Below are 44,085 nucleotides of genomic sequence, written 5' to 3' on the forward strand. Positions count from 1 at the left end.
GGCACATCCTTCCGGTCCTCCACATCCCGCATCACGAGAAAACCCGCGCTCGCTCCGGGAAATGTCTTTTTCCAACTCGCATCGACATCGAACATATCCGTCCCTCCTGTTCTCGTTCCGAAAACACTGTGATCCAGCATAGACAAGGGAGCACGGAAAAGCTTGTACAATATTGCTCATTCCGGTCCCGAAACAATGACCTCACGGTTGTGCCCGTCACATTGCGCGAGCAGTCGCCGCGATTCCTGACGGTAGAGTACTCAACGACCTTCCAGAGTCGTGTGCGTTACGTTGTGCAAAAAATCGTGTCATGCGCTTCGGCGATGCCGTGGTGGCGACGGCCATCCTCGATCGTCTTCTCCACCACGGTACGATGTTGACCATCCGGGGAGAAAGCTTTCGGTTGGGGGAAAAACACCGAATGGAGTAGCCACGAAGATGTAACGCACAAGAGGACAAGCTGGTTTGACGAAGAATGTTGGAGGTGCACCCGGTTCATATTCATTTGCGGCCGGGGGCATTGCTTCATGTCGCCTAGAGGGTGCGGGCGAAATCTTGGACTCGAAATGAGACCGGAGGATGTCCATGTACTCGCGAGAAGAACGAATGCGAGCGGTGGAGCTGTATATCAATATATCAAGCAGGAAAAAGGAGACGTGAGAGATGTTTCGGGAAGAGGCGACGTTCTGGACCTCCGAAGAGCTGCCCGGCGTGGAACTTCTGCGCGCCGTCTATCTCGACCAGTCCTTTCCTCCCCACGCGCACGACACCTTCGCCCTCGGCGTCATTGAAGAAGGCTCCCTCGCCATGCGCTACAGAAAAAGCCACTTCGTGGCCCCCCGGGGAAGCATCGGCTTCGCTCTCCCCGGGGAAACCCATACAGGCTATGCCGGAGACCGCACGGGCTGGCGTTACCGCATGCTCTACGTCGATCCTTCCCTGCTCTGCCGTGTCACGGAGGAACTCGGACGGAGAAAGGCCTTTCCTTTCATCCCGGAATGCGTGCTCTTCGACGATGAACTTGCCCTCGAACTTCTCCGTCTTCATCGGCTCCTGGAAGATTCTTCCTCTTCGCCTCTGGAACTCCAGACTCTTCTGACCTGGAGCCTGACAAGGCTTGTCCTCCGTCATGCGTCGGACCGGCCGTCACCTCGGCGCACCAGGGACGGAACGACCCTGGCTCAAAAAGTACGGCAAATTCTGGAAAACCGTCATGCCGAACGCATCTCTCTGGAGGAGCTTGCGGAAGAATCCCACACCAGCCGGTGGTACCTGTTGCGCACATTCCGGGAGACCTTCGGGATGCCACCCCACACCTTTCTCGTGCAGTTTCGCGTCCGACGGGCTCGGGAACTGCTCCGCTCGGGAAAGGAGATCGCCGAAACCGCAACGGCCGTAGGCTTCTGCGATCAGAGCCACCTCACCAGGGCCTTCCATCGCATCGTGGGGATCTCTCCCGGACGCTACGTGGAGGGACTCCGCCCACACCGGAAAGCGTAAAAAGACCGGCCCCCCATCGTTTCGGGAACACTGCGGAAAAAGCGGAGCCAAAGCCGGTGAAACGAAGAAGGACGCCGGCCCTGGATGGGCGGCGTCCCTCGGAAGAACATTTCTGTCAGCATGGCAACCGCATTTCGTCACCGTGCCGCCGATGCGGCAAGGTACCGCTAACGCGGGACGGTTCCGGCGAGCGACAGAGCAGAACGGAACCAGCAGTAGGCCTCCACGGCATCTTTCGCCTCGAAGGTGAGGGTCCGCCCGGACTCGCGGATCGTGCCGGGAATGCCCGCGGCGGCATCCGCCTGGGCGCAGTTGAAGACCGTGAGCGCCACGCGGCCCGGAAAGGCCGGACGATAGGGCACGGCCTTCCGGCCGCGCGCCATCGCTTCTTTCACGGCCTTTTGCAGGAGCGCCGCCGTTTCCTCCGGAGGGAGAAGCACCGCGCTTGTCCTTGCCACGCCCTCCTTGACGACACAGGTGGTGACATCGTCGCCGAATACGCTTTTCGCCTCGCGGCAGACCGCGGCATCCCCCGTGACCAACGCCGGCGGAACGCCGAAATGCCCGGCCACGGCGGCGTTGAAACCGAGTTCTCCCACGGAGACGCCGTTCAACGTCAGATCGAAGGTGTTTCCCGACATGGTGTGGTCGAGAATGGCCCGGAGCGTCCCCGCCTTGGCGTGGTAGCAGACGAAAAACGCCAGATCGGCGCCCTCCACCTGCTCCATCATGCTGAGGTATTTTCCCGAACCGCTCACGAGGCGAAGTCCCTTCGGAATCCGCCGTGCGTCGAGATTGATCATCCGCGAATGGGAATCGTTCACCAGCACCTCGTCGGCACCGCATTCAAGGGCCGCCTCGGCCACGGCGAGGAGATCGTGAAGCTGCATGGCCCTGCCGAACTCGTATTCCGGCTTGTCATGCTCCACTTGTTCCCATCGAACAACTCCCGTCGCACCCTCCATGTCGCAACTGATGTAGACTTTCACGAGTGTCCCTTCTTCCTAGTCCTCCACGTCCATCGGATAGTAGGACATGTCACTCCAGCCGTTCCAAGGAACGACGAAGTTCTTCACCCGGGGCTGCAGCACGTAGAGATGATCCACGGAGAAAAGGGGCAGCCACGCCGCATCGTCGTGGACAATGATCTTCTCCAGTTCGTTGTACTCCTTCATCCGCCGCTCCTGATCTGTCATGAAGCGAAGTTCGATGATCTTGTTCATGACCGCCTCGTTATTGTAGCAGATTGCCCTGCCGAAGGAGCGGTCCTTGTAGAAGAAGTTGTAGATGGTGCCGTCGGGGTCGTTCGTGTCGAGGGACCAGATCTGCGGATAAGCCATGAGTCCGCCTTCCTTGCGCTTTGCGTAGTAGGTGGCGGAATCGACGGCCTCGAGTTTCACGTTGAAACCCGCATCTTTCACCATCTGCTGGAAGAGTTCGTTGATCTGGACCCAACGGTTCGACCACCCCGTCACCTGGGTGAGCGTCACGTCCACGCCGTCGGGATAGCCCGCCTCGGCGAGCAGTTCCTTCGCCTTCGCGGGATTGTACTCGATCTTGGGCAGCGCCTCGGGGTTGTAGCCCACGAGTCCCCTGGGGATGATCCCGTCAATGAGGATACCGTTGCCGAAGTACACCGTGTCGAGGATCTTCTTGCGGTCCACCGCCATCTGGAAGGCCTTGCGGACCCGCACATCGTCGAAGGGCTTCATCTGGTTGTTCATGGTCATGTAGACCAGTCCAACCCGGGGCCCTTTGTGGATCAGGTTCTTCCACTTGGCATCCTCCATGAAGAAGGGAATCTGAGAGAAACCCTGGTCGCAGTCGAAGATGTCGATCTCGCCGGTGAGGAACATGAGGCGAAGCGTCTCGGAATCGGGGACGATGCGCGCCACGAGCTTGTCGATCTTCGCCTTGCCTGCCCAGTAGTCCGGGTTCGCCACGAGAGTGAAGTGGTCGTTCAGGACATATTCCTTGAGGATGAAGGGGCCGGTGCCGCAGGTGCTCTCCGCGGTCTGTCCGAACTTGGCGCCGAACTGCTCGGTGAATTTCCTGTTATAGATATTCGCACCGGGCGTCGCCAGGGATGCCAAAAACGGTGCATAGGGGTCCTTCAGAGTGATCTGGAACGTGTATTTGTCGAGAACCTTGAAGCCCGACACGCTGTCCGCCTTGCCGTCGAGCCGCTCCCGGGCGCCTTCGACGAAGTCGAAGAGGTCCGTCTGGAAGGATTTGGTCGCGGGATTCAGCACGCGGTCGAAGGTGTAGAGCACATCGTCGGCGGTGAGTTCTTCTCCGTTGTGGAACTTGACGCCCTTGCGCAGGAAAAAGGTGAAGATTTTCCCGTCCTTGGAGACGTTCCACTTCTCCGCCAACATGGGAACGATCTTGGGCGGATTGGAGCCGGGCTCCACCTGCACGAGGCGGTCAAACGCGTTGAGCGGTACGAAATATTCCGCCGTGGTCATATGGGCATCCACGGTATCCGTGGAAAAACCCGCGATGGTGAGAACTTTCTCCTTGGCCTGGGCCACCCCCGCGATCAGCCCCACCAGGGCAACCATCACCACCGCCAGAACAAGCATACGCTGCACTGTTCTCTTCACGTTTCGTTCCCTCCTGTCCGTCTCTGTTTCCTCGATCCTTATTCCTCCGGTCTCTCCCCTTCCCGTGGAGAAACATCCCTTTCCCCGCCAACGTGTTTCCTCCCGTGAAACCGCATCCCTCCTTTCCCATTGCAAAACGCCTGCCTCAACCAGCGGCAAGCGGGACACCGCAAGAACATGCCGGCAAAAAGCAACCGCCCCAGAAAGAGGCGGCTACCGCACTCCCGATTCCGTAAGGAAGAATCGCCCCGCGTTTCCGTCGAGAAGCGCCCGCACTCCCAGGGGGAACGTGGCCTTCCGTTTGCCGTGGCCGAAAGGAACGTTCAGGAGCACCGGAACTCCGAGAGGCACCAGAAGATCGGCGAAGATCTCCTCCAGGGGAAGATCCATCTTCGGTTTATCCGCGGTGCAGTCGATGCACTGACCGACGACGACTCCGGCGCACTGCTGCAGTTTTCCCGCGGAACGAAGCTGGCAGAGCCAACGGTCGTATTTGTAGGGCTGTTCTCCCACGTCCTCGATGATGAGGATCTTTCCCCGCGTGTCGATCTCCCAGGGGGTTCCCATGAGGGCGGAGATGAGGGAGAGACATCCTCCAACGAGAGGCGCTTCCACCGTTCCGGGAACAAGTGCCTGGATGGCCGGATCTCCCGGGGGCGGAAGGATTTCCCCCACGGGCTCCGTCTCCGTGACGGCTTTCAGAAAATGCTCTTTCACGTAGCCCTCGAAGGTGTCCTTGAGGAATTCGGTATAGGGCATGGGGCCATGAATCGTGACGAGGTCCGCGCCTCGTCCCAGAAGGAGATGGAAAACCGTGACGTCACTGTACCCCAAAAAGACTTTGGGGTTCTTCCGCACTCCCTCCAGGTCGATCATCTCGGGAAGGCGGTTCGCTCCCTCCCCTCCACGGACACAGAAGATTCCCGCGATGTCCGGATCGGCAAACATGCGGTTCACGTCCCGGGCACGAATCTCGTCGGGGCCTGCCAAGTATCCCCTCCGGTGGAAAAGGCTCTCTCCACAGACCGTGCGGAAGCCCAGAGCCTCCACAGCATCCACGCTGCACTGCCGCTCCTCGTCGGTGACGGGGTTCGACACACTCAACAGACCGATAAGATCCCCCGGGCACAACGCCCGTCCCTTGTTCATGGTCATCCCTTCCTTTTTTCCCCGTCGCGGAAGATGCGGCTCAGACAAGTGGATAATGACAGGAGACGGCCCTTCCTTCAAGTACCGCCGTCTCCGGCTCCTCCAGACGACATCGCTCCTGCGCGTAGGGGCAACGCGTGGAAAAACGGCACCCCGGAGGCAAATTGATCGGGCTCGGAATGTCCCCTTTCAGAAGAAGCCTCTCGCGATCCCGCTGCGTGGGATCCGGAACGGGAGCGGCGGCGATGAGAAACTTCGTGTAGGGGTGGAAAGGCCTGGCGAAGAGATCCTCCGTGTCACCGATCTCCATGGCCTTGCCGAGGAACATGACGCACACCTTGTCAGCAATGTGACGCACCACGGAAAGATTGTGGGTGATGAAAAGATAGGTGAGACGGAACTCTTCCTGCAGATCCGAGAGAAGGTTCAACACCTGGGCCTGAATGGACACGTCCAGGGCGGAAACAGCCTCGTCGCAAACGATGAATTCAGGATGCAGCGCCAGCGCCCGGGCGATGCCGATGCGCTGCCGTTGCCCTCCGCTGAACTGATGGGGATATTTTCGCATGGTATCGCTCCGCATGCCCACCACGGAGAGGAGCGCGGCGATCCGTTCGTCCACGTCCTTCGCGGACATTTTGGGTTCGTGGGTCCGAAAGGGTTCGGCGAGGATCTCCCGGACCCGCATGCGCGGATTGAGCGATGCGTAGGGATCCTGAAAGATGATCTGCATCTTGCGTCGTAGAGAACGCATCGCCTCCGGCGAAAGCGAGGACAGATCCTCGCCGCGGAAGAACACCTGCCCCCCCGTGGTCGGAACCAGGCGGAGAATCGCCCGCCCGAGGGTCGTCTTGCCGCACCCCGACTCGCCCACGAGGGCGTAGGTCTCCCGCTCGGCGATGTCGATGGAGACGTCATCCACCGCCTTCACGACCCGGGCTTTTCCGCCGAACATGCCCGCCTCGGCGGAAAAAGTCACCTTGAGCCCCTTTGTCTGAACGAGGATGTTTTTCATCAGCAGGCCTCCCTCGCGCGATTGCAACGCACGAAGTGCCCCTCACCCACGGGGACCAGTTCGGGCATCTCCTTGAAACAGCTTTCCCGGGCTTGGGTACAGCGCGGAGCGAAGCGACATCCCGGAGGCAGATCCGTCAGAGAGGGAACCATGCCGTCGATGCTGAACAGCCGTTCCTTTCTCCCCGTTCCTCCCGTGTCGGGAATGGAACGAAGCAGCCCCCGCGTGTAGGGATGGGACGGATTTCGGAAAATGTTGAACACATCCCCCTGTTCGACAATGCTCCCCGCGTACATGACATTGACGTCGTCGCAGGTCTCCGCCACCACACCGAGATCGTGGGTGATGAGTATGATGGAGGTCCCAATGCGACGCTGCAGATCCATCATGAGTTTGAGCACCTGGGCCTGGATCGTCACGTCCAGGGCCGTCGTGGGTTCGTCGGCGACGAGCAGCTTGGGATCGCAGATGAGGGCCATGGCGATCATGACCCGCTGGCGCAATCCCCCGGAGAGCTGGTGCGGAAAAGCCCGTACCCGGGATTCCGGCTCGGGAATTCCCACAAGATCGAGCATCTCCACCACCCGGCGCCGCACCTCCGCGTCGGCCACATCCCTCTGGTGAATTCGTAGGGCCTCCCCCACCTGGTACCCCACGGTCTTGACCGGATTCAGGGAGGTCATGGGTTCCTGGAAGATCATGGAGATGTCTTTGCCACGGACCCGGCACATTTCTTTGTAGGAGAGCTTCGACAGGTCACGCCCTTCGAAAAGGATTTCGCCTCCCACGATCTTGCCCGGAGGCTGAGGAATGAGTCCCATAATGGAAAGAGAGGTGACACTCTTGCCGCACCCCGATTCTCCCACAAGTCCCGTCACTTTTCCCTTCCGCACGGAAAAGGAGACGCCGTCCACGGCAGGGACGATGCCTTTCCGGGTCAGGAAGAGCGTCCGCAGATTCTTCACTTCGAGAATGGTGTCCTGCACGCTCATGATCGCCTCCGTCAGTCCTTCATGTAGGGATCGATGGCGTCCCGAAGTCCGTCTCCCATGAAGTTGAAGGCCAGCACGAGGATCAGGATGGCCACTCCGGGAATGATGGCAACCCACGGCGCGGAGAAGATGAATTCCTTTCCCTGGGACACGAGCAACCCCCAGCTCGGGGTCGGCGGCTGCGCCCCCACACCGAGGAAGGAAAGCCCCGCCTCCTGCATGATCGCCGAGGGGATGGACATGGTGAAGACCACCATGATATTGGGAAGACAATTGGGAAGAATGTGCCGGAAGATGATGGTCCGTTTCTTCACCCCAAGAGCTCGGGCGGCCTCCACGAATTCCTTCTCTTTCAGGGCAAGGGTCTGGGAGCGAACGATTCGGGAGGTACTGGCCCATCCGACGATGGAAAGGGCGATGAAAATGTTGAAAAGATTGGCTCCGAGAGTGTACATGATGACCATCGCCAACAGCAGGGAGGGAAAGGCGAGAACCACATCGGCGAGACGCATGATCCAGAAATCCGTCTTTCCTCCGTAGAACCCGCTCACAACGCCCAGGATGGAACCGATGCAGGTGGCGAGAAAAGCCGGAATGAGGCCGATGACCAGCGAGATGCGGGCACCGAAGATCACCCGGGCCATGAGATCCCGACCGTAGGTATCCGTTCCGAACCAATGCGCCTCCGACGGCGGCTGATTTCGGTTGTCCAGATTCATCGTGTAGGGATCGTGAGAAAGCACGTAGGGTGCGGCAATAGCGAGGAGCGTGATGAAGAGGACCACACAGAGTCCGACCAGGGCGGAGCGATTCTTCTGGAACGCCCGAAGGACATCTCCGAAGAGCGTCTCCACGTCGTCCTTCTTCACCTCGATTTTTTCCGGAGCGATTCTCTGACCGTTCTCCTGGGTCTTCATCTTGTCGGGAACACGTTCGTCATCGTGCATGGGTTCCACCTACTCGTACCGGATCCGCGGGTCGAGCCAGCCGTAAAGAACGTCCGCGGCGAGATTCCCCAGAATGACCAACACGGTCGTGAAGAGTACCGCTCCCTGAAGCAGGGGCATGTCCCGGTTCTGGATGGCACCCACGGCGATGCGCCCCACTCCGGGAATGTTGAAGATGCTCTCGGTGATCACCGAGCCGGAGAGCAGGAAGGCGATCTGCAAGGCCATGACGGTCACCACGGGAAGCAGAGCGTTCTTCAGGGCGTGGCGGAGAATGACCGGAACATTCCGAAGTCCCTTCGCCCGGGCCGTCCGAATGTAATCGTGGCGCATCACGTCCAGAAGACTGGATCTGGTGAGGCGGGCGATGAGCCCCGAGGAACTCCAGCCGAGGACCAGGGCGGGCATGATGAGATGTTTCGCGCTGTAGAAGCCGGCGACGGGAAGCCATCCGAGTTTGAGGGCGAAGATGTACTGAAAGAGAAGGGCTGTCCAGAAGACTGGCATGGATACTCCGGTGAGGGCAAGTCCCATGAAGAAGTTGTCCGTGAGGGAGTACTGTTTCACCGCCGAGAGAATTCCCGCCGGAATTCCGATGAGCCAGGCCACGAGAGCCGCCGCCAGAGCCAGCTTGAGCGTCACGGGGAAAGCTCCGACGATGAGATCCGCCACGGGACGCTGCAGTTTGTAGGATTCCCCGAGATCGCCCTGGACCGCTCCCGCGAGAAAGCGCACGTACCGCACCGGCCAGGGATCGTCGAGATGCATCTGGTGCCTCACGCGCTCGATGATCTCGGGACTCATACGCTCTCCCATCATGAGCGCCACAGGGTCTCCCGGAACCACGTTGAGCAGGATGAAAATGACGAAGGTAATGCCGATGAGGACGGGCACGGCGATGAGCAACCGTTTGAGTATGAATCTCTTCACACAAGACCACCTCCCTTGAAAAACACAACGTTTCTTTGGAGCGGGAACAATCCTTGGGGAGAACGCATGGAGAAAGTCCGTTCAATTCGGGCTTCCCACCTCCAGCCCGCGCATTCGCGCATTCCGACCAACGAGCGTTTTTCCGAAAGATCGTTCCACATGTCGTCTTGGGCTGACTCCTTCAGGAAAACACTCATCATTGATGAGTTTGCCATGCCCGCATTGTAGGTCCGCGGAACATTTGTGTCAACCTTTCCACAATTCAAGCTCTTGCAAGTAGTGTTCCAAAGGGGCATTGACAACGTTCCGGGGGATGTTCTATAGTTTCCCCGCTATTGCTCATCAGTGAGCAGTGATGTTGTTTCTTATCCGCAGGTTCCAAACGAGAAAGGCGGCGGAAGACTACTATGGAAAAGATGCGCGTGGCGATCGTTGGATTCGGCAATGTGGCCCGGGAGGCCCTTGCCGCCGTGGAGGCCGCTTCGGACATGGAAGCGGCGGGAATCGTTCTCAGGGACCCCAAGAAAGCGGCCTCTCTTCAGAGCGAAACGAAACTTCCCGTGGTCTGCGATGTGGACGAACTCGGCGAGGTGGACGCGGCAATCCTGGCCATCGCCAGCCGAGCCATCCCCGAGGTGGCGCCCCACTACCTCGCGAAAGGGATCAACACCGTGGACAGTTTCGACATCCACGGCGAGGCCGTCATGGACCTCCGCAGGAAACTCGACGCAGCAGGCAAGGCGGGCGGGTCCGTCGCGGTGATCTGCGCGGGATGGGATCCCGGAACTGACTCCGTGGTCCGGGCCGTTCTCGAGGGAATCACCCCGAAGGGCATCACCTACACGAACTTCGGCCCCGGCATGAGCATGGGGCATACCGTGGCGGTCAAGAACATTCCAGGTGTCCGGGACGCTCTCTCCCTCACCCTCCCCAAGGGAACGGGACTCCACAAACGGCACGTCTACGTGGAACTGGCACCCGGTGCGGACTTCGAAGCCATCCGGAAAGCCATTCTGGAAGACCCCTATTTCGTTCACGACGAGACCCACGTCTATCCCACCGAGGACGTGAAACAACTGATCGATCTCGGACACGGCGTCCTCATGGAGCGCAAGGGTGTCTCGGGAAGATCCCACAACCAGCGCATCAGCTTCTCCATGACGCTCATGCAAGGCCGAGGACCCCTACGGCGACACAACAAAAGCGTCCCATACGCGGACAGGCCCCTTCCCGAAGGGAAAGAGCCTGTCCGCGTATGGAAAACGCTCTCGAGTAGCAGCACCGACGCCTTCCGGAGAGACAAAGCGCCGACGTTCTCTTCGTCAGGGAATACCCAGAATGAGTTTCACCCGGGCAAGAAGATCGTCGGGATCAAAGGGCTTCGTTATGTATTCATTCGCCCCTGCTTCGGCTCCCTTGCGCCTGTCCGAATCCTGACACTTCGCCGTGAGAAGGGCCACATGCACGTCCTCCATCTTCCATACTTTCTTGATGGTGTGGCAGACGTCGAAGCCGTTCTTCCCGAGCATCATCACATCGAGAAAAACCACCCTCGGGTGCTCCTGTTCCACAATGCGCAGCGCCTCGTACCCATCCTCGGCGAAGAGAAGTTCCACGCCATCCTTCCGGAGTGTCTCGAACACTCTGGCAAGAAGGAGCCGAATGACGGGGGCGTCATCCACCACCAGAACCTTTCCCATGCCATGCACCTCTCCCTTTCCGGGAAACGCGAACTTTTCTTCCGAAACATTCCTCACGCTCCGCTTTCTCTCGACAAGCGAACGGGACGTACGGAAACAAGTCTATCATGGAAGGGCGACATCTTATGCACCGGAAGAACGTGAAGGGCGTTTCCCTTTCCCGTCATCTCGCCGTACAGGCCGGAGGCATCCTCGTGGTGGCCCTCCTCCTTCTCCTTGTGGGTGTCCACGTCATCGACCAGTACACCATGCAGGAATTCACCGCCGGCTTCGAGCGGGAGGCCGTGGAAAAGGTGACGCAACTCCTGGAGGAACTCGAAACACAGGCCGCCGATGTGGAACGGAACTATCAGGCTATTCTCTGGAACACCTTCCGTTCCATACAGGACTATCTCTATTCCCAAGGAACATCTCTTCGGGAGCTGCCCTGGGGCATTCTGGAAAACCTCATCGCAGAGGCGGAAATGGCAGTGGAACAGGAAAAACACATCCCCTTCAATGGGCAGATGGAGTTCATCCTTTACGACGAAACCATGAAGGTTCGCCATTCGAATCGCTTCGCCGACGGAAGGCCCGCGGACAGGCGTACTCGTAGAACCGTGCAGCTCATGACCCTGGGTGAAATGCGTCTGGAGCGCCTCGAACTGGGTGACGTCTCGTCCCCGTCACTCATCTGCGGCACCTGGTTCAACCTGGACGAATGGATTCTGGAAATCCGCATCACCCTTCCGGAAGAACTTTTCGATCCATTCTTCCGACGCATCGCCACCATGCAGGGGCTCTCGTTCATCGCCGCGACGGGAATTTACTCCGCAGAAGACGGAATTCCCGCGTGGAAGGGATTTTCTTCCTCCGCTCCAGGATTTTCCGTTTTTGCTGAGGCTTTCCCCCCCAGGGGAAAAGGAGCGCGCGTCTCCTGGGAACGCGACGACACTTCCACCAAATACCGCATTGTGCTTCCCTGGACGGGGACCGAACAACGCTCAACCTATTTCCGCACTCCTCAGATCCTTTTCATCCAACTCGATTTCGATGCCATGAAGAACATCTTCTCCAGACACCGTGCGGCACTCCTCGGCGTGATCATCCTCTTCTCCGCCGCCGTGCTTCTTCTGTTCTGGAACGTGGCCAACGAGACGTCCCGACCTTTTTCACGCATCGCCGAGGAAATGCTCCGTTTTGCCGCCCTCAAGGAACGCTTCTCCAGGAAGAATTCCTCGGGAAACGCCCGCATCACCGAAATCATCGATCTTGAGCAGGCCTTCGATTCCATGTCCGAAGAAGTAACAGCAAGCCTGGAGAAAATGCGCCAGGCGGACAAAATGAAAAATCACTTCCTCTCGGTGGTCTCCCACGAACTGAGAACACCTCTCACGTCAATTCTCGGCTTCTCGAAGCTGCTCCGCCGCCGTCTCGAATCCGTCCTCCTCCCCGCCTTGCCGCCATCCGACGAAGGGGTTCGAGCCGTGAAGGACTCCATCGAAGAACTGGACATCATTTTTTCCGAGGCGGAACGCCTCACGACGCTCATCAACGATCTTCTCGACATGGCAAAGCTCGATGCGGGCAAGATGGAATGGCACATGGAATGGTATCATCTCAGCGAGGTGACGGAACAGGCCCTCGCCGCAACGAGGGTTCTTTTCAATGAAGACCTCGTCTCCGTGCGATCCTCCGTGTCCAGATCGCTGCCGGCTCTATACGGGGATCGCAGGCGCATTCTCCAGGTTCTGCTGAACCTCCTCTCCAACGCGGCAAAATTCACCCTTTCGGGCGAGGTTCTCGTTTCCGCAACACTTCTGGGCGATGAGGTCGAGGTGAGCGTCGCCGACACAGGCATCGGCATTCCACCGGAGAACCTGCTCTCCATTTTCGAAAAGTTTCGCCAGGTCAACGAAGGGCCGGAACAGCATCACCAGGGTACAGGACTAGGGCTTTCCATCTGCCGGGAAATCGTGGAATATCATGGAGGGCGCATCTGGGCGGAAAACGCCCCGAAGAGAGGGAGCGTCTTCCGGTTCACACTTCCCGTGAGGATCGGAGACGATGAAGAAACGTTTTCATCCCCACATTCCGTTCTTTTCCGATAGACATTCCTTCCAGCCCCTCGGAAGGAATGTCAGGCGCTGCAGGAAGGAGCAAGACATCATGGTACCCTTCACGAAAATGCACGGCAACGGAAACGATTTCCTCGTTCTGGAGAACCTTGGAACAGCTCTCGAAGACGACCTTCTCTCCGCTCTCGCAACGGCCCTGTGCGAACGGCGGCATTCCCTCGGAGCCGATGGCATTCTCGTGGTCGAGCCCTTCCGGGACAGGAATCTCCGTATGCGCATCTTCAACGCCGACGGCTCCGAGGGAGAGATGTGCGGCAACGGAGCCAGATGCTTCGCCCGTTACGCGGCAGCCCGGAAACTGGCACCTCCGGAGATGATCTTCGAAACTCTTGCGGGACCCATCACCGCCAACGTGACCGAGTCGTCCGTCATCATCGGCATGGGAAAGGTGTCTCTGAAGGAAGCGCTCTTCAACCACCTCTGGACCGACGGGGAACGCTCTCTCCCGCTCAACGCCCTTACCGTCGGTGTCCCCCACTGCGTCGTCTTTCCCGAGCATCCCGAGGAATGGACACCGGAACAAATCACGCTGCTCGGCAGAGCCCTCGACCGACCTACTCCGCTCTTCCCCTCGGGGACAAATGTGAACGTCGCCACAAGACTCTCTTCCTCCTCACTCCGCGCCACCACCTACGAGCGCGGCGTGAACGCCGTCACCCGCTCGTGCGGTACGGGCTCCATCGCCTCGGCACTCGTGGCAGCCCGCTTGTTCGGCATGGCGTCACCCATCCGGGTGGAAAACCCCGGGGGTGTGAACACCGTCCATTTCGAGGAGAGCGAGGAGGAACTGGTCTTCCGGGTCCGTCTCGAAGGAAGAACGACCTTCGTCGCCGAAGGCATGCTCTCCACCGAAGGGCTTCGGGAACGCCTGTCCCCAGAACATTTCGCACGCCTCGACAAGGCGATTCGCCACGGCTGACCATGTCTCCCCGGAGAGCCATCCCCGCCGGAGGCAAGAAGAAAATTCCTCCGGAAAAACAGGACAGGAACAGGCCGTTCCGGATCGAAAAAAGGCTTTCGGGACGGATGTTCCTCTTCCTGTGCCTTCTCCGGGTAGCCTTCACGACATTTCCCGCCATGGCCGGAGAAACTGCGGAAACGCGTTTCGGGAACGAGAAAGCGATTTTCGTCTTCGCCCGGGGCGGAGATTCCATCGACCTGGACCCTCTCACCATGGAGGACGCGGAGAGCGCCAAGGTGTGTTTCCAGGTCTGCGAACCCCTTGTCAGGATCGTCTTCACCCCGGCCGGACAGGTTCTTCCACAACTGACTCCATGGCTCGCCAGCTCTTGGGATGTGGCTCCCGACGGAAGGACCTGGACCTTCTTTCTTCGGAAAGGGGTGCTCTTCCACGACGCCACCCCCTTCGACGCCGAGGCGGTCCTCTTCAACCTGAGACGAGGCGTCGATTCCGGCCTCTGGCACTATGATTTCGAAAAAATGGAGGCACTGGACACCTGCACAGTGCGGTTGCGCCTCTCCGTCCCCGTCACTCCTTTCGTTTTTCTCTCGAACCTTCCGTTGATGGTTTCCCCGGAAGCCACCCGGAAAAGAGAAGAGGCGTTCCTCCGGGAACACCCCGTGGGAACGGGGCCGTTTCGCTTCAAGGAGTGGCGCAGGCGAGAGTACATCCTCCTCGAACGCTTCAACGACTACTGGGGTGACAAGGCTCGCATGGACGGCGTGCTCTTTCGTCTCATCGAATCCCCCCTGGAACGACTGACAGCATTGCGTTCCGGGGACATCGACGCCTTCGACGGCGTCACGCCGGAGGTGCTTCAGCGAATGACGCCCACGGATCGGGAACACCTCCGGCTCTTCTCCCAACCGGGCATGAATGTGGGGTTTCTCACCATGGACACGCAGCGCAAACCCTTCGATGACCCCAGAGTACGACGCGCCGTGGCCATGGCGATCGACAAGAAGCGACTCGTGGCGGAGGTTTTTCGGGGTCTCGGTATACCCGCGGAGAACATGGTCCCGCCGAACAGTTTCGCCTTCGCTCCGGAACTCCGTGCACTCCCCCATGACCCAACAAGAGCGAGGGCACTCCTCGTTCAGGCCGGACTCGAAAACGGCTTCGACACGGAATTGAACGTCCTCCCCATTCCGCGCCCCTACATGCCCGACGGCGATGGCGCGGCGATTCGCATCCAGGAAGATCTGGGTAGAGTTGGCATTCGGGTAACCCTCGTCCGCAAGAATTGGGAGGACTACCTGGATGATGCCTACAACCACCGATATCCGCTTCTGCTCGACGGATGGATCGGTACGACGGGAGACCCGGACGACTTCCTGTACGCCCTCTTCAGGAGTGACAGCGTAGACAATCTCAGTCGCTACAAGAACGACGACTACGACCGGTTCGTCATCAGCGCCCGCCGTTCCTGGGATCCGGAGGAGCGGTTCATCAGCTATTTCCGGGCGCAGCAGCTCCTTCGTAATGAGGTCCCCGCCGTTCCCCTGGCACACGGGTACAATCTCGCCCTGACAAGGAAAAACGTGGAAGGATTCCGCCTCTATGCCACAGGAGAATATCGTTTCTCGGAAATCTCGCTTACAATTCCATCCAAGGCGAAAGCACATAGAGAGTTTTCCGCACCCCCGGATCTTTCCGGAACAACGGCAACATTGCCGAAGGAGGAGAAAGACGAGTGAACGGACACATTTACGATTTCGACACGATCTACGACCGAGTTCCCACCTACGCGAAAAAGTGGCATCCATCCTCTCTGGAGCCGATCTTCGGCTCCGGCGACGTGCTTCCCCTGTGGATCGCCGACATGGATTTCGCGGCTCCACCTGAAGTGGTGGCGGCACTCCGGGAACGGACGGAGCATCCCGTGTTCGGATACACCATGCGTAGCCCCGCGTTCTTCGAATCCGTGGCGGCATGGACGGAACGACGCTATGGTTGGGAAATCCATCCCGACTGGATCGTGCCCTGCCCCGGCGTGGTTCCCGGCATCGCTCTGACGATCCGGGCCTTTACGCTCCCCGGCGAGGGGGTTGTCATCCAGAGCCCCGTGTATCCCCCGTTCTTCGAAAGCATCAACAAGAACAACCGCGTCACCACCGTCAATCGTCTCGTCGAAAAAAACGGAACCTGGGAAATGGATCTGGACGACCTCGAGAGATGTCTTGGAGAAAACGCCTCTCTGCTCCTCAGCTGCAGCCCCCACAATCCCGTGGGACGGGTCTGGAAACGGGCGGAACTCGAGGCCATGGCGGAGCGTGCGCTCCGCTCGGGAACACTTCTCGTCTCCGACGAGATCCACGCGGACATCGTCTTCAGAGGTCACGCACATCTTCCTCTGGCCTCCCTCGCACCGGAGGTCGCCGCACGAACGGTGACACTCCTCGCCCCGAGCAAGACCTTCAATATCGCGGGACTGCAGACGTTTCTGGCGATCATCCCTGACCCGGATCTGCGCCGTGCCTTCAGAAACGAACTGGAGAGCCTACACCTCGAAGGAGGCAATCTCTTCGGCATGCTCGCCCTCGAAATCGCCTACGGAAAGGGTGAACCCTGGCTGGAGGCACTCCTCGCCTACCTCGAAGACAACCTCGACTTCCTCGGAAATTTCCTGCGGGACCGTCTTCCTTCGGTCGGCTACGTCCGACCCGAGGGCACCTATGTGGCGTGGCTCGATTTCCGCGCACTGGGACTCGCCCCGGAGGAGCTGCAGCGCTTCCTCGTCCATGAGGCGCGCCTGGCCCTCAACGCCGGAACGAGCTTCGGCCCCGGCGGTGAAGGCTTCGCCCGCCTCAATTTCGCCTGCCCGCGGACGCTTTTGTCGGAAGCCTTGACGCGTCTCGCCGATGCCGTGTTCCGCCTGGAGGGAAGGAGGTGCTGCCCGACAGAGGCGTAACGAGCACTTCGTGACGTGCGCTTTGAGATCCCTGCCGGCGAAAACGGCAGGAACGGCGGCCGCATCCGGCGGCAATGCCCGTCGGAGTCCGGCATCACCGAGAAAGGGCAACAATCTCGAGGAGGGATTCGAAAGCCATGAAAAAGTTCGCGATAGTTCTCGCCTGTGCCGTGTTGTGTCTCTTCGTCGGTACCGCCCTTGCGGAGGAAGTCGTCAAGATCGGACACACCGTCTCTCTCACGGGAGGAGCCTCCATGTGGGGGCAGTCCGAGAAGCGGGCACTGGAGATGCTCATCGAAAAACTCAATGCCGAAGGCGGTGTGCTAGGCAAGAAAATCGTCCTCGTCTCCTACGACAACCGGAACGACGCGGTGGAAGCGGTGAACGTGGCACGGCGCCTCGTGGAGGACGGTGTCGTGGCCGTCATCGGCCCCGCCCAGAGCGGCAATGCCATCGCCTCGGCACCGATTTTCGAAAAGGCGCAGATTCCCATGGTGGTCACCACCGCCACGAACCCCTACGTGACGCTGGACAAGAAGACCGGAAAGATCCGTCCCTTCGCCTTCCGCCCCTGCTTCATCGATCCCTTCCAGGGAACCGTGGCGGCTCGTTTCGCCTTCCGCGACCTCAAGGCGAAGACCGCGAGCATCCTGTACGACGTTGGAAGCGATTACGGCCAGTGGCTCGCCAAATATTTCGAGGAGGCCTTCGTCAAGGAAGGCGGCAAGGTCGTCGCCAAGGAGGCCTTCCGCACGGATGAACTCGACTACCGGGCGCAGCTCGGCAAGATGAAGGAACTCAATCCCGACGTGATCTTCATCCCCACCAGCCAGAAGGAAGCGGCCATGGCGGCCAAACAGGCCCGGGATCTCGGTATCAAGGCGGTGCTCCTCGGCACGGACAACTGGGGCAGCCCAGATCTGATCGAACTCGGCGGTAGTGCCATCGACGGCGGCTTCTTCGTGAACCTCACGGACCTCGCGGATCCGGACATTCAGGACTTCGTCGCGGAATATCGCCAGAAGTTCGGCGAGGACCCGGTCCTTCCAAACCCCGTCATGGCCCAGGACGCGCTCCTGCTCATCGTGGACTCCATCAAGCGGGCGAATTCCTTTGAAGGCCCCAAGATCGCCGAGGCCATGGCCAACACGGTTGGACTCAAGGTCACCAGTGGCACGCTCACCATCGACCCCACCACCCATGATCCTCTGGACAAGCCCGCAGTGATCCAGAAGGTGGACGTGACGAACAACTCTTTCCCCTTCCACATGAAGTTCTATCCCCAGGACGTGAAGTAGCGGAGACCCGCCGGGAAACCCGGGAAAAAATCCCCTCTCCGACGCTGCGGGGATCGTTTTTTCGGAAACTCCGGAAAACGATCCCCGCAACGGGAGGAACGAATCAGGGAAAGGAGTCGCTCATGCTCCTGCAGACGCTCATCACGGGACTGTCCATCGGAGGGATCTACGCCCTCATGGCTGTCGGCTATTCTCTCGTCTTCAGCGTGCTCAACTTCAGCAACTTCGCCCACGGCGCAGTGATCATGCTCGGCGCCTACATCGGACTCGGGGTGGTTCGCTTTCTCGCTCCGGCCCTTCTTCCCGCGGTGGCCATCGCCATGATCGGCGCGGGCCTCCTCGCGGTTCTCAACGAGCGTCTCGCCTACTCCCTGCTCCGACGACGCAAGGCTCCCTCCCTCTACCTCATGATCAGCGCCATGGGATGCGCCGTCCTGCTGGAAAATCTCGTGTACGCCACCATCGGATCCCGTTTCTACGCCTACCCGGAGTTCTTCGCCACGTCGGTGGTGACCCTCGCGGGAAGCACCGTGAGCCTCCTGGATCTCTTCGCCTTCATTTTTTCCATCGGCGCCATCGGAGGACTGCATCTCTTCCTTACCCGCACCAAGACAGGAATCGCCATCCGCGCGGGCGTGGCGGACATGACCATGTGCTCCCTCATGGGGGTGAACCTGGACCGCCTCATCGCCGTGGTCTTCTTCCTCGCCGGAGCGTTCGCCGGTGTGGCGGGCATCTTCCTCGGCATCAAGTACCTGGTCTATCCCACCATGGGATGGATCACCAACAAAGCCTACATCGCCGCCGTCATCGGAGGGCTGGGAAGCCTTCCGGGGGCACTCATCGGCGGGCTCATTCTCGGCATCGTGGAAACCCTCGTCTCCACCTATATTTCCAGCGTCTATCGCGATCTCTTCAGCTTCGGCCTGCTCATCGCCCTGTTGCTCTATTTGCCCAACGGTCTCCTGGGACGCGAGACAGGAGAAAAGGTATGACCCAAGGAACGAAGCACATCCGTTCCCACGCCAAGGAGGCGACCCAAGCATGAACTACATTCTCTCCATCGTCACCCTCGCGTGCATCAACATGGTGGCCGTCCTCGGCGTAGCGGTCTTCACGGGATTCACCGGACTCTTCTCCCTGGGACACGCCGCGTTCGTGGGCATCGGCGCCTACACGTCAGCCATCCTCACCTACTACTACGACGCACCTTTCGCTCCGTCCCTCGTGGCGGGCATGATCGTCGCCGCCTGCGTGAGCCTCATCATCGGCATTCCCACCCTCAAGGCGAAACTGCGGAGCGACTATTTCGCCATCGCCATTCTGGGCTTCGGCGAAGGACTCCGGGTCCTGCTCGAAAATCTCGAGATCACCAACGGCGCCAGAGGGCTTCCGGGCATCGAACCCCACACGACACTTCCCGCGGTGCTTCTCGCTCTGGCGCTTTCCATCTGGGGCGTTCGGAACTTTCTCACCTCCCGATGGGGCAGCGCCTGCATCGCCATCCGGGAAGACCCCGTGGCGGCGGAAATGGCGGGGGTCAATCTCTTCCGCACCCGTCTCCTCTCCCTGCTCGTGAGCGCCGCCCTCTGCGGCCTCTCGGGAGGGCTTCTGGCGCATTATCTCTCGTTCATCCAGCCCGTCATGTTCACGCTCGTGCAGTCCACCATGCTTCTCGCCACGGTCATCGCCGGAGGCATGGGGAGCATCTCCGGCCCTCTGCTCGCCTCGTTCATCTTCATCGCCCTCCCCGAGGCACTCCGGGTGGCCCAGATCTGGCGCCTCGTCGCCTACGGACTCGTGCTGGTCACCATCGTGGTCTACCGTCCTCAGGGATTGATGGGTTACACGGAGCTTCCGACGGTTCTGCGAAAATTCTTCGCCCCAGGCAAATCTTCTGCGACGCTTTCCACCATGCCGGCTTCGCCTCGGGAAAAATCCACCGGAGCGGTCCCAAAGACCGAGACAGCGCCTTCCTCCTCCGGCGAGGGGGAGAAACCACCCCTGCTCCGCCTGGAGCACCTCACCAAGAACTTCGGTGGCATCCGTGCCGTGGATACTCTCTCTCTGTCCGTTCCCGAAGGAGCCGTCTACGGCATCATCGGGCCGAACGGAGCGGGAAAGACCACAGTCTTCAACCTCATCACCCGGGTCTACCGCCCCGATGCAGGAGTCATTCTTTTCCGGGAGAGATCGCTCCTCGGTCTCGCTCCGGACGCCATCGTCCACGAGGGCATCGCCCGAACGTTCCAGAACATCCGGCTCTTCAACCGCCAATCCTGCCTGGAGAACGTACTCACCCCCCTTCGGCAGCGCGCTTCCTACGGTGTAGCCTCGGCGATCCTGCACCTGCCCTCGGTGGGACGCGCCGAGAGGGAACTGAAAACCCGGGCCATGGAACTGCTCACCGAGATGGAACTCGCCGCCTACGCGGACGCACCGGCGGCAACCCTGCCCTACGGTCTCCAGCGCAAGCTCGAGATTGCCCGCGCTCTCGCGATGGGTCCCTCCCTCCTCCTCCTGGACGAACCGGCGGCGGGAATGAACCCCGAAGAGACCCGGGCGCTCTCCGCGCACATTCAGGAGATTCACCGGCGCTTCTCCCTGACGATCCTCGTGATCGAACACCACATGGACCTCATCATGCACATCTGCTCACGCATCGCCGTCATCAATTTCGGTGCCCTCCTCGCCGAGGGAACGCCCGAGGAGATCCGCAAGGACGAACGCGTTCTCGAAGCCTATCTTGGAAAGGGGAAGAGCGATCATGCCGCGTGAGTCGGATCACACCGTCCCGAACAGCGCCGCTCCCGAGACGGAGTCCGCCGGAACGGCTCCGGAAAGCGCATCGAAGCCCTTGCTCGTCGTGGAGGCCCTCGACGTGCACTACGGAAAGATCCACGCGGTTCGGGGCGTCTCCTTCGCGGTGGCTTCGGGAGAGATCGTGTCCATCGTCGGCGCGAACGGTGCGGGGAAATCCACCATCATGTGGGCGCTCACGGGAGTCGTCCGTTCATCGGGAGGTCGAGTCCTCTGGGACGGCGAGCCACTGCCGAAATCCCCCCACGAGGTCGTCCGAAAAGGACTGGCCCTCGTTCCGGAGCGGCGTCGCCTTTTCGCCCCCCTTACGGTTCGGGAAAATCTCGTCATGGGCGCCTATCTTCGCAAAGACAAGAATGTGGACAAGGACTACGAGCGGATCTTCACTCTCTTTCCCGTTCTGCGCCAGCGCCTCGGCCAGCTCGCGGGCACCCTTTCAGGTGGGGAGCAGCAGATGCTCGCCATTTCCCGGGCGCTCCTGAGCGCCCCGCGGATGCTCCTCTTCGACGAGCCCTCCCTGGGACTGGCGCCACGCATTGTGGAACAGCTCATGGAGACCATTGTGGAACTCCGCAATTCGGGCATCACCGTGCTCATGGTAGAACAGAACGCCGTGCAGGCCCTGGAGATCAGCGATCGGGCTCATGTCCTTGAAGCCGGAGCGCTCGTGAAGGGAGGAACGGGAAAAGAGCTGCTCGACGACCCGGCGGTGCGCTGCGCCTATCTGGGAGAAATCGCCCAGGATGCAACCGCCTGATATCCAGACCGCCGGAACGGAGCGCGAACCGACCTCGTCCTGGTAAATCTCTTCCGGAGCGGCCAGGAACAGAGCGACGGCCCCGAAAAGCAATGCCCCGGAAAACGCTTCCGCACCCGAAAACAGCTGCCGTTGCACTCCGGACGTGGAAATCCGGAGTGCAACGCTCCGAAAAAACCACACCCCATGCCCACCGGAGTTTTTGCGTCGGAGGATCGGCAGCCTTCTCGGAAACGGACTCGAATGGAACCGGCGTTTTGGTATGGTTTCGACGGTGCACCTTGGAGGAAACCAATACCGCCGATTCGTGTATAATTTCCGCATTATGGCTGCCGAACAGATCTCCCCAACGGGAAAAGCCTCTCCGTCCATGCCGCAGGCGCCCGCATCAGGATCCTTGCTACGGGCGCTCCGCTCCCGGAATTATCGACTCTTCGTCACGGGACAGAGCGTCTCCCTCATCGGGTTCTGGATGCAACGGATCGCCATGAGTTGGCTCGTCTACCGCCTCACCGATTCCCCCGTAGCCTTGGGAATCGTCGATTTTGTGGGACAGGTTCCCATACTTCTTTCCCTTTACACAGGCGTTCTGCTCGAAAAATGGGATCTCCGGAAGACCGTTTTCGTCTGCCAGTTTCTCTCCATGTGCCAAGCTTTCATCCTCGCGGCGCTGACGCTCACGGGGAGGGTCCAGTATTGGCACGTTGTGGTTCTCTCATGCTTCATGGGGTTCATCAATGCCTTCGAACTCCCCGCCCGACAGTCCTTCGTCATCTTTATGGTGGACGACAAACAAGACCTTGGGAATGCCATCGGTCTCAATTCCTCCATCTTCAATCTCGCACGGCTCCTGGGTCCCACCTTGGGAGGCATCACGATCGCCACTGTGGGCGAAGGAATCTGTTTTCTCCTGAACGGCGTTTCTTATCTGGCGACTCTGGTCGCCATCGCCCTTATGCGCCTCACCCGGAAGCCCATCGCAAAACCCGACGAAGAAGACGGCGTCCGACAGAGCAAGATGGCGGACTTCCGCGAGGGATGGCGCTACGTCACCACCTTCGAACCCATCCGGGACATCCTCCTCGCTCTGGCGCTCCTCTCCATCTTCGGCCTTCCCTACCTGATCCTGCTTCCCGTCTTCGCCCGGGAAATCCTTCACGGCGGTCCAAAAACGCTGGGTTTTCTCCTTACCGCATCAGGGGTCGGCGCATTGACGGGTTCGATCATGATCGCGCTCCGAAAGACTCCCGTCGGACTCAGCAGGGTTGTGGCCTATACGCTCACGGGATTCGGATGCGCCACCGGGGCCTTCGCCCTTTCCCGGTGGTTTCCGCTCTCCCTTCCTCTCATGGCGTTTGTGGGCTTTGCCATGGTGGTGACCCTCGTCTCCTGTAATACCCTCGTACAGACTCTCGTGGACGACGACAAACGCAACCGCGTCATGGGAATCTATATCTTCGCCCTCAATGGAATGGGCCCTGCGGGAAGCCTCCTTCTCGGCTGGCTTGCCTCCATCATAGGTGCACCACTCGCCCTTGCGTCGGGTTCCGCAATCTGTATCGTCACGGGCATCGTCTTCTGGCGCAGGCTGCCCCGTCTCTGGACCCAAGCCGTTCCCATCTACCGAGCAAAGGGACTGCTTCCCCAGGAAGACGCCTTCGAAAATGCCCCCTCCGCGGGGGCTGAACCGGCGTCCGCTTCGACCTCCACAACGTAGCCGAAAAACACTTTTTGGAAAGCGCTTCTTCTTTTGGTATAGCGATCAGCGATCCGAGTGACGTTGAGACTCTCGTGCTGGGGCTCGCGCAATACGCCGTTATAGCTGATGGCTTCTGTTTTCCGGTTGTTCTCCGGAAAACAGGAGTTTTTTATCTTCTTCGCTTTTTTGCTTCTGGGAGGAATGTTGAGAACTGTGTTCGCCATTGAGTCATGCAAGAGGAAGTTGCGTTGTGTGCGTCACGTTGTGCAAAAAGGTTTTTAGGGCCGCCAGCGGCCGCCAGCGGCGATGAGCCGCACTTTTTCAGGAGTTCTTTTTTTTTGTTTGATCAACAAATCTGTGTTGAGGTAGCGACTGGATTTCAGCATTTCAGCCATACCTCGTGGATTTTGACGCACAGTACCCGTACGTGTCGCTTGTCCTCCCGGTTGCTGCCGATGGGGAAATCTGTATCGTCCGGAAACGTCCCGCTCCGCTCTTAGAGGGTTCCTCGTAGCGGACGTCTGAATTCTGTACAATGCCCGTCCGTTGTCTTTTCGACGGAGAAAAAACGGTCTCCCGAAAATCGGCGCAGCACTTTCCACCTTCGACCGTTGCCTTTCCAACCCTTTGGAAATCTCTGAATAAGGCTGCGTCAGCCCCGCAGGGCGCCTCGCAGAGCCTGATGCGATCCGAGTCAAGGGAAAGCGAAAGGTTTTTATTCAGGGCTTCCTTTGGATTTACCCCAATGCCACGCCTAGAGAACGTCATGGTCTTTTCTGTAAAGATGAGAACACCTGTTACGAAGGAGGAACGAGCATGAAACACATCGGCCTCATCGCCCACGACGAATGTAAATCCGATCTTTTGAAATGGGTGGGGAAACACCTGACGGCCCTCGAACCGCACCATCTTTTCGCCACGGGAACCACCGGCGGGTTACTCACGGAGACCTATCCGAACCTCCTCGTCTCCCGTTTCCGCAGCGGCCCGCTTGGAGGAGACCAGCAAATGGGCTCGGCCATCGCCGAAAAGACCATCGACCTGCTTATTTTCTTCATCGATCCTCTGGGAACGCATCCCCACGATGTGGACATCAAGGCGCTTTTGCGCCTGGCGGTTCTCTACGACGTGCCCTCGGCCTTCAACGAGGCCACGGCGGACTTCCTCGTGTCAAGTCCGCATTTTCAGGGCCCCTACGAACCACACGAAAGGGACCATGGCAAATATCTGGCCCGCTTCGCCGCGAAAAATCGGACCTCTCAGTGACGGACAACCGCCTCTTCGGGACACTTGCCCAGGGGCATTCCGCCACCAGCCGTCCCCGTTTTCTTCCGCCCCAGAAGAACCAGGGCCACACCCACAAGGATGACGCCCATGGCGGCCAGGTGGTGGAGCGTTACGGTCTCGCCCAGCAGCCACCAACCGAGGAAAGAGGCGATGACGGGATTCGTGAAGGCATAACTGGTCGCCACGGAGGCGCGGGTGGTACGCAGCAGATAGAGATAGACGGAAAACCCCACGATGGATCCCAGCGTCACCAGGTGCAGCGCCCCGAGAATTGCCGCGGGCGGCAGGGGCCAGACCGGGCGTTCTCCCAGGAGCATGCCCACGGCAAAAACTTGCACTCCTCCCACGATCATCTGTACCGCCGAGCCGAGAGGGCGATGAAACGCCGGCAGGACACGGTTGAAGGATGAACCGATGCCCCATGTGGCCGCCGCGGCGAGCAGAAAGAGACTTCCCGTGAGATTGCCCCGAAGCCCCTGGTCGAGATGGAGGAACACCACCCCAGCCACACCTACGGCCATGCCCAGAAGTTCCGTCCGTCCCGGCATGGTCCGTTCCAACAGAGAACTTGCCAGCACCGCCCAGAGAGGCACCGTGGAGACCACCGTGGCAGTCATGGCGGAGGAGACCGTGAGCTGTCCCACGGTAGTAAAGCCGGACCCGCAGATGAAGAGCAGAATTCCCACCCAGAACGCCTGCCTCCACTCCCTTGACGTCATGGGAGGCTCGCCGCGGAAACGCAGCCATGCGTAGAGGATCACGCCGGCGACGAAGAAGCGTACCGCGTTGGCCAGAAAAGGCGGAAACCCCTCCAGGGCGAGGCGGTTCGCCAGGAAGATGGAACCCCAGCAGAGATAGAGGGTCACCAGGGCGGCCCAGGTCTTGAGAGAGAAGGAATCCTGTCGCGTTCTGCCGGATGACATGCGGAAAACACTCCTTTTGACGGATCGATGCGGGATGGACTGCCCGAGAGGAAGTCTACCACGAATCCGCCCCCCGAAGCGCAAACCCATTTCCTCAAAAGGGGCTTGAAGTGTCACGTCAAACGCAACGGAAATGGAGCCAGCTCCCGACAGACGGCCGCCAAACACCATGAAAACCCTTTTACACAACTTGACGCACACAACTTTTATTCAGGGCTTCCCTAAAAAGGGAACATCATGAAACGCGGCGGGCCAGAGCGCTTCCGTGCGGCTCCGGCCCGTTCGTCCTGCTTCGATTTTTTTCGATGCTCTCAGTCCACGATGAGGAGCTTCACGCCCTCCTCCGTGGAGGAACGGTGGGGCTCCGCTCCGTCCGCCACGAGGTAGCACATGCCCGGCGTCAGCTCGTACTTTCTGCCGTCCTTGAGCTCCGACGTGAAGGAGCCCTCCAGAACGTACACCACGTGTCCCTTCTCGCACCAGTGGTCCGCCAGATAGCCCGGCGGATAGACGACGATGCGCACCCGCACGTTCCCCTGTTTCACCACTTTCCAGAGGGCGTTGCCGCCGATGCCGCTGTGCTCCTCCGCGGGCAGGCTCTCCAGATCCACCGTCTGAAACGGAATGTCCCTCAGCTCCATGAACGCCTCTTCTCCTTTCCAACCCAACCTTCCGGCGCATTGCTCCGCCGGTCCGGCGGTGTGGCCGCGACGAAGAAGGGGAACGTCAACGGCCGCACGCGTCTTCTCTCTCGGTCGCGCGGAGATCCGCAGTGTTCGCGGCTCCTCGTCCGCGCCGCCTCAGTTGCCGTCGCCCCGGAAGAGGCCGCCGATATTGGGAAGAACGGATCCCTCGTCCTTGCCGCCCGAGCCCAAAAGCATTCGCGAGGCGAGCCGGGAGAAGGGCAGGGACTGGAGCCACACCTTGCCGGGTCCCTGGAGATGGGCGAAGAAAAGCCCCTCGCCGCCGAAGAGGGCAGTCTTGATGTTCCCCGCCTGGCGCACGTTGAACTGCACCGAGGGGGCGAAGGCCACCACGCACCCCGTGTCCACGTCGAGGGCCTCGCCGGGAGCGAGTTCGCGCTCCATCAGGGTGCCGCCGGCGTGGACGAAGACCATGCCGTCCCCGTCGAGACGCTGCATGATGAACCCCTCGCCGCCGAAGAGCCCCGTGAGGATCTTCTTCTGAAGATAGATGCCCACGGCGACGCCCTTGGCGGCGCAGAGGAAGCTGTCCTTCTGGCAGATGAGGGTTCCGCCCAGGTCGTCCAGATGCAGGGGAAGGATGTTCCCCGGATAGGGGGCGGCGAAGGCGACCTTGGCCTTGCCCTGTCCGGTGTGGGTGAAGAGGGTCATGAAAAGGCTCTCCCCCGAGAGGACCCGCTTGCCCGCGCCCATAAGCTTGCCCATGAACCCGCCGCCCGAGGACGAGGCGGACCCGTCGCCGAAGATGCTCTCCATGGAGATGCGGGGATCCTTGTACATCATGCCCCCCGCCTCGGCGACGACGCTCTCGCCGGGATCGAGCTCGATCTCCACATACTGCATCTCCGTGCCGAAGACGCGGAAATCCACCTCGTCGGCCTTGCGCCGGGCAACGGAGGGAGGTGGGGGCGGTGCCGCAAAGGCGCTCCGCAGCTCGTCCACGGCACTCATGGGAAGCCACTCCGCATAGCCCTGCCGCCAGGCGAATCCCGACGGGTCCTTCGCCACCCGCTCCGCCGCCTGTTCCGTCGTGTAGGGGCCTTCCTGCTTGCCGCCGTAACTCAGAAACCATTCCGCCATCGTCGTTTTCGCTCCTTCTTCATCGATATCGATATCGACGTCCATCGTTCTTCATCGGCCTTCGCCGAAAGGGCGAAGGCCGCGAAAACCTCCAAAAAGCGACGGGGCACCACAAAACCCCGGGCGGAGGCGATGCGCAGAAACAAAAATTCCGAGTGCAGTATAGAATGACTCGGCGGCTCCGTCGAGCGGCTTCGACAGCTTCCCGCACTCAGGGGACATCCATTTCCCGCAGATGTCGTTGTCGTTGCTGTTTCCATGTCCCCGGCTGTTTTTCTCACCCCTTTTCCAACGCAACGCCCTTTCCGGAAAAACCACCGGAATGCACACGCACGGGTTCTTCCGCTTTCTGTTATGATTGTGCAGCAAAGAAGAATACCCGCTTTAAGAACTCCAGGGAAGGCAGCTTTCGGTTTTTGCGCAAAACAAGCGCGCAGGAAGGGGGCTTCCGTCATGTCCGTCCGAAATCCGTTCCCGTCCCCTCTCCCCCCCGACTCCGACAAAACCGGCGACGCCCGGAGCACCTCCACATCCGGCACGGCGGCGCGGCGACATCTCTTTCTGCGCACTTTCGCGCTCACCATGCTCCCCGTGGCGGTTCTCCTCGCCCTGCTCGCTTTCCTCATCTTCCGACAGGTCGTTCCCACCCTGAAAAAAAAGTCATCTGCAGCAGAAGCGCGAACTCTGCCGACGCCTCGTACAGGTGCAGATCTCGGACCTCCGTGCCCGGGCCGAAGACGTCCGCCGGGGGCTCCGGCAGCTCGAAGAAGTTCAGGACCGGGCGTTGAGCTTCCTGAGACGGCACCGCTTCGGCGACGAGGGAAAAGACTATTTCTGGGTCATGGACGCCCGCACCATGCGCCTTCTCATGCACCCCTACCGCCCCGACCTGGAGGGTGTGGACCCAAGCACCGCCCAGGGACCGGACGGCAACATGCTGCTCGACATCACGACCCGAATCTCCAGGGCTGTGGACAACCCCGGGAGAGCGGGGTACGTGGACTACAAATGGCACCTCAAGGACCAGCTCGACGTGGTGGCGCCCAAGATCTCCTACGTGGAACTCTTCGAGCCCTGGGGATGGGTGGTGGGCACAGGGGTGTATCTGGACGACGTGGCGGCGGATCTCGCCGCATGGCGGCAGCGCCTCACCGACATGGGTCTTCTTGCGCTGCTCGTCGCCTGCGCCATCGCCCTTCCCCTGAGCTACCGCTCCGCCGCGCTCCGGAGCCGCGAGAAGGAAGCCCAGACGACCATCCGCCGCACGGAGGAGCGCTTCCGCACGGTCTTTGCGACCAGCCCGATGGGCATCGCCGTGAACCGCATGAAGGGGGGCGCCTTCCTCGACGTGAACCCCGCCTTCGAGCGCCTCACGGGATTCTCCCGGGAAGAGCTGCTCGGACGCAACGCCCTGGAGGTGGGTATCTTCGGGGCCTCCCAGACGCAACAGCTGAAGAAGTTCTACGAGACCATCCGCAGGGAGGGCCAGATCCCCCGGTACACGGCGGTGGCCTACCGGAAGGACGGAGCGGAGCTGCACATCCTTCTCTCGGCATGTCTGATCGACGTGGACGGTGAAACATGCCTTCTCACCACATCCATGGACGTGACGGACGCGCACCGCCTGGGCGAGGCCAACGCGGAACTCGAGGCGCGCATCCGGGAGCGCACGGAATCCCTGGACGCCCTGGACGAGGCGTTCCGGCAGAAACTGCGCGCTCTGGACCGGGCGGAGCGGCAGCTTGCCCTGGCGACCAAGGTCTTCGAGCACGCCGACGAAGCGGTGATGATCACCGACCGGGAGGCGACCATTCTCTCCGTGAACCCAGCCTTCACGGCCATCACGGGCTATTCTCCCGCGGAGGCGCTGGGCAGGAATCCCCGCATCCTCAAGTCAGACCGGCACGACAAGGCGTTTTTCGAAGAGATGTGGCAGACCCTCGCGGAGCACCATTCCTGGAGCGGCGAAATCTGGAACCGACGCAGAAACGGCGAGGCCTTTCCGGCGATGCTGCACATCGTGGCCTGCACGAACGACGAAGGGGAGGTCACCGAGTACATCGGCACCCTCCAGGATCTGAGCGAGCTGCACAGCAGCCGGAACAAGCTGCTCTACCAGGCCTTCCACGACGGGCTCACGGAACTGCCCAACCGCTTTCTCTTCGAGGAGCGCCTCGCTCTTGCCTGTGAGAACGCCCAGTCGAGCGGAGGCATGCTCGCGGTGGTCCATCTGGGCCTGGATCGCTTCGGAACGGTGAACAAGACACTGGGCTTTCCCACGGGCGACGCACTCCTCCGGGAGGCAGGAGAGCGCCTTCAGGAGACGGTGGAGAGCAAAGCGGAGGTGGCCCGCTTCGGCGGCGACGAGTTCGTGGTACTCCTTTCCGGCGTGGAGGATCTGGGGCAGAGCGTCGGCACGGTGGAGCGCATGCTCGACGCCCTGCGACGCCCCTTCGTCCTGGGGACGGAGGCCGTCCAGGTGAGCGCCAGCGCCGGAATGGCCCTGTACCCCCGGGACGGAGAGACGCCGGAGATGCTGCTCCAGAACGCCGCCCTCGCCATGGAGCGGGCCAAGCGCGAAGGAGGCAACACCTATCGCCTCTTCACGGAGCTGCTGGACAAGCAGGTGCAGCGCCGTCTGCGCCTGGAGGCCCAGCTCCGCCGGGCCGTTGCCACGGGAGAGTTCGTGCTCCACTACCAGCCGAAAGTCACGGCGGACAGGGGGTTCCCCGTGGGCGCGGAAGCCCTCCTCCGCTGGCGAGACGAAGAGGGACGCATCGTCTCCCCCACGGAGTTCATTCCCCTCGCGGAGGAGATCGGCGAAATCGGCCGCCTCGGCGCCTTTGCCCTCGAGACGGCGTGCCGCACCGCCCTGGAATGGCAACGGAGCGGACACGATCTGGTCATGGCGGTGAACATTTCCCCCAAGCAGTTCGCCGGAGACGATCTGGTGGATCTCGTCCTCGACACGCTGTCCCGCACCGGGCTGGACCCGACGCGGCTGGAGCTGGAGATCACCGAATCGGCCTTTCTGGAAAACCCCACCGCCACGGTGCGCGCCATGGAGCGCCTCGCCTCCAAGGGCGTCCGCTTTTCCCTGGACGATTTCGGCACGGGATATTCCTCCCTGTCGTACATCCGCTTCCTGCCCCTGGCGGGGATCAAGATCGACCGCACCTTCATGACGGACCTGGCAGGAGAACGGACCAGGGCCATCGTCTCCACCATGATTCACCTCGCCCGGGAACTCCGCCTGGAGCTGACCATGGAGGGCGTGGAGACGGCGAAACAGCTCTCGCTTCTGCGGAATCTCGGCTCGGATTTCTTCGTTCAGGGCTATCTCTTCTCCCGCCCGCTCCCCGAGGCGGACGCCCTGACATGGATCCGCACCGCCGCACAAAGACCGGACGAGGAAAGCCCTCGGGAAGGCTGAGGGGCGTCGTCAACGATATGGACGCGTGACAAAGGACGGAGGACAGGATCGCACGGAAAGTCGCAATTGCAATCTCCTGAGGAGGCGCGACGGACACGCGATCAGGGGCGGAAGAGGAGTCGCGTATCTTCTCCCCTTCTTTGTCACGCGTCGCGGGATGCGCATTTCCGGCGAGAAAATTGACGAACAGGGAAGAGGTCGGAAGCGCCTCTTCCCTGTTTGCGTCTGTTTTTCCAGGCCAAAGACAAGGTTTCACGCGGCCGTTTTCCATCCGGCCCTTAGGTTCACGGGACGTCGCTCTTTCTCGTCAACCACAGCAAGGGCCGATCGGTTCGCGGCGCTGTCTCATCCTGAACACGTGGTGCGATGAACGTGTCGGAACGGTCGCTCCGGCGATGCCAGAGCAGGCGTTATTCCGGCAGGGCAACGAGTTTCTGGTCTTCCTCCCGGGCGTTCGAACCCGTCGCCGTCCGGTCGAAGCGGAAGAAGGCCATGCGCGCCTCCAGGTCGGCGCCGAGACGGGAGAGTTCCTCCGCGCCCTGGGCGAGGCGCTCCGCCGCGGCGGCGATCTCGCCCATCTGGTTTCGCATGGTCACCCCCATGGAAGCGGCGTTGTTCACCTTTCCCGCCATGTCCTGCACGGCCCCGGCGATCTCCTCGCTCGACGCGGCCTGCTCCTGGGACACGGCGGCCACGTCCTGGGACGCCAGGGCGATGTGCTCCAGCGCCTCCAGAATACGGCCGATGCGGACCTGTGCCTCCCGGGCGCGCTCTTCCGCGGTCTTGCCCAGCTCCCGGTTGCGCTTTGCTCCGGTGAGGACCGAATCCAGATCCCTGGCGATGATGCCCGCCAGCTCCGCGATGTTCCGCGAGGCACCGTTGGACTCCTCCGCCAGCTTCCGCACTTCCTCGGCGACCACGGCGAAGCCGCGCCCCGCCTCGCCAGCCCGGGCCGCCTCGATGGCGGCGTTCAGCGCGAGCAGATTCGTCTGGTCCGCGATACCCGAGATCTGGGACACGAACTGCTGGATCTTCGCCGCCCGTTGGGCCAGCTCCTCCGCGGCCTTCGCGGAGTCCTCCACCTCCCGGGCCATGGCGGTGATGCTCTCCGTGGTGGACTGCACCGCCTCGAGCCCCGCGTCGCCAGCGTTCTTCGCCTCGTTCACCTGCTCCGCCACGTCGCCGCCCCGCGTTGCGGAAGTCTGCGCTCCCGCGGCGACCTCCTCCACCGAGGCGTTGATCTCCTCTCCCGCGGCGGCGAGGCTCTCCATGATGCTCCCCACCTGCTCCGCTCCGGCGCGGGATTCCTCGACTCCCGCGTTGGTCTCCTCCGCGAGGGCGGAAAATTCCTCCGCCGTGGCGACGACGCCGTCGGCGGTCTCCGCCACGGAACCCACGGCCTCGCGCAATGCCGCAGCCATGCGCTCCAGCGCGGCGGCGATGCGGGCTACCTCGTCCCTGCCCTCCTCGGCGAACCGTACTGTCAGGTCACCTCCGGCAAAGCGGTTCACGAGCCCTTCAAGCCGTGCGAGAGGACGTGTCAGCCCCAGGGTGACGAACCACCCCACAAGCAGGGCCAGCACCAGCGAGGCGACGGTGAGCAGAAGAAGAGTCTGCGCGGCGCTTTCTCCCTTGGCGAGGGCGGCCTGTTCCAGGGTCTCGGCGTTCTTCTGCAGATGCTCCGCGAGCTGGAGAAGCAGGCGCTGGTAGGACGCGCTCGCGGGAGCGGCCTGCTCCTGGTAGAGCGCGTAGGCCTCGGTGTTTTTCCCCTCCATGGCCAGGTCGATGGCTCCCTTTCTGGCGGAGCGATAGATCTGGGCGGCGTCGCGGATGCGCATGAGCAGATTTCGGGAGCGCTCGTCCAGCTCGCTCTTCTCGATGGTGGTCAGGTTCACCTCCACCAGGTTGACGATCTCCTCAAGACGGGCGAGGATGCGCTTTCTCTCTTCCGGATCGGAACTCAGAAGCAGGGCGAAGGCCTGCCCTTCCGCGAGAGCGGCCTGGGCGCGGACTTCCTTGGCCGCCAGAGCGGGAATCATGGCGTCCTCGTAAAGCCCCTTCAGGCTCTCGCCGGAATCGCGGGCCGTCTGGTACCCCACGAACCCAACCAGGGCCGTGAAGGCGAGGGAAAGGAGAATGAGCAGAAACACCTTGCCGAAGGTCTTGACATTGCGGAGCCAGGACATGAAATCACCTCATCGAAAAAGAGATTGCGGCGGCGCCTCGAAACCGGCCACAACCGGCCCGACACGTCCCGCATCACGGAGGTTCCGCCTCATTGCATGAGGAAACGGCACACGGGAGAAAGCTCTTGCGACGACAAGGGAGATGGCCCCACAAAACAAGGTCTGAAGTCATGTAAAAAACAGTTTTTGTCCCGGAGCAGAGAGAAAGACCCCATGTTCGTGAAGAAAACCCCAGAGAGTGTAGCAAAAAAAACCATATACTGTCCACCATGTTTGTTCATTATGTGACAAAGGAACCATGTCCCGGCGGCGAAGCCTCCGGAAAAGATCTTCCGTCACGGGAACGGAATAAAGAGCGCCCCGGCACGCCTCCGGGGGGTAACCCCCGCGATTTCGGACCGAGCGAAGCAAGGAGGCGCGCAAGGGACAAACAAGGAAACAACAAAGACCCCGGCGAAGCATCTCTCCGCCGGGGCTTTTTCGGGTCGTGTCCGTCACGTTGTGCGGAAAGGCCGTCACGGGATTCGGCGGGCGGATCCAAAAGCGAGTTCCACACGGCGCTTCCGGAGCGAGTGCTGCGACGGCGGCGGAGGGTTCTTTCGGGACGCAACCGTCGTCATGGCCACAAAAGTCTGCCGACGTGAGCACTTCGGCGGCAGTGGATTTCTCCTCCGAGGGATCTCGTCGAGCCCGTCCGATCAGCCGCTTCCGCCGAAAAAACGTACCGCTTCCGGATCGCACCCCCGCGCCCCCGGAACAGCCGTAGAGAACGGGATGGAGAACGACGGCAAGTGCCCCGCCGCGTCTCAGAGGGCTCAGGAAATCAGGGAGCCTCGGCGGCAACGCCCGGGCCATAGAGAAAGCCCTCCAGGGAAAAGTTTCGGGGAAGCATGTCGAGATCGGCGTAGACCTCCGCGATGTGCTGCCATCGTGCGACGGTCATCTCCCCCGGGGAAACGGCGTCGATGCGGAGCAGGGGAACCATCTGGCGCCACTCGAAGCGGTGGAACTCCAGCATGTCCGGCGAGGTGTAGCGGGTGCTCACCAGTCTGGCCGCCTTCTCCGGGTTCGCCATGGCGTGGCGCCACCCCCGGAGGCTCGCCTCGCGAAAGGCCCGAACCCGGTCGGGATGCGCGGCGAGTTCCACCTCGGAGGTGAAGAGCACATCGCCGTAGAAATCGATGCCCGCGTCGAGGGGCGTGTAGAGGACGAAGGGCACGTGTTCCCGGTCGAGAAAGTAGGGTTCGTAGGTGGAATAGGCGGAGATGGCCTCCGCGCGCCCTTCGAGCAGGTCCCGGTAGTCGAAGCTGTGTTCCGTTCGGGTGACCGCATCCGGTGGAAGCCCCTCGCGCCGCAGAAAGGCCAGCAGTTCCTCCGACTGGGGTTCGAGCATGATCCGCCGGCCCGACAGGTCCATCACGCCCCGGACGACCGCGTCCTTCCGGGCGATGAGCACCAGGGGGGAATGCTGAAACACCGCCGCCAGAGCCACCACGGCCCGACCCGCCGCACGGGCGAGGAGAATTCCGCTCGCCCCCACGCCGAAGGAAGCGCGTCCCTCCGTCACCTCCACCACCGGGTCCGTGCCAGGCCGGGCCTCCCGAATCTCCACGTCGAGCCCCGCCTCGCGGTAGAACCCCTGTTCCAGCGCCACGTAATACCCGGCGAACTGAAAAGCGTGGGTCCATTTGAGCTGGAGCGCCACCTTCTCCAGGGGCGCCGCGGACGCCGGAGACGACAGGCCCGGCGACAGCAGAAGCAGAAAGGGAAGGAAAAGAAGAAGAAAAAGAAGACAGCGCGGAGAAGACGAAAAGGGCGGGCGCAACGGGGCTGCGGCCCGCGCCGGGCGTTCGCCCAGCCCTGAGGAAAAGCGGAGCAGGGAGCCGTCGGGGTCCTGGATCAGGAACTCCCTCTCGCCGCATGCCACGTCGCCCGCCAGGCGATGAAAAAGTGCCTCCCCGTGCACGAGAAACGCCGCCATCATCGCGAGCACCGCGGCGGATCAGTACAGATCCGGGGCGCGGTCGTCGAAGCAGGGAAGCCCCTCCCGGAAGGACTTCACCTTCTCCAGGTCGAGGACGGCCCGGCCGAGGGTCTCGTCGCCGCCCGCCTCCCAGAGAGGCTCTCCCCAGGGATCGAGGATGACCGACTTTCCCGCGAAGGCGGTGCCCCGGCTCTCGCCGCAGCGGTTGCAGGCCACGACGAAGAGCTGGTTCTCCACCGCCCGGGCGCGGAGCAGCAGGCTCCAGTGGGCGATGCGGAGGGACGGCCATTCGGCGCTCACAAAGAGCACCGTGGCACCCTCCAGGGCGAGCCGCCGGGAGAGTTCGGGAAAGCGGATGTCGTAGCAGATCTGGATCCCCGAGGGAACGCCGTCGATGTCGCAGCGGCACCGGGCGTTGCCCCGCAGGAAGTAGCGGTCCTCCTCCATGAGGCGGATGCGGTGGATCTTGTCGTAGGTGGCGACAAGACGCCCCTCGGGGTCGATCACCTGGGCGCGGTTCGCATAGCCTCCGGGCACGGAGGCGAGGACGCTTCCTCCCACGAACCACAGGCCGTATTTCCGGGCCAGGCCCCCGAGAAAGGCCGCCTCGGCCTCGCCGCCCGGGGTGGCCAGCTCGCCGATGCGCTCCAGGGCGTAGCCGGTGCTCCACAGCTCGGGCAGCACCAGCACCCGGGGGAGCGCCCCCTTTGCCGCCTCCGCGGCGAGCAGCGCCTCCACTTTGGCGAAGTTCGCCCCTCTGTCGCCGATGGTCACGTCAAACTGCAGCACTCCTGCGTCGAGCATGGGCATGGCCTCGTCCTCCTTGTGTGCGCGCCGCCACCCCAAAGCGGCAGGGCGCGAGCATATCCAGCGTTTCGTTCCGGCGTCTTTTGCATGTCGTCGTGGCTTTTCCCCGGAGCATTCCGCGTGCGTTTTGCGGTTCGCGGATTTCGTCCGGGGACATCCCGGAGCGCGCTCCGGAACCCGTCCCCCGGTGCATGCCGAAACGTCCTCCGGCGCCTCCTTGGACCGCATCATCATATCAAAGGAAGCGCTGAAAAACATCACGCCGCTCTCGGCAGGACGGAATGCCGCCCGCGACCCGCGCTCCGCACGATCCGAACGAGGACACGCCTTGCGTGAGCAGCGTCAGCATTTCCCGAAAAGAAACCAGGCGGGAAACGGGGCGGCTGGAAAAACAAGCAGTGGACCACCAAGAAGGGCCAGGAGCGCAGCGGGAAAGCCTTTCACCAAGAACAGCCTCTTCCGGCTTCTGACCAACGTGATGTACACCGGCAAGGTCGATTACAAGGGAGCCATCTACAACGGCGAACACGACGGAATCGTCGACGTCGCTCTTCGGCAGCGGGTGCAGGTGCTCTCCGACGAAACGGCGGCACCGGAAACCGAACAACGCGGCCACGAACGTGAACTCACACGGCTGCACACCAGAGTCCAGCAGCTGGTGAGCGAGTCCTTCACCGCCGCCTCGAACAAAGGGGCAGCCATGGATCAGCTAGCTCGCCGACCTGCAGAATCAGATTTGGACCATAGACGTTTGAATTCTCCGGCCTGCGCAAAAACCGCGCAGGCCGGTGGAATGATGGGTTGGGCCGCATACGTGATTACCGATACGGCTTGGTGCTGACAAACACCCGAACACCTATATCCAGCGTGTCCGCAAGCCCATCGCTTCAATTGCAAATTTATGATCGGCCTTTGGCCCGAAATAAATGATTGACTTGTTAGAAATTAGCCCAGGTTTGCTTGCAACATAGGCACGTTTTGGATCTCTGTCATCAAATACGACCTTTGAGGCTAGGGCATAGTTGTCTTTATGAACGATGGAGCGAATCTCTTGTTCCGATGAATATTCGGATGACTTGAACAGAAAAAGGAGAGGGTGTGTCGCTTGGATTACCTCTTCGAGGTCAGCCATCGCATTCCTGTAGCTTTTCCGTATAGCGTTGAGTCGTTTAACAAGAGCTTGCTCAAGTTTATGAACTGAACGATCTGCCGCAGCTGCACCACCGCCTCGTGTCTCAGTACCGTAGGTGACGCGGTAGAGTTGATTTGGAAATACAGAGCATAGATTTGCAAGGGGGATCATCAGACAAGAGCCCTTGCCATCAGCACCATAGAAAACGCCAGTGATTTAAAGAGTCGCTTGTCGATTCTTCACCTGGCTTGATCGTAGTAGCTGTCCAGCACGAAAGAAACGTACACTTGTTGTAAGCAGAATAGAGAAGGCGCGATCTCCGTAGTTGAGCGAGACGTTCAACAAATGCCTCTTTATGATGTGGATGTTTGCATTTTCTTGCTGCCCGAATCATTACATCAACCAGATATCGGCCCTCCTCCGGATCATTCATGTAATCACCATCGAATTGCCGCATAAGATTTGTCTCAGCTTTCTGAAGGAGCAAGCGTGGTGTTTCTGCGACCGTGTAATGCGCAGCATATTCGGTAACGTCAGCACCAGTTACCCGTTGCGCATTGAGGAGGCTATCTACTTCGATGCGATATTCGTTGATGTTCATTGTGTTCTAGCGGCAATTGTGGCAGGATTGTTGCGGCTCAACACCGTCGTTGCAGACGCAGTTATAAGCCTTCGCCTGCACCAACTTGTTCGGCCTTCCGTCTGTGCACATCAGATGCGAGAACCCAGCAGCAATCATCATGGCTCGGCAATCCGCTGTGGTTATCTCGTTGCCTTGTCGTCACAGTGCGGCTGTGAAGCCTTCTCTGCCCTGTACGGCCCTCTGTCTGGATGGCTTGCTCGTCCGGTTCTCCTGGCTTCGGGAAAGAATGCATTGGTTCCGCTGAAAAGACCGACTAGGTTGTAGACGTTGACGGCAATGCTCTTGACATTCTCCCTGCCGATTATCGCCAACGCGACGAGGGCAACAACCTGACCCAATCGGGACAAGCTGACTTGCCCGTGATGGTACAGGGGCGATCCGGGAACAGGAAAACGCTGCATCACGCCGTGCTGTGTGCATGGGAGGTCTACACCCAGCCACATCTGCTCCACCAGTTCCTCTGGAGTGTGCTCCGGCCCCAGCGGCTTCGCACATGTTGTACCATGAGAGTCCGGCTTCGAGTATGCGTTCAATAGTCTTTCTACGGTCGGCAGGAGTCATGCAGGAATCAACGCCTTCACGAATGCGGCAGACATGATACGCTCCCGTCACAGTCACACCCGCCGCGCGGAACTCTTGCAGTTGAGACGCCGTAACATCGCCGACATTTGCCAGTATCTCCAGTTTGCGCGGGAATCCGTCGGCGCAATTCCGCACACAGGTCACGAAACCACTCTAACCCGAAGCGGTGCATGGTCATGAGAAAGACACCTTGCGCTCCTGTCGACGGATGAGATCATAGCGCGATGTGAACGATTCGCCCGCGGTGGAGCGCAAGGTGTCTTTCTCATGACCATGCACCGCTTCGGGTTAGAGTGGTTTCGTGACCTGTGTGCGGAATTGCGCCGACGGATTCCCGCGCAACTGGAGATACTGGCAAATGTCGGCGATGTTACGGCGTCTCAACTGCAAGAGTTCCGCGCGGCGGGTGTGACTGTGACGGGAGCGTATCATGTCTGCCGCATTCGTGAAGGCGTTGATTCCTGCATGACTCCTGCCGACCGTAGAAAGACTATTGAACGCATACTCGAAGCCGGACTCTCATGGTACAACATGTGCGAGCCGCTGGGGCCGGAGCACACTCCAGAGGAACTGGTGGAGCAGATGTGGCTGGGTGTAGACCTCCCATGCACACAGCACGGCGTGATGCAGCGTTTTTCCTGTTCCCGGATCGCCCCTGTACCATCACGGGCAAGTCAGCTTGTCCCGATTGGGTCAGGTTGTTGCCCTCGTCGCGTTGGCGATAATCGGCAGGGAGAATGTCAAGAGCATTGCCGTCAACGTCTACAACCTAGTCGGTCTTTTCAGCGGAACCAATGCATTCTTTCCCGAAGCAGGAGAACCGGACGAGCAAGCCATCCAGACAGAGGCCGTACAGGGCAGAGAAGGCTTCACAGCCGCACTGTGACGACAAGGCAACGAGATAACCACAGCGGATTGCCGAGCCATGATGATTGCTGCTGGGTTCTCGCATCTGATGTGCACAGACGGAAGGCCGAACAAGTTGGTGCAGGCGAAGGCTTATAACTGCGTCTGCAACGACGGTGTTGAGCCGCAACAATCCTGCACAATTGCCGCTAGAACACAATGAACATCAACGAATATCGCATCGAAGTAGATAGCCTCCTCAATGCGCAACGGGTAACTGGTGCTGACGTTACCGAATATGCTGCGCATTACACGGTCGCAGAAACACCACGCTTGCTCCTTCAGAAAGCTGAGACAAATCTTATGCGGCAATTCGATGGTGATTACATGAATGATCCGGAGGAGGGCCGATATCTGGTTGATGTAATGATTCGGGCAGCAAGAAAATGCAAACATCCACATCATAAAGAGGCATTTGTTGAACGTCTCGCTCAACTACGGAGATCGCGCCTTCTCTATTCTGCTTACAACAAGTGTACGTTTCTTTCGTGCTGGACAGCTACTACGATCAAGCCAGGTGAAGAATCGACAAGCGACTCTTTAAATCACTGGCGTTTCTATGGTGCTGATGGCAAGGGCTCTTGTCTGATGATCCCCCTTGCAAATCTATGCTCTGTATTTCCAAATCAACTCTACCGCGTCACCTACGGTACTGAGACACGAGGCGGTGGTGCAGCTGCGGCAGATCGTTCAGTTCATAAACTTGAGCAAGCTCTTGTTAAACGACTCAACGCTATACGGAAAAGCTACAGGAATGCGATGGCTGACCTCGAAGAGGTAATCCAAGCGACACACCCTCTCCTTTTTCTGTTCAAGTCATCCGAATATTCATCGGAACAAGAGATTCGCTCCATCGTTCATAAAGACAACTATGCCCTAGCCTCAAAGGTCGTATTTGATGACAGAGATCCAAAACGTGCCTATGTTGCAAGCAAACCTGGGCTAATTTCTAACAAGTCAATCATTTATTTCGGGCCAAAGGCCGATCATAAATTTGCAATTGAAGCGATGGGGCTTGCGGACACGCTGGATATAGGTGTTCGGGTGTTTGTCAGCACCAAGCCGTATCGGTAATCACGTATGCGGCCCAACCCATCATTCCACCGGCCTGCGCGGTTTTTGCGCAGGCCGGAGAATTCAAACGTCTATGGTCCAAATCTGATTCTGCAGGTCGGCGAGCTAGCTGATCCATGGCTGCCCCTTTGTTCGAGGCGGCGGTGAAGGACTCGCTCACCAGCTGCTGGACTCTGGTGTGCAGCCGTGTGAGTTCACGTTCGTGGCCGCGTTGTTCGGTTTCCGGTGCCGCCGTTTCGTCGGAGAGCACCTGCACCCGCTGCCGAAGAGCGACGTCGACGATTCCGTCGTGTTCGCCGTTGTAGATGGCTCCCTTGTAATCGACCTTGCCGGTGTACATCACGTTGGTCAGAAGCCGGAAGAGGCTGTTCTTGGTGAAAGGCTTTCCCGCTGCGCTCCTGGCCCTTCTTGGTGGTCCACTGCTTGTTTTTCCAGCCGCCCCGTTTCCCGCCTGGTTTCTTTTCGGGAAATGCTGACGCTGCTCACGCAAGGCGTGTCCTCGTTCGGATCGTGCGGAGCGCGGGTCGCGGGCGGCATTCCGTCCTGCCGAGAGCGGCGTGATGTTTTTCAGCGCTTCCTTTGATATGATGATGCGGTCCAAGGAGGCGCCGGAGGACGTTTCGGCATGCACCGGGGGACGGGTTCCGGAGCGCGCTCCGGGATGTCCCCGGACGAAATCCGCGAACCGCAAAACGCACGCGGAATGCTCCGGGGAAAAGCCACGACGACATGCAAAAGACGCCGGAACGAAACGCTGGATATGCTCGCGCCCTGCCGCTTTGGGGTGGCGGCGCGCACACAAGGAGGACGAGGCCATGCCCATGCTCGACGCAGGAGTGCTGCAGTTTGACGTGACCATCGGCGACAGAGGGGCGAACTTCGCCAAAGTGGAGGCGCTGCTCGCCGCGGAGGCGGCAAAGGGGGCGCTCCCCCGGGTGCTGGTGCTGCCCGAGCTGTGGAGCACCGGCTACGCCCTGGAGCGCATCGGCGAGCTGGCCACCCCGGGCGGCGAGGCCGAGGCGGCCTTTCTCGGGGGCCTGGCCCGGAAATACGGCCTGTGGTTCGTGGGAGGAAGCGTCCTCGCCTCCGTGCCCGGAGGCTATGCGAACCGCGCCCAGGTGATCGACCCCGAGGGGCGTCTTGTCGCCACCTACGACAAGATCCACCGCATCCGCCTCATGGAGGAGGACCGCTACTTCCTGCGGGGCAACGCCCGGTGCCGCTGCGACATCGACGGCGTTCCCTCGGGGATCCAGATCTGCTACGACATCCGCTTTCCCGAACTCTCCCGGCGGCTCGCCCTGGAGGGTGCCACGGTGCTCTTTGTGAGCGCCGAATGGCCGTCCCTCCGCATCGCCCACTGGAGCCTGCTGCTCCGCGCCCGGGCGGTGGAGAACCAGCTCTTCGTCGTGGCCTGCAACCGCTGCGGCGAGAGCCGGGGCACCGCCTTCGCGGGAAAGTCGGTCATCCTCGATCCCTGGGGAGAGCCTCTCTGGGAGGCGGGCGGCGACGAGACCCTCGGCCGGGCCGTCCTCGACCTGGAGAAGGTGAAGTCCTTCCGGGAGGGGCTTCCCTGCTTCGACGACCGCGCCCCGGATCTGTACTGATCCGCCGCGGTGCTCGCGATGATGGCGGCGTTTCTCGTGCACGGGGAGGCACTTTTTCATCGCCTGGCGGGCGACGTGGCATGCGGCGAGAGGGAGTTCCTGATCCAGGACCCCGACGGCTCCCTGCTCCGCTTTTCCTCAGGGCTGGGCGAACGCCCGGCGCGGGCCGCAGCCCCGTTGCGCCCGCCCTTTTCGTCTTCTCCGCGCTGTCTTCTTTTTCTTCTTCTTTTCCTTCCCTTTCTGCTTCTGCTGTCGCCGGGCCTGTCGTCTCCGGCGTCCGCGGCGCCCCTGGAGAAGGTGGCGCTCCAGCTCAAATGGACCCACGCTTTTCAGTTCGCCGGGTATTACGTGGCGCTGGAACAGGGGTTCTACCGCGAGGCGGGGCTCGACGTGGAGATTCGGGAGGCCCGGCCTGGCACGGACCCGGTGGTGGAGGTGACGGAGGGACGCGCTTCCTTCGGCGTGGGGGCGAGCGGAATTCTCCTCGCCCGTGCGGCGGGTCGGGGCCGTGGTGGCTCTGGCGGCGGTGTTTCAGCATTCCCCCCTGGTGCTCATCGCCCGGAAGGACGCGGTCGTCCGGGGCGTGGATGGACCTGTCGGGCCGGCGGATCATGCTCGAACCCCAGTCGGAGGAACTGCTGGCCTTTCTGCGGCGCGAGGGGCTTCCACCGGATGCGGTCACCCGAACGGAACACAGCTTCGACTACCGGGACCTGCTCGAAGGGCGCGCGGAGGCCATCTCCGCCTATTCCACCTACGAACCCTACTTTCTCGACCGGGAACACGTGCCCTTCGTCCTCTACACGCCCCTCGACGCGGGCATCGATTTCTACGGCGATGTGCTCTTCACCTCCGAGGTGGAACTCGCCGCGCATCCCGACCGGGTTCGGCCTTTTCGCGAGGCGAGCCTCCGGGGGTGGCGCCACGCCATGGCGAACCCGGAGAAGGCGGGCCAGACTGGTGAGCACCCGCTAACACCTCGCCGGACATGCTGGAGTTCCACCCGCTTTCGAGTGGCGGCCAGATGGTTCCCCTGCTCCGCATCGACCGCCGTTTTCCCCGGGGGAGATGACCGTCGGCACGATGGCAGCACATCGCGGAGGTCTACGCCGATCTCGACATGCTTCCCCGAAACTTTTCCCTGGAGGGCTTTCTCTATGGCCCGGGCGTTGCCGCCGAGGCTCCCTGATTTCCTGAGCCCTCTGAGACGGGCGGGGCAGCTTGCCCGTCGTTCTCCATCCCGTTCTCTACGGCTGTTTCCGGGGCGCGGGGTGCGATCCGGAAGCGGTACGTTTTTTTCGGCGGAAGCGGCTGATCGGAACGGGCTCGACGAGATCCCTCGGAGGAAGAAATCCACTGCCGCCGAAAGTGCTCACGTCGGCAGACTTTTGTGGCCATGACGACGGTTTGCGTCCCGAAAGAACCCTCCGCCGCCGTCGCAGCACTCGCTCCGGAAGCGCCGTGTGGACACTCGCTTTTTGGATCCGCCCGCCGAATCCCGTGACGGCCTTTCCGCACAACGTGACGGACACGACGCCGAAAAAGGCCCCCGGCGGAGAGATGCTTCGCCGGGGTCTTTGTTGTTTCCTTGTTTGTCCCCTTGCGGCGCCTCCTTGCTTCGCTCGGTCCGAATCGCGGGGTTACCCCCCGAGGGCGTGCCGGGGCGCTCCTTTATTCCGTTCCCCGTGACGGAAGATCTTTTTCCGGAGGCTTCGCCGCCGGGACATGGTTCCTTTGTCACATAATGAACAAACATGGTGGACAGTATATGGTTTTTTTTTTGCTACACTCTCTGGGTTTTTTCTTCACGAACATGGGGTCTTTTCTCTCTGCTCCGGACAAAAACTGTTTTTTTACATGACTTCAGACCTTGTTTTTGTGGGCCATCTCCCTTGTCGTCGCAAGAGCTTTTCTCCCGTGTGCCGTTTCCTCATGCAATGAGGCGGAACCTCCGTGATGCGGGACGTGTCGGGCGGTTTGTGGCCGGTTTCGAGGCGCCGCCGCAATCTCTTTTTCGATGAGGTGATTTCATGTCCTGGCTCCGCAATGTCAAGACCTTCGGCAAGGTGTTTCTGCTCATTCTCCTTTCCTCGCGCCTTCACGGCCCTGGTTGGGTTCGTGGGGTACCAGACGGCCCGCGATTCCGGCGAGAGCCTGAAGGGGCTTTACGAGGACGCCATGATTCCCGCTCTGGCGGCCAAGGAAGTCCGCGCCCAGGCCGCTCTCGCGGAAGGGCAGGCCTTCGCCCTGCTTCTGAGTTCCGATCCGGAAGAGAGAAAGCGCATCCTCGCCCGTCTTGAGGAGATCGTCAACCCTGGTGGAGGTGAACCTGACC

At 60.8% G+C, this 44,085-nt stretch carries 36 protein-coding genes and 3 pseudogenes (1 of these 39 running past the window's edge); 22 read left to right on the forward strand and 17 right to left on the reverse strand.

From position 1 onward, the window contains the following. A protein-coding gene (locus K349_RS0110300) for a hypothetical protein (protein WP_029165722.1) crosses the window boundary here: on the reverse strand, positions 1–95 show its start. 589 nt of this gene lie to the left of the window's left edge; only the first 95 of its 684 coding nucleotides appear in the window; its start codon is at positions 93–95; the stop codon falls past the left edge of the window. A 218-nt stretch (positions 96–313) separates the two neighbouring features. On the opposite strand from K349_RS0110300, the pseudogene K349_RS18805 reads away from it, so the two are divergent. Together K349_RS18805 and K349_RS0110310 are read left to right on the forward strand one after the other, a co-directional pair. After that, a pseudogene (locus K349_RS18805) lies at positions 314–421 on the forward strand (ATP-binding protein); the annotation flags it as partial. Between the two features lie 242 nt (positions 422–663). Then, on the forward strand, positions 664–1,500 hold the full coding sequence (locus K349_RS0110310) for an AraC family transcriptional regulator (RefSeq protein ID WP_029165723.1): 837 nt from the start codon (positions 664–666) through the stop codon (positions 1,498–1,500). A gap of 167 nt (positions 1,501–1,667) precedes the next feature. On the opposite strand, the gene K349_RS0110315 is transcribed toward K349_RS0110310, so the two are convergent. The 7 genes from K349_RS0110315 to K349_RS0110345 all read right to left on the reverse strand — a co-directional run bounded on the left by K349_RS0110315 (position 1,668) and on the right by K349_RS0110345 (position 9,139). Beyond that, positions 1,668–2,489, reverse strand: a complete 822-nt coding sequence (locus K349_RS0110315) for a M55 family metallopeptidase (RefSeq protein WP_029165724.1) — start codon at positions 2,487–2,489, stop codon at positions 1,668–1,670. A 15-nt stretch (positions 2,490–2,504) separates the two neighbouring features. Further along, positions 2,505–4,106, reverse strand: coding sequence for an ABC transporter substrate-binding protein (locus K349_RS0110320; RefSeq protein ID WP_211240356.1), 1,602 nt, complete (start codon positions 4,104–4,106; stop codon positions 2,505–2,507). Positions 4,107–4,319: 213 nt separating this feature from the next. Then, positions 4,320–5,255: a S66 peptidase family protein gene (locus K349_RS0110325; RefSeq protein WP_029165726.1), complete on the reverse strand. Its 936-nt coding sequence runs from the start codon at positions 5,253–5,255 to the stop codon at positions 4,320–4,322. Positions 5,256–5,295: 40 nt separating this feature from the next. After that, positions 5,296–6,270: an ABC transporter ATP-binding protein gene (locus K349_RS0110330; protein WP_029165727.1), complete on the reverse strand. Its 975-nt coding sequence runs from the start codon at positions 6,268–6,270 to the stop codon at positions 5,296–5,298. Further along, positions 6,270–7,262: an ABC transporter ATP-binding protein gene (locus tag K349_RS0110335; protein WP_029165728.1), complete on the reverse strand. Its 993-nt coding sequence runs from the start codon at positions 7,260–7,262 to the stop codon at positions 6,270–6,272. Before K349_RS0110335 ends, K349_RS0110330 begins: the two co-directional genes overlap by 1 nt. Positions 7,263–7,273: 11 nt before the next feature. Further along, on the reverse strand, positions 7,274–8,209 hold the full coding sequence (locus K349_RS0110340) for an ABC transporter permease (protein ID WP_084460339.1): 936 nt from the start codon (positions 8,207–8,209) through the stop codon (positions 7,274–7,276). A gap of 9 nt (positions 8,210–8,218) precedes the next feature. Beyond that, entirely contained in the window at positions 8,219–9,139 is a 921-nt protein-coding gene (locus tag K349_RS0110345) for an ABC transporter permease (protein ID WP_029165730.1), read from the reverse strand. A 416-nt stretch (positions 9,140–9,555) separates the two neighbouring features. Here K349_RS0110345 and K349_RS20125 point away from each other — a divergent pair. After that, a pseudogene (locus K349_RS20125) lies at positions 9,556–10,293 on the forward strand (diaminopimelate dehydrogenase); the annotation flags it as partial. 168 nt (positions 10,294–10,461) lie between these two features. Here the strand turns inward: K349_RS20125 and K349_RS20130 are convergent. After that, positions 10,462–10,839 carry a response regulator gene (locus K349_RS20130; RefSeq protein ID WP_084460357.1) on the reverse strand — a complete coding sequence of 126 codons (378 nt, stop codon included), beginning with the start codon at positions 10,837–10,839 and terminating at the stop codon, positions 10,462–10,464. A gap of 107 nt (positions 10,840–10,946) precedes the next feature. On the opposite strand from K349_RS20130, the gene K349_RS18100 reads away from it, so the two are divergent. The 10 genes from K349_RS18100 to K349_RS0110405 all read left to right on the forward strand — a co-directional run bounded on the left by K349_RS18100 (position 10,947) and on the right by K349_RS0110405 (position 24,668). Beyond that, positions 10,947–12,929: a sensor histidine kinase gene (locus K349_RS18100; RefSeq protein WP_084460340.1), complete on the forward strand. Its 1,983-nt coding sequence runs from the start codon at positions 10,947–10,949 to the stop codon at positions 12,927–12,929. Between the two features lie 58 nt (positions 12,930–12,987). Next, positions 12,988–13,875 carry a diaminopimelate epimerase gene (gene dapF / locus K349_RS0110365; protein WP_029165733.1) on the forward strand — a complete coding sequence of 296 codons (888 nt, stop codon included), beginning with the start codon at positions 12,988–12,990 and terminating at the stop codon, positions 13,873–13,875. Between the two features lie 107 nt (positions 13,876–13,982). Then, a complete protein-coding gene (locus tag K349_RS0110370) occupies positions 13,983–15,614 on the forward strand; it encodes an ABC transporter substrate-binding protein (protein ID WP_169731339.1) in 1,632 nt (543 codons plus the stop codon). Continuing rightward, entirely contained in the window at positions 15,611–16,828 is a 1,218-nt protein-coding gene (locus tag K349_RS0110375; protein WP_029165735.1) for a MalY/PatB family protein, read from the forward strand. The genes K349_RS0110370 and K349_RS0110375 overlap by 4 nt, the downstream gene beginning before the upstream one ends. A gap of 137 nt (positions 16,829–16,965) precedes the next feature. Then, positions 16,966–18,126, forward strand: a complete 1,161-nt coding sequence (locus K349_RS0110380) for an ABC transporter substrate-binding protein (protein ID WP_029165736.1) — start codon at positions 16,966–16,968, stop codon at positions 18,124–18,126. A gap of 122 nt (positions 18,127–18,248) precedes the next feature. Further along, positions 18,249–19,121 carry a branched-chain amino acid ABC transporter permease gene (locus K349_RS0110385; protein WP_029165737.1) on the forward strand — a complete coding sequence of 291 codons (873 nt, stop codon included), beginning with the start codon at positions 18,249–18,251 and terminating at the stop codon, positions 19,119–19,121. A gap of 49 nt (positions 19,122–19,170) precedes the next feature. After that, a complete protein-coding gene (locus K349_RS19990) occupies positions 19,171–20,904 on the forward strand; it encodes an ABC transporter permease subunit (RefSeq protein ID WP_029165738.1) in 1,734 nt (577 codons plus the stop codon). Beyond that, positions 20,894–21,703: an ABC transporter ATP-binding protein gene (locus tag K349_RS0110395; protein ID WP_084460342.1), complete on the forward strand. Its 810-nt coding sequence runs from the start codon at positions 20,894–20,896 to the stop codon at positions 21,701–21,703. The genes K349_RS19990 and K349_RS0110395 overlap by 11 nt, the downstream gene beginning before the upstream one ends. A 397-nt stretch (positions 21,704–22,100) precedes the next feature. Next, on the forward strand, positions 22,101–23,420 hold the full coding sequence (locus tag K349_RS0110400) for an MFS transporter (protein ID WP_245588029.1): 1,320 nt from the start codon (positions 22,101–22,103) through the stop codon (positions 23,418–23,420). Between the two features lie 798 nt (positions 23,421–24,218). Then, complete coding sequence (locus tag K349_RS0110405; protein ID WP_029165741.1) at positions 24,219–24,668, forward strand: methylglyoxal synthase; 450 nt, start codon at positions 24,219–24,221, stop codon at positions 24,666–24,668. Here the strand turns inward: K349_RS0110405 and K349_RS0110410 are convergent. From K349_RS0110410 to K349_RS0110420, 3 genes are all read right to left on the reverse strand, one after another. Further along, positions 24,662–25,612 carry an EamA family transporter gene (locus K349_RS0110410; RefSeq protein WP_029165742.1) on the reverse strand — a complete coding sequence of 317 codons (951 nt, stop codon included), beginning with the start codon at positions 25,610–25,612 and terminating at the stop codon, positions 24,662–24,664. The genes K349_RS0110405 and K349_RS0110410 overlap by 7 nt on opposite strands. 311 nt (positions 25,613–25,923) lie before the next feature. Next, positions 25,924–26,253 carry a DHCW motif cupin fold protein gene (locus K349_RS0110415; RefSeq protein WP_029165743.1) on the reverse strand — a complete coding sequence of 110 codons (330 nt, stop codon included), beginning with the start codon at positions 26,251–26,253 and terminating at the stop codon, positions 25,924–25,926. 159 nt (positions 26,254–26,412) lie between these two features. After that, entirely contained in the window at positions 26,413–27,396 is a 984-nt protein-coding gene (locus tag K349_RS0110420; RefSeq protein ID WP_029165744.1) for a TIGR00266 family protein, read from the reverse strand. A gap of 664 nt (positions 27,397–28,060) precedes the next feature. On the opposite strand from K349_RS0110420, the gene K349_RS18110 reads away from it, so the two are divergent. Continuing rightward, on the forward strand, positions 28,061–30,829 hold the full coding sequence (locus tag K349_RS18110) for an EAL domain-containing protein (RefSeq protein WP_274703390.1): 2,769 nt from the start codon (positions 28,061–28,063) through the stop codon (positions 30,827–30,829). 410 nt (positions 30,830–31,239) lie between these two features. Here the strand turns inward: K349_RS18110 and K349_RS18115 are convergent, their stop codons facing one another. From K349_RS18115 to K349_RS0110455, 3 genes are all read right to left on the reverse strand, one after another. Continuing rightward, complete coding sequence (locus K349_RS18115; RefSeq protein WP_029165748.1) at positions 31,240–33,015, reverse strand: methyl-accepting chemotaxis protein; 1,776 nt, start codon at positions 33,013–33,015, stop codon at positions 31,240–31,242. A gap of 823 nt (positions 33,016–33,838) precedes the next feature. After that, a complete protein-coding gene (locus K349_RS17045) occupies positions 33,839–34,999 on the reverse strand; it encodes an ABC transporter substrate-binding protein (RefSeq protein WP_029165750.1) in 1,161 nt (386 codons plus the stop codon). 18 nt (positions 35,000–35,017) lie between these two features. Beyond that, a complete protein-coding gene (locus tag K349_RS0110455; RefSeq protein ID WP_029165751.1) occupies positions 35,018–35,809 on the reverse strand; it encodes a carbon-nitrogen family hydrolase in 792 nt (263 codons plus the stop codon). Between the two features lie 184 nt (positions 35,810–35,993). On the opposite strand from K349_RS0110455, the gene K349_RS0110460 reads away from it, so the two are divergent. After that, positions 35,994–36,647: a hypothetical protein gene (locus K349_RS0110460; protein WP_157367361.1), complete on the forward strand. Its 654-nt coding sequence runs from the start codon at positions 35,994–35,996 to the stop codon at positions 36,645–36,647. 15 nt (positions 36,648–36,662) lie between these two features. Here the strand turns inward: K349_RS0110460 and K349_RS19190 are convergent, their stop codons facing one another. After that, positions 36,663–37,109, reverse strand: coding sequence for a hypothetical protein (locus K349_RS19190; RefSeq protein ID WP_157367362.1), 447 nt, complete (start codon positions 37,107–37,109; stop codon positions 36,663–36,665). Positions 37,110–37,263: 154 nt separating this feature from the next. Here K349_RS19190 and K349_RS0110470 point away from each other — a divergent pair, with 154 nt between their 5' ends. The 3 genes from K349_RS0110470 (at position 37,264) to K349_RS19195 (ending at position 40,143) form a co-directional block, all read left to right on the forward strand. Beyond that, on the forward strand, positions 37,264–37,845 hold the full coding sequence (locus K349_RS0110470) for a hypothetical protein (RefSeq protein WP_029165754.1): 582 nt from the start codon (positions 37,264–37,266) through the stop codon (positions 37,843–37,845). A 997-nt stretch (positions 37,846–38,842) separates the two neighbouring features. Then, complete coding sequence (locus K349_RS0110475; protein ID WP_157367363.1) at positions 38,843–39,049, forward strand: hypothetical protein; 207 nt, start codon at positions 38,843–38,845, stop codon at positions 39,047–39,049. A gap of 179 nt (positions 39,050–39,228) precedes the next feature. Continuing rightward, positions 39,229–40,143 carry a hypothetical protein gene (locus K349_RS19195; protein WP_157367220.1) on the forward strand — a complete coding sequence of 305 codons (915 nt, stop codon included), beginning with the start codon at positions 39,229–39,231 and terminating at the stop codon, positions 40,141–40,143. Here the strand turns inward: K349_RS19195 and K349_RS0110490 are convergent. Beyond that, complete coding sequence (locus K349_RS0110490; RefSeq protein WP_157367361.1) at positions 40,121–40,774, reverse strand: hypothetical protein; 654 nt, start codon at positions 40,772–40,774, stop codon at positions 40,121–40,123. The two genes, K349_RS19195 and K349_RS0110490, sit on opposite strands and share 23 nt — an antisense overlap. Positions 40,775–40,958: 184 nt before the next feature. Here K349_RS0110490 and K349_RS0110495 point away from each other — a divergent pair, with 184 nt between their 5' ends. The 4 genes and pseudogenes from K349_RS0110495 to K349_RS19745 all read left to right on the forward strand — a co-directional run. Beyond that, positions 40,959–41,750 carry a carbon-nitrogen family hydrolase gene (locus K349_RS0110495; protein ID WP_029165751.1) on the forward strand — a complete coding sequence of 264 codons (792 nt, stop codon included), beginning with the start codon at positions 40,959–40,961 and terminating at the stop codon, positions 41,748–41,750. A 21-nt stretch (positions 41,751–41,771) separates the two neighbouring features. Continuing rightward, positions 41,772–42,239: pseudogene (locus K349_RS20135) on the forward strand (ABC transporter substrate-binding protein); the annotation flags it as partial. Between the two features lie 98 nt (positions 42,240–42,337). Then, entirely contained in the window at positions 42,338–43,150 is an 813-nt protein-coding gene (locus K349_RS19905) for an ABC transporter substrate-binding protein (protein WP_051464321.1), read from the forward strand. Between the two features lie 718 nt (positions 43,151–43,868). Beyond that, positions 43,869–44,085, forward strand: a 217-nt coding sequence (locus K349_RS19745; RefSeq protein WP_245588030.1) for an MCP four helix bundle domain-containing protein, incomplete at its 3' end; no start/stop codon positions are given.

It is taken from the genome of Aminiphilus circumscriptus DSM 16581 (genome assembly GCF_000526375.1).
In the GTDB taxonomy this organism is placed as follows: domain Bacteria; phylum Synergistota; class Synergistia; order Synergistales; family Aminiphilaceae; genus Aminiphilus; species Aminiphilus circumscriptus.

Coding starts and splice junctions, on each gene's coding strand:
- K349_RS0110310 (WP_029165723.1), top strand. CDS start 664: ATGTTTCGGGAAGAGGCGACGTTCTGGACCTCCGAAGAGCTGCCCGGC.
- K349_RS0110325 (WP_029165726.1), bottom strand. CDS start 5,255: ATGAACAAGGGACGGGCGTTGTGCCCGGGGGATCTTATCGGTCTGTTG.
- K349_RS0110330 (WP_029165727.1), bottom strand. CDS start 6,270: ATGAAAAACATCCTCGTTCAGACAAAGGGGCTCAAGGTGACTTTTTCC.
- K349_RS0110335 (WP_029165728.1), bottom strand. CDS start 7,262: ATGAGCGTGCAGGACACCATTCTCGAAGTGAAGAATCTGCGGACGCTC.
- K349_RS0110340 (WP_084460339.1), bottom strand. CDS start 8,209: ATGCACGATGACGAACGTGTTCCCGACAAGATGAAGACCCAGGAGAAC.
- K349_RS20130 (WP_084460357.1), bottom strand. CDS start 10,839: ATGGGAAAGGTTCTGGTGGTGGATGACGCCCCCGTCATTCGGCTCCTT.
- K349_RS18100 (WP_084460340.1), top strand. CDS start 10,947: ATGGAAGGGCGACATCTTATGCACCGGAAGAACGTGAAGGGCGTTTCC.
- dapF (WP_029165733.1), top strand. CDS start 12,988: ATGGTACCCTTCACGAAAATGCACGGCAACGGAAACGATTTCCTCGTT.
- K349_RS0110370 (WP_169731339.1), top strand. CDS start 13,983: ATGTTCCTCTTCCTGTGCCTTCTCCGGGTAGCCTTCACGACATTTCCC.
- K349_RS0110380 (WP_029165736.1), top strand. CDS start 16,966: ATGAAAAAGTTCGCGATAGTTCTCGCCTGTGCCGTGTTGTGTCTCTTC.
- K349_RS0110385 (WP_029165737.1), top strand. CDS start 18,249: ATGCTCCTGCAGACGCTCATCACGGGACTGTCCATCGGAGGGATCTAC.
- K349_RS19990 (WP_029165738.1), top strand. CDS start 19,171: ATGAACTACATTCTCTCCATCGTCACCCTCGCGTGCATCAACATGGTG.
- K349_RS0110395 (WP_084460342.1), top strand. CDS start 20,894: ATGCCGCGTGAGTCGGATCACACCGTCCCGAACAGCGCCGCTCCCGAG.
- K349_RS0110405 (WP_029165741.1), top strand. CDS start 24,219: ATGAAACACATCGGCCTCATCGCCCACGACGAATGTAAATCCGATCTT.
- K349_RS0110410 (WP_029165742.1), bottom strand. CDS start 25,612: ATGTCATCCGGCAGAACGCGACAGGATTCCTTCTCTCTCAAGACCTGG.
- K349_RS0110415 (WP_029165743.1), bottom strand. CDS start 26,253: ATGGAGCTGAGGGACATTCCGTTTCAGACGGTGGATCTGGAGAGCCTG.
- K349_RS0110420 (WP_029165744.1), bottom strand. CDS start 27,396: ATGGCGGAATGGTTTCTGAGTTACGGCGGCAAGCAGGAAGGCCCCTAC.
- K349_RS18115 (WP_029165748.1), bottom strand. CDS start 33,015: ATGTCCTGGCTCCGCAATGTCAAGACCTTCGGCAAGGTGTTTCTGCTC.
- K349_RS17045 (WP_029165750.1), bottom strand. CDS start 34,999: ATGATGGCGGCGTTTCTCGTGCACGGGGAGGCACTTTTTCATCGCCTG.
- K349_RS0110455 (WP_029165751.1), bottom strand. CDS start 35,809: ATGCCCATGCTCGACGCAGGAGTGCTGCAGTTTGACGTGACCATCGGC.
- K349_RS19190 (WP_157367362.1), bottom strand. CDS start 37,109: ATGATCCCCCTTGCAAATCTATGCTCTGTATTTCCAAATCAACTCTAC.
- K349_RS19195 (WP_157367220.1), top strand. CDS start 39,229: ATGAACATCAACGAATATCGCATCGAAGTAGATAGCCTCCTCAATGCG.
- K349_RS0110495 (WP_029165751.1), top strand. CDS start 40,959: ATGCCCATGCTCGACGCAGGAGTGCTGCAGTTTGACGTGACCATCGGC.
- K349_RS19905 (WP_051464321.1), top strand. CDS start 42,338: ATGGACCTGTCGGGCCGGCGGATCATGCTCGAACCCCAGTCGGAGGAA.